Source organism: Pseudoalteromonas sp. NFXS53 (assembly GCF_056629255.1).
This window is the reverse complement of record NZ_JBWVBR010000017.1, coordinates 55,587-113,257: the sequence shown is the minus strand read 5'-3', so window position 1 is coordinate 113,257 and position 57,671 is coordinate 55,587. Positions and strand designations below refer to the sequence as shown.

Here is a 57,671-nt window from a genome sequence, read left to right as displayed (position 1 = left end):
TTCACACTTCAATATTGGAAAATGCGTGCACCCCAATATCAGCACATCAGCTTGATTGTCGACCTTAATAGATGATAACTCCTTATTAACCCCCTCTCGTACATCTTCATTTAACCAAAACTTGCGCTCTGCTAGCCGTACCAACTCTGTTGAATGGTAGAAACTAACTTGGCAATCACTAGCAAACTCACTCACTAAAGATTGCGTATACTGATTCTTTGAGGTAGCAGGCGTTGCTAATAAGGCAATATGCTTTCTAATACTAATTTGTGCAGCAGGCTTTATTGCAGGTACCACGCCAACAATAGGAGTTTGCGTTAACTGGCGAATATGTGCCAGTGCGTAAGTTGAAGCTGTATTGCAAGCAATCACTATTAAGTCAACTTCACCAAAAAAATTTGAAGATATTTTATTAACGAGACTTGCCAGTCTATTTTGAATTGTTTCTTCAGTCTGAAGACCGTAGGGCAGTAAAGCATTATCCATAATGTAGGTATAGTCTGCCCCTGGTAGTGTATTTTGGATATGTGTTAGGACACTAGTCCCTCCGATACCTGAATCAAAAACTAAAATGTGCGACAAACTATGACTCCTCTATATTGAGGTGCAAGTTTGCCCGAGCTTATAATTCTTGCCAAGTATCTTAAACTGATTTCTCAGTCTTATCGTCAAGCTGACTGAAGAAGCTTTGTGCATAGTCTAAAAGCTGGGTCATTCTTTCTTGACCACCGTTCATCCAAGCCATGATATCTGGTAATTGCTGTTCAACACCAATAGCTTTACCTTCCGAATGAATGTTCTCTAGTTGTTTATCGAGAGGTTGGAAAGCTTGCTCTAACTCTTTAATTGGGTTGGTTTGCTGATATTGCGCTATTGCTGCGGTCGTTTTTTTCTGTCGCAAATCCATCGTGAAGTTAGTAATTTGATCGCTACCTATATTTAATGCCGACGCTTTTTCGAACGCATCATCATATTCACCTGAGAAGAACGCATCACTGACATTGCGAATGTCTTTCATCATTTCATTAATGGCTTTTTGCTCTTCTTTATTGAGTTCGCCATTAACACTAATCGAAAAACTGACTTCCTCACTTGATTGCTCTGATACAGCAAGACCATAATTATCACCGTTTTGAGCATAGCTGACAGCTTGACCTTTTGTGCGAGCATCACTCAATGATATGGTTACTTCGTCGCCCTCTGCTGTTGTGAAACTATACTCAGCTTGATTCGACAAGCTCGCATACTGTGCAGCGCTCACCTGCATAGAGTCAGGTTTTGGATTAAAGAGCTCATCCTCAAAATCATCTAATCCCTTAAAAATCCCTTCTTTAGATTTTTCGATCCCTTCTTCTATGTCTTGATTAAATAATCCCGCAGCTTTCAATTCTGATGTTGCGTCATCTATGCCCATCTGTACTCCTTTACGTGTTGCATTCAGCATATCTTGAATCGCTTTGTCATCTCGACCATCAGCTTTCGCTTTGCTTATTGATCCCTTTACAAAATCAAGCACATTATTAATAACGGTATCAAAATCAAATAAAGGCGCAGCCTTAGGTTCTGCTTTTTCCATATCCAAGGCTTTTGCTAACTTATCATCAAGCAGCTTTGCTGCAATTTTACCTTTATCTCCGTGAAAACCATCAGTACTACTTTGGATATTCGGTTTAAAACCCGCTTTACTGTTTGCTTTATTAGCAAAAGAAGGGTTGAGAAGCTGGTTTAATTGTCCGATTTTCATGTTTATCTCCAAAATAATAGAAACCATGCATACATCTTAATTATTACTTTATATCGGCAGCAGTTATTGACCCTTGAGCGTTTAGTATAAAAAAGCAACAAATTTTAGCGAGAAACTGGACAAATCACCTATGCCCCCTACAATACCCGCTCTCGAATTTGTAAGGTCAGTTTAACTATGCCAGTCATTACTATTGATACCGCCACTTATGAACAGCAGCTTGCTGAAAAGCAAACGCGTATTAGTGCTCAATTTGCTCGCTTTAACGCACCAGAGCTTGAAGTCTTTGAATCAGCAAAAACGCAATACCGTCAACGTGCTGAATTTAGAGTATGGCACGATGGTGACGATCTCTACCACATTATGTTTGATCAAGAGAGCAAGCAAAAAATTCGAGTGGAAACATTTGACCCTGCCGCACCGCTTATTAGTGAAATCATGCAGGTTATGATGGAAAAGTTACGTCATAACGAGATACTTCGCCGCAAGCTTTTCCAAATCGATTATTTATCGACGCTAAGTGGTGAGATCCTGGTAAGTCTGCTTTATCACAAGCAGCTTGATGATGAGTGGTTAGCGACAATTAATGCATTACGTTCTGAGCTTCAGAAAACCTATAAAATTGACTTTATAGGTCGTGCTCGCAAACAAAAGATTGTGTTAGGCAATGATTTTGTCACTGAGCAACTGACTGTAAATGGTCAAACTTATCAATACCAGCAAGTTGAAAATAGCTTTACGCAGCCAAATGCGAAAGTAAATGAGAAAATGCTGGAATGGGCGCAAGACCTTTGTGCGCCACTGGAGAATGATTTACTTGAGCTATATTGCGGTAATGGTAATTTCTCGATTGCCTTAGCTGGCAGCTTTAATAAAGTATTAGCAACTGAAATCTCAAAGTCGTCGGTAAACTCGGCACAAATTAATATCGCGGCGAATAAGGTTGAGAACTTAGATATCATTCGTATGTCGAGTGAAGAGTTTACGCAAGCGATAAAAGGGGAACGTCAATTCTCAAGATTAAATGGCATTAACCTTCAAGACTACAACTGCCAGACTATTTTGGTTGACCCACCTCGTGCTGGTATGGATGAACTCACTTGTCGTTTGGTGTCTAACTACGACAACATCATTTATATCTCATGTAACCCAGACACACTAGAGCGTGATTTAGACATGCTATGCGAAACACACTCTGTATCTCGCATTGCGATTTTCGACCAGTTCCCATATACACATCATGTGGAGTCTGGTGTATTTTTACAGCGTAAATAATCCCGCTAATTCTTTTCAGCAATTGCCAGAGCAGTGACTAGCTGTGGCAATTGCTCTTCACTAAAAACCTGTATACCAGCTTTAACAAGCTTTTCTGCAGTTAAACCCATTCCAACCACTTTAATTCCCTTATGCGACCCATCGTAAATAGTATTTCGACCACATGAAGGGCTAGATTCTTTCAACAACGCAAATTTGATTTGTTGCGCTTTACATAATGCGAGTGCTTTTTCAGCACCCAGCTGGAATTCTCCAGTGACATCCTTACCTGTTGCGGTGATCACTTTTTCGGCATTGATTTCTGCTGGCGGTCTTGGGGTTGGTAAGCCACCCGCAACTTCAGGGCAAAATGCAACAACTCGCTTTTCTTGCAGCCACCGAGTCAAAGTATCATTTGCTAACCCTTTAGATTGTCCATCATAACGAACGGGTTGTCCGAGCAAACAACTTGAAACCAAAATTTTATGCATGTCTTTTCCAATAAAAAAGCCTCGCAAGTGCGAGGCTCTGTTCTAATTCATAGTAAATTATTTAGCAGCTAAATAATTAATTAATGCACTGATCTGCTCAGGAGTCGTCGTTTTTGACTCACGTAAACGCAGTTTATATTTACCATTTACGATAAACGTTGGAACGCCTGTAAGCGCACGCTTTTCAGACCACTTTTGTTGCATACGCGCCATTCTTGAAGTCTTAGTACGTACAGCAAAGCTTTTGTACATTTTATCAAACTTAGTAGCGTCTACGCCTTGTGCAACGAAGATGTCTTTCATATCCGCCAGTTCATTGATCTTATTACGCTTACCATGAATATGCGTAAAAATTGCACCAATGATTTTATCTTTTTGAGGCAGCACTTCAGCAAGTGCTAAGCCTTGAGCCATAATCTTTTGTACTTCTGGATCACGAGGGCCGGTGAAATCTACGTGGCTCTTTTTAAACTTTACACCTTCATTCAGTTTAGGTTTTACCTGAGCGATTAGTGGTTCAAATGCATTACATGCTGGGCAGAAAAATGAGAAGTACTCTGTCACTTCAGGTTTCTTAGTACCACGCTCGGCAACCACTTCGTAGTGAACGCCTTCTTCAAACTGAGCTGCGTTTGCAACTATCGGAAGCATGAGTGCCAGCGCAGCGGCTTTAATTAGCTTTAACATCTTATTCTCCGTATTATTTTGCTAATAAATGTTTAACCAATGCGTTGAATTGCTCTTGGCTTTTTAAACTGTTGGTATTTACTTTGTATTTATCACTGACGATAAATGTAGGCACGCCAGATAGTGCGCCCGCTTTTGAAAAGCGAGTTTGGTCGTCTTGCATCAGCTTTTCAGCCGCAATCACTGGCATACTTGCTAACGCCGCATCAAACTGCTTTTCGCTGATACCATTAAGATCCAGTAGCTTTTTCACATCTTTAATGTCATTCAATGGCGCTTTTTTTACATGGATACTGTCGAAGATTTTAGCTGCAATCTCATCACCTTTGCCCATTTGCTTTGCCACGATATAGGCATAGCTTAAATTGCTTTGTACTTGCGCAGGCAAACCACCTAAAAAGTTCACATGGCTTTTTTCAAATACAGCGCCTTCTGGCAAACTTTGCTCTAATGCCTTAGCAACTGGCTCAAAACGGAAACAATGCGGACAGTAAAATGAGAAAAACTCAGTCACTTTTGCTTGCTCACTTTTTTGGGTGGTTAAAGTTTGGTAGTGCACACCTTCTTTAAAATCAAATTCTGCGGCCATGGCTAACAACGGCAAACAGAAAAATAGAATGGATAGTTTTAACGCTTTTAACATAGTTATTTCTCAATTTTTTATGGAAACAGTTGTAATGCAGGTTCTTGTAACGCTGCAAGCTGTTCTTTCAATGCTAAGATCTGCTGCTCCCAATATTTGTCTGTTGCAAACCAAGAAAAGTTCCGTGTAAATGCAGGATCTTCCCATCTGGCAGCTAACCACCCCATGTAATGCACCATTCGCATCGCACGTAGCGGCTCTATCAGTTGCAGCTCTTTTGCATCAAAAGAGTTAAATTCTTCATACCCCATCAATAGTGTATCGAGCTGAATTAATTGCTCGTTTTTATCACCATTAAGCATCATCCATAAATCTTGGATTGCAGGGCCTGAGCGACAATCATCTAAATCCACTAAGGTCAGTGAATCGCCTGTGCAGAGAATATTGCCAGCATGTGCATCACCATGCAAACGAATAGGCTTATCGGCATGATACATTTGCGCTGTTTGCGAAATAACCTGTTCTAAAATAGTGTAAAACGCGGTTTCTAGATGCATGGGCACAAGCTTACTGTTTTCAATAACTTCTTTAGCATCGAATAGGTAGCTCTGGGTATTAATACTCAATCTATGCTGGAATGGTTTACTCTTACCAACTAGGTGTAGTCGTCCGATATATCGACCAAGCATTTCAAGCTGATCTAAATTGTCGATTTCAAATTGACGCCCACCCACGCTTGGAAAGAGCGCAAATTTATAACCGGCATGTTCAAATAAACTTTCACCCTCTATTTCTACTGGCGCGACGATAGGCACTTCTTCATTAGCGAGTTCAAGTGCAAAAGCATGCTCTTCTTTTATTTGCGCCTCACTCCAACGCTCTGGACGATAAAACTTAGTGACGTAGCGTTTACCATCTTCCGCCTTGAACTGATAAACGCGATTTTCATAACTGTTCAATGGTAGCAAGCCTGTTTCAGGGTAAACCCCAATGCTTTCTATGGCATCCAAGATACGATCTGGATTTAAATTCGCAAAACTAAACTCGCTCATGTATTCCTCATTTGGCATAAAAAAAGCGGGGAATACCCGCTTTTGCTTGGTTTAATTAGTGTATCTAATTATTTACCTTTAAAGAAGTTGGTAGGCTGTGATAATGACACTGTCGGGTCGCCTTTCACTTGAACTCTAAAATGGAATTCAGTCACTGGCTTTTTAAGATCATAGGGGTCAATGATCACAGAAAGAGGCACATTCATAGATTCACCCGCCTGAACTTCAATCGCCAGTTTGCCCAGTACATTAAAGTTATTTAGCCCCTCAACCGCAATATCGTATTGTTGCACTTGCTGGGTTTTATTGATGACTTTTAGGGTGTAAGTGTTTTCAACTAAACCCTCGAAATTGACTCGATAAAGCTGATTTCTATCACGAATAATATCGAGCTCCATTGGCTTACGCATCGCAATATTCACCACCAGTGCCGCGATTAATACTGTCATGATTAATAAGTAACCTGCCAGCTTCCCACGGAATGCTTTAGTTTTATTATCTGGCGTTTCAAGATTGCGCTCTGTGGTGTAAGAAATTAAACCGCGGGGATAATTCATTTTATCCATCACCCCATCACACGCATCTATACATGCACCACAGTTGATACACTCGTATTGCAAACCGTTACGAATATCGATGCCTGTAGGGCATACCTGAACACACAGATTACAGTCAATACAATCACCCAAACCCATTTCTTTTGGGTCTTGCTTACGAGAGCGAGGACCGCGTGACTCCCCGCGTTTTGCGTCATAGCTAACTGTAAAGGTGTCTTTATCGAACATGGCAGATTGAAAACGTGAATAAGGGCACATGTGCAAGCACATAATTTCCCTCATCCAGCCTGCATTACCATAGGTACATGCCGTAAACACAACGATGCTGATGACTGCATAACTTCCTGCGCTCCAGGTCAGTAAATCTGGTACTAGTTCACGTATTGGAGTGAAAAATCCAACAAAGCTAATGGCGGTCCACAAAGAGAATAGAATCCAACTGCTATGCTTTGCCGTTTTTCGCCAGAATTTATCAAAGTCCATTTTACGGCTATCGAGTTTTTTACGCTGATTAGCGCTGCCTTCAAACTTTTCTTCGAACCATAGAAAAATAAAAGTCCAAACGGTTTGCGGGCAAGTGTAACCACACCACACACGACCATAAAACGTGGTCACCACAAACAGTGCAAATGCAGCGATCATAAGGAAAAATGCCAGTACCGTTAAATCTTGTGGCATCAGCGTTAATCCGAAAATATTAAATTTTTGCTCGAAGAGATCAAAATAAACGGCTTGATGACCCTCAAAATTAACCCATGGCATCAGCATAAACGCCAACATACCAATAAAACCTAGGCGCTTGCGAAGTTGCTGGTGTAGCCCCTTAACTGCGCGCACATAAATACGATTACGAGGGTTAAACCTATCAGGTTGGAGCTCCGGCTTTTGTATTTTTACATCGCTCGGAATGTTTTTTACTTTTATTTGTTTGTCCATCTCGGCTCCTCATGGCAGTGATCGACAGGTACTTGCTACAGTGACCTTTTTATCTATAAGGATATTATATGCAAGCAAACTCAAGCTGGGTACAATTGGTTCAGAAATTATTGAAATTTTCTTAACCAGGGACAAGCTTATGTAGTGTTTATAACTTAATCACTTGCTTTTGAAAGCCCCATTTTATTACACTCTCAAATGTTTCCTCCTGTTTAGATCAATATTACGGTATCCAATGAAAAAGTTTTTGTTGCTTGTTGTTGTCATTCTGGCACTTTTTACTATCGATCATCCGGCCATTAAAGAGCCAAGAGAAGCACTATTAGGTGAAGGCGTGAGCTTACTGAGTGAGCAAAGCAAAGTAGCGAGAAGCACTTCAGCTAAAATCGCCAGAACACAAATTTCGCAAAAGCTAGAATTAGATGAAACCGAATTAGAATATTTAAACGACGCTTTAGGCACTGATGATAAATTAAAAGCCTTCCACCTTCGTTATTGCAAAGAAAACGATCTGAATCTCTATTTTTACGGTAATAAGTTGAATGTCATTTGTAAAATTGCCGGTGAATCTATTTTTGAAGGAAAATCGTTGTAATGAAGCTAGATATTGATGCTTTTAATAAGCAGCGTGCCGCAGCATTTAACCAGCACAAGAATATACTTAAGAAACTAAGCAAAGGACAAACCTTGTTATGCGAGCAATGCAACAAGCCTCTGCAATTAGACCTTAATGGAAAAGATAAAAATAAAGGTTTGGTAAGTTGTGCAAAAGGCTGCACGAGTATTGAATTAGAGCTTGGGTAAGCGCTTGCTTACCCAAAAAACACTCTCAGTGCTTTAACTCTCTTCATCATATAAGCCACTTTCAACAGCAGCATTTTCTACTAATTGCACATAGGCCATGGCAAATTCGTTCGCAATTGAATGTTGTTGCTGACAAAAACAATTTAGCTCAACATTATTGGCATCACAGTAGGCTGCAATTTGTGACTGCTCTAGAGAGAAAAACCCTAGTTGCTCTGTGCTACTGATCAATGCTTGTTTAAGCTCATCATTTAAAACTGCACTATTAACTAGCTCAGCATAAAAGTGCTCAATACCCGCTAAAAAGCCCTGGCTCCATTGCTGCAACTCAACTACAGCTGTTGACGAGTATGGTAACTGGAACTGACCTGAAAAAACCCGCTCACTGATATCGTGATGCAGTGCCATTAAAGAAAAAACATGCTCTTCTGCAATTTGCTCATCACCGCCACTGACGATTGTTAGCCACTGCTCCATTTCAATACCTGCTGGGCTGCAAATGATTGCAAACAGGTAGCCTTCACAAACAGCATAAGGCAGAGCCTGCTCTGTGCTAGACAAATAATCGATGAGCAACGCTTTATGTTGCTCTGTAAACGAAAACTCAAACATAACAAGCCTTACAAGTTCACCGGATAACGACCCTGGGCATCAGGACGACCTAAGAATTTAACCGCATCATGCACTTCTTTCGGTAATGAGGCATCTGGTTTTACGTTACCAGCAACTTTAAATTGAAAGTTGTTTCCTAAATGAACATCCGCTTGCAAACCCAATAGATTATCTGGCTGAACCACCGCAGCTAAATCACCCGATTTACAGTTTAAATCCGCGCCCAACTCACCAATGGAGAACCAACCAGTTAACCCTTCAACACGAATATTTGGGCTAAATACATCGCCTTTAATTTGCTGACAGTAAGGTTTGCCACTTTCAAACTGATCAATGTTAAAAATAACGCGACCCGTTGCATTGACAGGTAGCGGAAGGTTTAACTGCCCCATTAACTGCTCAACTTCAAAACGCAGTACTGCATCTTTCAAGCTCGCTTGTTGGTCTAACAGTGAAAGACTGAAATGACTTTTTCCTGACATTTCTTCGCTTGCTCTCGGGTTACCCCAAATTAAATCACCAGCAAGGTTGCCTGTTAGTAAAGCGGTAGGCTCTAACTGCCAACGAACATTGAAAACCTGAACCTTATTGACGCGTATTTCACTGACTTGCCCCTGCCAGAGTGAGCCAGTCAAATTACCGAAAGCCACGTTTTTAGGCAAGTAACCTTGTGCGACTTGCACCGCAACTGATGCTGGCAGCTGAGATAGAGCAAAAGCCAAAAACGAGAAAATAAACAATAGAACTAAATAAATTTTTTGCTTCATACTACTTCTCTAACACCAATCGACTTACACGCACAAAACCTGTGTCTTCACCCTGTGAAATATCTAGGTTTGCCACAGTGACACCATGTTGATGTACAAGTTCATCAAGCCAACCAACTAATTTATTAAACTCGACACTTTCAATATTCACACGAAGACTGTCGTTATTTGGCTGCATCTGACTGATAACAATGCCATAGCGGCCTCGACTGCGATTCACGAGTTGCGATAAATTGCCTGAAGAAGTACGGGCAGAATTACCAGCCGCTTTCAACTTTCCAATGCTTTGTTCAACAAACACTTGAAAATTTTGCTCACGCTTCAGTTTTTGCTCAGCATCAGCAACTGCCTTATTGAGTGGCTTTAATATTCCCATCACTAAAACGAAAACAATAAAGACAACACCCGCGATAATAAGTAAACGCTGTTCTTGCTCTTTTAGCGAACCCCAGTAGTTGATTGCTTGTTGTTTCATACATCACCTCGCAATCTAATTTCACCAATCACAGCATCACCATCGTTATTTAATGAGCCTTGCTGCACTGTTAAACCTTTTTGCTCAAGAATCGTTTTAACTTGACCAAACACTTGGAAGTCTTTGGCTTTTACACGAATACGCAATTCATTACGTTTATGGTCATAGCGTAAAGTCTCAGGCTGGAAATCTTTGACTTGGCTATAAACTGAAACAAACTTGTCCGCCAAATCTAAGAAGCCACCTTGTTTGGTCGCCGAAATGGTTTTTAACTCACCTTCAATTTGACGTCTAAGTAGCGCTTCTCGTACTCGCTTATTTGGAAATGCTTGTTGATAAGTTGCAATCGCTTCAGCTCTCACCTTCTCGGCCTGATCTTTCAGTTGCACAACTTGAATGCCTTGAACAACTACAAAGCCAAACAAAGCCACTGATGCCGCAATTAAACCTGACTGCCAATCTTTCCACCATTGTGGCGTACTCTTCTTCGCGGCAAAAATGCCTTGGCGTAAATTGAATACTGTGCTGGTTAAGTTTTTAGCCAGTAATGCAAGCGGCAGTTCATATTCTGCCTCTTTTGCAACCTTAGGCGCCACCTCTGGCAAGGCGTCAGCAGGACTGTAATGAGAAATTTTTTCGACCGCTGATGCATGCAAGTAATCAGCCCCCCAGCTTGGCTCAATCACACATGCATGCCACTGCCCTAAGCGACATAGCCATTGGCCATCAAGCTCCACAACAGCGAGTTCATTTTCTGCCTGCTCAGGCAGCAACAGTGCATCTGGCAGAACTTGCTTCGCAAAAATCTGATACTCATCTAAAGCTGCAAATAACTCAGCAAGTAAAGCTCGATCACACAATGCTATATTAATGGTCGGTTTGTCATCTTTAACGCCCGGCTCACCTATTGCAATAAATACATCATCGACATCACAAGCCAGTTGTTCTTCCAACATAAATGGCAATGCTTGTTCTAGTTTTCTATTCCACTTTGTTGGTAGTTCAATGGTTTTTAACTGCACCATAGATGCAGAAAGCAATACGCTAGTTTCTCTACCTTGCGCTTTCTCTGTTAACTCAGCCAAATCTGATAGTTGTTTGTATTCACCACTGGCTATTATTTGCTGGTCGGTTGAATAGACCAACCAATGGATAGCCTGTTTGGCGGATTGATCAATACGGATCAATAATTTTTCTGTCACTGTACGCCTCCAAATTTTCGCGCCAGTATGCTCGCTTGACCTTCTTTTATTTGAATAATTGAGGTCATTGTGAAAAGCCGTTCATCGAACATGGCTTTTGCGCGCAACTTGAAATAGTCACTATTTACGGTAAATAGATCGGTTACTTGCTTAATATTCTGAGCCCCTTGGGCGGTGGCTTCAGAGAGAAAATCTTCCACTTTGTCATACCCCTGCTCTGGACGTGCAGAGATGATGCTTTGCGCATCTGATTCACTTAATCCATCGATTAATGCACTCAGCAATAATGCTTGTTCTGGCAAAATGGTATTCACGTTAATTTTTAATTCTTCACTACCAGGAATAACACATACATAAGGGAGCAACTTTTCCATGACTAATGGATTAAAGCCTCTGATCACACGTAATTCAGACACTGACGCAAATGCATTATTTGCAGTTAGATAAGGTGTACGTAGCGACATATATTCGTCTTCTTCTGCACCCGAACGAAACGTGATACTATCGGCGTCAAGCCAATCATATACACTGTCAGCTAAGGTTTCTTCACTTTCATCTGACGGTAGGTCTTCTATGTTTTTCAACAGCTCTAAAAAGGCTTTATGCGCAGGGTTGGTATCATTAATGCTGGCATTTTGTGCTTTTGGTGCGCGCAGCGCATTTAGGTTTAAACACGCTTGAAGGTCGGTCACTTGCCCACTCAAAGTTCCATGGTCTACTGGAAACGGGGTTTCTTCTAGCGCCCAAGGTTGACCTAAATGTACTTTCTCAGGGTCTTTTTTCTTACTTTCTATCAGGACTTTTTTCACCAGCTCTTCCGCACCATAGCTATACCATTTTGCTTGCTGATGGGTTTGAATATTTTGTGCTCGCTGAACTTGGATCATTAAATTCGTCGCCATTTCAGCGGCGATAACGGCTGCAAGCGCGACAATGAACAAAACAATGATCAGTGCTGCGCCTTGTTGTTGGCCATGCTTATAGGTTAACTGGTTCATGGGCCAGTTCTCCCACCACCAGTGTTATTGCCGTTATTTGTGTTTGATGAAGTGCTCGCTACTTTGCCATCACCCGGTGTGAGGAAAAAACGCGTGATAGGCTCCATCTCTTGCATTTTAATGGTTACAGAAACCGCTAAAGGCAGCGCTTTCTTTTCCCAATTTTCTTGCCATTTTTGTTTGTCGTCTAAGAATTCAAACTTTAAATCTTCAATGTTCTCTAATACGACTTGGCTGCGTGGCTCGGTACCATCTAGTTGATCTACATAGACACGATAAAGGCGCTCTAATTTATCATCAACCACACGGTAACCGACAGCTTGCAACTCGGAACGAGGCAATAGACTAATCGGGTTTGTCCAGCCATCGCGTACAAACGCGATGCCATCATATTGACTCTCTAGATTGTAACGGCCATGAAGAATATAACTCGGTGTAAAATCGCCCGCCTCGTTACGCGTTTCACGCTTGGTCATTTGGTTAAAATCTTGGTCCATCAAGCGAAAAGTCGTATTGAGCGCGTCTAATTCTGCAATCACTTCTTCAGAGCCCTGTTTAGCCTGAATCGTTGAATTCAATATTTGGTGTGTCGCCAACACAACAAAGCCGAGAATACCCAAGGCAATCATTACTTCAAGTAAGGTGAAACCACGCTGACGGTTTTTCTGAGAGCAAGTAAATCGCATCGCTACTTACCCTTTAAAATGAATGTACTTAAGTCATACAAAGAATTTTTATATTCAGCATCGCTGAATACTTCAACTTGTACTTTGACAAAACTTGGGTCATTGGTTTTGGTGACTTTCTCTTGCCAGTACCAAGTCATACCAGCTAATTCTTCTTCACCTTTGTTGTTATTCTTACCATTCCACTTATCACCTTGCGCGCGGATCATCACCAAACGATTCTCTGCCACCCAGGATGCATAAGTTTGTTCTTCTAGCGAGGCGATATGGGAAACATGTTCGCCTGTCACTTGCATAGCAGCAATGCCTGCCATGGCACAGATCCCCAAAGCCACCATCACTTCTAGCAGAGTAAAACCAGCTGATTGCTTCTTCATACTTCAGGCTCCACTCTTAAGTTAACGGGGGCAATAAACTCACCTTCGATAAAATAACGCGCTTGCTCAGCATCTCTGTCTGACAACTCGACACTAAGCTGAAACGCGCTCACTTCGCCCGAAGATAAGATTAATACTTGCGGCACTTTGAGCTTTTTTAACTCGAGCAAGCTTTCGTCATCACCGGTGCCCATTAATTCACGCCAGTTGGCTTGCTCTAACAAATTGTCTTGCGACCAAGATAAATCCTCAATATTCAGATTAACTTTGTATTCTTTACCGAATGTAATAGGTTCATATAATTCTTCAGCATCAAATACCGACCACTTTTCACCGTCAAAGACTAAAAATTCTAAGACATTTTTATCAAGGTGAAAGCCAAGCTCAATTTGGTTTAATACAGCAAACTCAGAGGCAAGATTAATTACTCTGTATACTCTGAGCGCTTGTTTTTCTAACTCTTCGGCTTCGGCATCATCAAAGGTGTAACTCACCATCTTCACTGACATGGCAATAATCACAAGTACGACAAGGACTTCAAGTAAACTGAAGCCCTTTGCCTTATTGATATTTTGTCCTAAGCCTAAACGCATACGTATTAACGCGCTTCGTCTTCGTCAGTCCAGTTGCCGATATCGTCGTCAGTGCCCACTTCACCGTCAGGACCCATTGAGAAGATATCGATTTTGCCCATTTCGCCAGGACTAACTAGCTGGTAAGGGTTGCCCCATGGATCTTCAGGTAATTTAGAAATAAAGCCACCTTCAGGGAAACGACGTGGTACAGGGTCAATGGTCGTCTTAGTTACAAGTGCTTCTAAGCCCTGCTCAGTCGTTGGGTACTTTTTATTCTTCAACTTGTACATGTTCATCGCATCTTCAAGCTGTTGAATATCTAAACCCGCTTTATCTAAAGCTGCCTCTTCTTGTTGGCCCATAATGTTTGGCGCAACGATTGATAAGATCATACCGATGATAACCAGTACCACCATTACTTCTAGTAGGGAGAAACCTGATTGCTTTTTCACAATGAATACCTCATTAGCTGCTAATAGCTGTTATTTTTAAACTCTTTATTTGACTATAAGCCGATGGCTTTGTTCATTTCCATAATTGGTTGCAAAATTGCCATAACAATAAACAACACAATAATGGCCATAGTTGCGATCATTGCCGGCTCTAACAGCTTTAATGATACGCTGACCATGGTTTCAAATTCTCTATCTTGGTTGTTAGCTGCTCGCTCCAACATTTGCTCTAGCTCACCCGATTTTTCACCACTGGCGATCATGTGCAACATCATAGGCGGGAATAATTTGGTTTGCTGGAGGGACGCTCTTAAGCTTGCACCTTCACTGACTCTGACTGCAGCTTCAGATACCGCTGATTTAATCTTCTCGTTTTCAAGTACCTGACCTGAAATCTTCATACCTTCCAGTAAAGGTACGGCACTGGAAGACAAAATACTGAGGGTACGCGCAAAACGCGCCGTGTTGATACTGCGGCTAATTTTACCTAAACCTGGTAAACGTAATAATTGCGTGTCATACCAAAAACGAATTTTTGGTTTCAGTAGTGCCTGCTTGATACCAATGGTTATGGCCACAATACCAATGAAACTTGGCATCCAATAGGCTTGCACAAAGTTACTTGCAGCCATTACCCATTCGGTTGTCCAAGGCAGTGCTTGCTTTGACTTTTCAAAGGTTTTCAAAATCTCTGGTACCACAGTACCAAGTAATACCGCCACAATACCAATAGCAAAAACCACAAGAATACTTGGATACACCATCGCCTGAGTGATTTGGCTACGCATATGCTGGCGTTGCTCTGTGTAATCAGCCAGACGATTAAGTACTTCATCTAAATGGCCTGACTTTTCACCTGCTGCCACCATGGCGCGATATAGGTTATCAAATACATGAGGAAACTCTGACATACCATCTGCGAGCGTGTAACCCTCTACGACTTTGGAGCGCACCGACATCAACATACGTTTCAGTCGAGGCTTTTCGCACTGCTCAGCCACTGCCATCACAGCCGCTTCAACTGGCAATGAAGACTGAATAAGTGTTGCCAACTGGCGGGTGATTAAAGCGATATCAGAGACAGAGGGCTTATAACCCGTGAACAGCTTAAAACCACCACCTGATTGCTGCTTTTCTTTTTCAGCAGCAGGCGCTACTTCTAAAGGCATCATACCTTTTTCTCGAAGTTGTTGGCGGATCTGTTTCGCGGTATCGCCTTCTAAGATGCCTTTCTTTTCTTTGCCCTTACCATCGAGCGCTCGATACTCAAACGCAGCCATGGTTAGCCTTCCTCTCGGGTTACTCGTAACACTTCTTCTAAAGAAGTTTGCCCTTTCAGAACACGAGAACACCCATCTTGACGAATACTAGGGCTGAAAGTACGAATATACTTTTCTACCGCCTGCTCACCCTTACCATTATGGATAAGCTCACGTACTGTTTCATCAACAACCAATAACTCATGAATGCCGGTACGGCCTTTATAGCCATTGTAATTACATGATTCACAGCCAACAGGACGATAAATAATTGTATTGCTGTCTTTACCTACACCTAGTAACTCACATTCACGCTCATCGGCTTGATGTGGCTCTTTACAATCATTACACAAGGTACGGACTAGTCGTTGAGACAACACACCTAATAGAGATGAGGACAGTAAGAATGGCTCTACGCCCATATCTTCCATACGCGTGATAGCACCCGAAGCCGTATTGGTATGCAGGGTCGACATTACTAAGTGACCTGTCAGTGATGCCTGAACTGCAATTTGACCGGTTTCTAAATCTCGGATCTCACCAACCATTACCACATCAGGGTCTTGACGAAGAATTGCTCTTAGGCCTCGCGCAAACGTCATATCAACTTTCGGGTTAACCTGAGTTTGGCCAATGCCTGGGATTTCATATTCGATTGGGTCTTCAACCGTTAGAATATTACGGTCTTTTGAATTGATTTGGCTCATACCAGCATACAGGGTGGTACTCTTACCTGAGCCTGTTGGGCCGGTCACCAAAATAATACCGTGCGGTTTGGCAATTAATTCGCTGAATAATTCACGGTTACGCTCAGTCATACCCAAATCTTCTAGGTTTAAACGCGCATTATTTTTATCGAGTAGACGCAGTACCACACGCTCACCAAAGCTCGACGGCATAGTCGATACACGAACATCGACGGCACGACCTGCGATACGTAACGAAATACGACCATCTTGCGGGATACGCTTTTCGGCGATATCAAGCTTAGCCATTACTTTGATACGCGAAACAAGTAGCGACGCGAGCTTTCGATTTGGCTTTAAAACTTCTTTTAAAACACCATCTACCCTAAAGCGAATAACTAGATCTTGTTCAAAGGTTTCAATGTGGATATCTGAGGCACCGTCTTTGATAGCCTCACTCAGCATGGCATTGATTAACTTGATGATCGGCGCATCATCGTCAGCCGCTAATAAGTCTTCCGTTTGCGGTAGCTCTTCTGCCAACGAAAATAAATCGACTTCGTTGCCAATGTCTTCCATCATTTGCTGAGTCTCGGAGCTATCACGTTGGTAAGCTTCTTCAAGCATAAACTCAAACTTTTCAGCTTCTAGCTGTTCAAGCTTAAATTCAGCGCCTGCTACTCGACGAACTTCTAGCAAATGCGCAACATTTAAATCACCCGTATAGAAAACTTTAAGGCCGTCTTCTTTTTCGGCTAGCAGCATATTTACACGACGCGCATAAGAAAAAGGCAGTTTAAGAGACAGCTCTCGTGCTACCTCTTCTAATGGCGCGTCAGTGAGCAGCTCAGAGTGCTCACTTTCTAGTTGATTGTTTATATCAATCATCTTGGCGCTCTTTCTTTGTTTGCTCTTTTAGATATTGTTCGTACGTTGGTGGTAGCGTCATTGCGTCATTCCATTCAGGTAAAACCGGCGTCTCTTCAAATGGCATTAAATCGATACCATCATCGCGCTGTTTATGCTGCTCACCACGAATAAAATTATACTTCGAGTGACTAAGTTCATTCATGCTGCGGCTGTCACGAAGGATCGTCGGACGAATAAATACTAAAAGGTTACGCTTACGCTTAGTTGTGCTCGTTGACTTAAATAAGTGACCTAAAATTGGGATATCACCTAACAATGGTACTTTAGACACACTTTCTTGCACGTCTTCATCAATTAGACCACCAAGGATGACCATACCACCATCATCAGCAATAACTGTGGTGTTAATTGCACGCTTGTTGACCGCGATATCCACCGCAGTTGCGCCACTCACACTCGATACTTCTTGCTCAATGGTTAACTGAACTGCTGTACCGTCATTAATCTGCGGCGTAACTTTTAGCTTAATACCCACTTCTTGACGATCAACCGTCTGGAATGGGTTAGAGTTGTTACCACTTGTTGTAGAGCCAGTAATGATTGGCACTTCTTGACCCACAATCATCGAGGCTTCTTCGTTATCCATCGTAGTTACTGACGGCGTAGCTAGAATGTTCGATTTCGTATCAGTCGAAATAGCCTGAATGATCGCACCCCAGTCATTTTTAATGATACCTGCTGCAAGACCATTTACACCGCCTAACAATGCCGCTAAAGGACCTAAGTCACCTTCTTTGGTTTCCGTATATGGCGTTGTCTTACCTGTTTCACTACCAGTAATATTTTTCGTAATTGTTTTATCACGCGCTTGCTCTGCAGCGACAGCTAATGAACCAACTGGCACATTACTACCATTATTAAATTGCAGCATGCCACCTTGTTCTGAAATCCATTGAAGACCTAGGTTGATACCATCGCCTTCTAGTACTTCAACAACGATCGCTTCAACTAAAACTTGCGCACGACGAATATCTAGTTTTTTAATCACTGATGCCAAAGAGCGCATAGTATCTGGCTGTGCTGTGATCACTAATGAGTTTGAGTCTGGGTGCGCTTCAATGCTAGTTTCGTTCTTGTTATTTCGGCTGCGACTTTTATTGTTACCGCCTTGCGCTTCTTCTTGCAGTGTCTTGCTCACACCTTGTAATACTTTTACAAGATCTTCTGCTTTTGCATAATCAAGATAGAAAACTTGCGTATTACCTTGGCTTTTTAGCTCACCGTCTAAACGCTTAACTAAATCTACCGCTCTAGAGCGCGCTTGACCTTCACCACTGACAATGACGCTGTTGGTACGGTTATCAGCCACAACTTTTGGGATTAAGAAATCAGGAATACTGTTTTTACCAGATGACTTGTAAATACTCTCAACCACTTTTACCACATCATCTGCAGTTGCATGCTTGAGTTCAATAATTTCAACGAGCGTGTCGCCTGCTTGGTCGACTGATTTAATAATATCGACGAGACGATTTACAGACGCTGCGTGTCCTGTCAGCATCATCACATTGGCAGAACTGAAGTTAGTTACATGACCACCATCTTTTTGGTCACTGAACTGACGAATTAACGGGCCGAGTTCTTGTACAGACACATTTTTAACGCGAATAACACGGGTAACTAAGGTGTCACCATCCGTCGAAGTATTATCTGAAACTAATGGCACATTACTTTTCTTACCATCTGAACTACGTAAGATTTTTAAAATGCCGCTGTCCATTTCAATAACGGCATAGCCATATACTTCTAAAACATTTAAAAAGAACTGGTAATAAAGCTCTTCGTCCATCAATTCATAACTGCGCACGTTAATATTGCCACGAACGTTAGGATCGATAATGATGGTCTTGTTCAGGTTTTTACCAACGATATTAATAAATTCATTAATATCTGTACCTTTAAAGTTCGCTGCGTATTCAACAGCAGAAACAGATAACGATAACCCAGCTGCAAACATCAGAGCCGCATACTTAGCTAACCCTTTTTTGATTTTTCTGAGGTCTAGCTTATTTCTCATTATTATTAACTCCAAAAATTGTGCTTACAGGCTGAATTGTACGTCGATCACACGACCGTCTCGTTCAATGCTAATTGTGGCATCAGTGGCTTCTCTGAGCTCTTGCATTGCAGTCATTGCCTGTCTCATATCCGTTAGTTGATAACCATTGATTGCAATGGCCAAATCATTATTCTTTAAACCCATTTTTTTAAATAGCTCAGGATCTTTTCCTGGGCTTAAACGATAACCTATTAACTCACCGTTTCTACGAGCCTGAGAGATTCTGATGTAATCGAGTAACTTACCAGGCTCTCTTAGTAACTCTTGGCGACGCTGTGCCAACTCAGAGCGATCGATACTTGGCTTTCTTTGTGTGTCACGCACTTCACGTGGGCCCGAAACCGGCATAGCAACTTGTTTTGTATAAGCAAGACCATCAAGCATGAGCGTTTCAAAACGGCCATTTACATCTAGCAAGACTCGATCAGGCAACACTTGTGCTAATTTTGCGCGCGTACCAGTGATGGCATCTTTTACTTCGTACGTTTCTTGTCGCCCCTGTGATTCGATGATCGCCAAGCCCGCTGTATCATTTAAACTGACAGCAACAATACCGGTAAGTTTCACATTTAACGTTGTTTTAGGCGCATCAGAAACACGTGCGACAGGCTTAGGGGGGGCTTTTGGTTTTTCATTAGCAACACCAAATAGGTTTTGCTGAATAATCGCTTGCGTGTTGACGTTATTGGTTTTACTGCTTACTGAACTTGAAAGCGGTGCTAAGTTCGCGCTTTGTGGTTGTGGCCAAAACAACCAAACGAGTTGTGCGCATAAATAAGCAATATAAACAACAGTCAGTACTACCACCAAACGACTGAGTTTGGCATGCGGCAACTTCTGAAATATGCTCGTTAACTGTTGTAATTGTAATTCCATATGAGACTTTTTCTTATTCTGTTGAACGGCCAAGTGTACCGCGACGAAATTAATTCAACAAGCGTACAAATGTGAAACTTTGTGACACTTGTATTACGTGAGATTACCCACATTATATTGAAGGAAGGGTGAACAGCGCCCGCTTTTGTTGGGCCTGAATATATGATAAATTTCACCTCACAAATCCCTCAATCCTTGATGGTATTCTCGTTGTGAAAAAACAATCCTCTGAACAAAACAGCCAAATAGAAGCAGTTCGCTTAGATAAGTGGCTTTGGGCAGCGCGTTTTTATAAAACCCGCAGTATTGCTCGAGAAATGATCCAAGGTGGTAAAGTACACTATAACGGTCAGCGCTGTAAACCCAGCAAAACGGTTGAAATTGGTGCGACTGTCAACCTTGCTCAGGGTTATGAGGAAAAGGAAGTGACGATTTTAAAGGTCTATGACAAGCGTCAGGCCGCGCCACTTGCTCAGCTATTATATGAAGAAGCTGAGCACAGTATAGAAAAGCGAGAGCAAAACGCCATCGCTAGAAAGAACAACAGTTTTTTTGCGCCGCGCCCGGAAACCAAACCGGATAAAAAACAACGTCGCGAATTACTAAAGTTAAAATCAAGCTAGGATTTTATAAATGAAATCAGATTTATTACACCGTTACATTTTCGATCAGTTAGACGTTCGTGGTGAGCTAGTACAAATCGAACAAACGTTTAAAGACATTATCGGTGAACACGACTACCCAGAACCTGTAAAGCAATTATTAGGTGAGTTGCTAGTCGCAACCAGCCTACTGACCGCCACTTTAAAATTCGAAGGCGATATCGCGGTGCAACTGCAAGGTGATGGCCCAGTTAAATATGCGGTAATAAACGGTGACCACAATCAAAACATGCGCGGTATTGCACGCTTACAAGGCGAAGTAACGGGTAACAGTATTCAGGACCTAATGGGTCAGGGATATATGGTTATCACTATCACCCCAACTAAAGGTGAGCGCTACCAAGGCATTGTGCCTTTAACCTCTGATAATTTAGCAGAATGTCTAGAAGGTTACTTTGAACAGTCTGAGCAGTTAAAGACGCGTTTGTGGTTTGCGACACGTACTTCGGGTGAGCAACTCAAAGCTGCTGGTTTGTTTTTACAGGTTTTACCTGTAAATAAAGAAAAATCACAACAAGATTTCACTCACCTAGAAGCACTTAGTAACACCATCAAAGATGAAGAATTACTCGATCTAGATGCTCAAACGGTCCTAACTCGCCTTTACCATGAAGACAATCCACAATTGTTCGAACCCCAAGAACTGAACTTTGTTTGTGGCTGTAGCCGAGATAAAACCATTAATGCTCTGGTGAATGTAGGTCAAGATGAATTACTGGCTCAAGTGGCAGAAGACGGTGAAGTAAATATCAGTTGTCATTACTGCCTGAAAAATTACCGATTTGATGAACAAGATATCAAGGCTATTTTTAACTAAAAGTAGTATTGACTCAGCATAAGCTAAAAAGCCGTCAAAACGACGGCTTTTTTATGTCTAAAAAATGATACCGGTGTCATTTTAAATGGCTTTTTTATGACACCGGTATCATTGAAATTATTCAAGTTTTTTACCAAATTTATGCCTTTTTAACCCTTCCAAAGGCTCGAATATCTCAATTTCATCTGTTACTATAATTTCAGCTTAAGAGTATTAAGAACTCAGAGCTATCCCGTTCAATTCTCACATTTAGGTAATAACATGACATCAAGCGCTACTCGTTTTGTCGATTTAACTGCAGCTGAACTTGTCGAACACGCAATTAGCCGTGGCGAAGGGACTTTAGCCGCAAATGGAGCTTTCGTAGCTAAAACTGGCCGTCGTACAGGTCGTTCACCAAGTGATCGTTTTATCGTTAAAGAGCCAAGCACCGAAACTGAAATCCAATGGGGCAATGTTAACCGTCCTTTCGATGCTGAAAAGTTTGATGCGCTATGGGCACGTGTAGAAGCACACGTACAGGAAAATGACCACTTCGTCTCTCACCTAGAAGTTGGCGCAGATCCTGAACACTACCTTCCAGTTGTTGTAACAACTGAAACAGCGTGGCACCACATCTTCGCTAAGAACATGTTTATTGAACCTAAATCATACAATGCATCAGATTTACCTCAGTGGCAGATCTTAAATGTACCTTCATTTGTATGTGACCCAGAGCGTGATGGCACAAACAGCGATGGTACAGTTATCATCAACTTTGCACAGCGCAAAGTACTACTGGCTGGTATGCATTACGCCGGTGAAATGAAGAAGTCGATGTTCTCTGTTCAGAACTTCCTACTTCCTGCAAAAGGTGTTTTACCAATGCACTGTAGTGCAAACGTTGGTGAAGCTGGCGACACAGCACTATTCTTCGGTCTTTCTGGTACTGGTAAAACAACTTTATCGGCAGATCCAACACGCTTCCTTATCGGTGATGACGAGCACGGTTGGGCACCAGGCAGCGTATTTAACATCGAAGGCGGTTGTTACGCTAAATGTATCGACCTTTCGCAAAAGAACGAGCCAGTTATCTGGAACGCAATCAAGTTCGGTACAATTCTAGAAAACGTAGTACTAGATGAAAACCGTGTACCAGACTTTAACGACACAAGCCTAACGCAAAACACGCGTGCAGCTTACCCACTAGAGCACGTTGAAAAGCGTAAAGTTGAAAACCGTGCTGGTGAGCCAAAAGCAGTTGTGTTCTTAACATGTGACGTAAGTGGTGTATTACCACCTGTATCTGTACTTTCTGAAGAAGCGGCGGCTTACCACTTCTTAAGTGGTTACACAGCGAAAGTTGGTTCAACTGAAATCGGTTCAACGTCTGACATCGAGTCAACGTTCTCAACTTGTTTCGGCGCACCATTCTTCCCACGTCCAGCTGGCGTTTACGCAGAGCTTCTAATGAAGCGTGTGCGTGAGTTTGGCGCGAAAGTATACCTGGTTAATACAGGTTGGACTGGTGGTCCTTACGGCATTGGTAAGCGTTTTGACATCCCTACAACACGTGCTGTTGTTGATGCAATCGTATCTGGTAATCTTGCTGATGTTGAAACTCAACACATCGAGTCACTAAACCTAGACGTACCAGTAGCAGTACCTGGTGTTGCAACTGAACTTCTTAACCCAATCAATACTTGGGAAGATAAAGAGAAGTACGCTGAGTACGCAGCTAAATTAGCAACTGACTTCCAAGCTAACTTTGAGAAGTACGATGTATCAGAAGCGATTAAGCAAGCTGGTCCTCGCGGCTAATTAGCACAACCAATTCCTTTATCAAAAGCGCCCCTCGTTGGGCGTTTTTTTGTGCCTGAAATACAGTATATTGGCCTGCTTAATTTGGGTAAGTTTAAAATTAACGGCTGAGCATACTGTTAAGAAAAGCGCCTTGCTGAAGAAATATCTAATGAGCAGTCGTTGACGAATATGGCCTCTCCCCTGATCAACCAAGATAAACATATTAGCTTCATAGATATAGCTCAGTGGGCATTGATTACGTCGCTCTAACAGCTAGCTTAAACGTTTGGTAAGCCTACCCCAGAAAAAGATTCTATACCCTCGTAGCACCTACTTTGTGTCAGGGCTGTATTTGCTGTTTTCAACCGTAAACGCAACAGACACGGCTTCCTTTAGATAGACTCCATGCAGGCAACAAAGTCCATCTAAAAGGCAACTTTAAACTTTGACTAGTTATCATAGCCCTGACTAGCAAGCTGCACACTGGCAATATTATCGCGAGTAATCAACAAAACTTGCTTTAACTCTACAGAATAAAAGAAGCTAAACCGCTCAGTTTCTGTGACTAACTTTAAATGGTCAAAACGAAGCTTGGGTTGCTCATAAATTGATACTGGATTGACCAAATCAACCTGATATGTTTTTCCTTCACCCAAAAGAATTCGCTCTGCATCCAAATCAGCGACTACGATTGAATAAGCACTTGGTAAGAGTAAAATCATACATGAAATCAAGTAAAGAGGGTTTATCTTGTAGTACATGCGGTAAGTTTCTATCCAACTTTTCCAACCTTCTGTATGTACTTCTGACTTAACTTGCTTTTTGTTATGGCGCTTTATCAGCAACGCCGTAATGAGCGAGGTGATTATTGCCACAACACTTGAATACAAAATGGTTGGTGTCGCTAGAAAAGCCATAATAAAGTCAACAAGCTCTAGGTATTTAATAATGTCCACGCCAACGCCACGACCAAGTACATAGAGATAAATCAAACCTGAGCAACTGAGCGCCAGATAAGTTGTGGACAACAACACACTGGGATGCTCATAAAAAAAAGCTTTGCTTTTTTCTAACGAAGATTTAAACCAAGCGAAATATGCTTCATCAGTTGTGATACGATTCATTCATCCCCCCGCTTTACATTAAAAATAGTGGCGATATTTCCCAGAGGGACTACTACCGATTTTTTCGTATCAGGGTGGTAAATAAACACATACCGGCTTGTACTGGCGACCACTTTTACTTTATTTAATTTTGTGATCGTTTTACCCAGCCAATTTACCGGGTAGTTAAAACTGACTTCGACTAAATCTGACTTTGTATGTTTGATGGTGCTAGCTCGACTCTCTGCCAAAATATTTGCACTAAAAAAAATCGCGATGACTGAAGAGCTAAAGCCATATAAAACGGGGATCTTTAAAAATGGCCGATTCATGGCACTCATAAGTTTACCAATAGATAAAAATTGAATTCTTGAAGAAGCGCGATCTATGGGTATAAAGAAGGCGAATAGCAGCAAAAAGGCAACAAATGCTCCGAGTAACCAAAAGCTTGAAAAAATAATCGTAAGAAAGTCACCGAGCCCAATGTGTTTTAGCCCATCAAAACCAAAGTGAGACAACAAACACGTCAGATAGTACAGACCCGCACCACTTGAAACCAAGTAAATGACAGCAGGCAAAAGACTGGGGTTAACTTTTAAAAAGCGCTTCACCTCAAGCAACTGTCGAAGATAACGAAAATGATAAACGCGAGTTAAATGATCCATATTTATGCTTTTATTTTTTCTTTGATTTTAACGTTATCGCTGCTTTATGTCATTAATGGAACAAGCACAAAAAACGCGACCTTGGTCGCGTTTCTTTTACTTTTTAAAGTGATTACTGGAATACCACGTTTTCACTGCCAGGTAAGGCTTGGAACTCGCTAACCAGTTGCTCACAATCTTTAAGAATGTCTTTCTCAAGACGTTCTTCAGCACGCCAGCGCTCAGTGTCCATTTTGAAGATTTCTTTTTTAGAGTACTTCTTACGTGCATCGTGCGTCGGCATGTCTTTTACCACTTCATACATTTGATGAATGCCCGGGTAAGTTTCTTCTAGGTTAACTTCTTTCTCAAAACCATATTGAGAGATAAGAACCCAAATACGCAAACACCCTTCAGAATACTCACATTGCTTTTGATTCATTGCTTTAGCAATAAGATTAATACTGTCAGCAAGCTTGGCATTGCGCTCTTGACGCTTTTTCTTTTGCTCAGCTTCATGTTCTGCACGTTTTTTGGCAATGAGTTCATTCTGGGCTTTTACTTGCCAAATCAGCTTACCTGCATAAAAAGATAAACCAGCAATAATAAGTGCACCAATAACCAGTGCAATGATCCACTCAGTTGCCATTATTTATACTCATCCTCTTCATCGTCGTCATCAAACCATTCACTTGCCAGATCGTCTGACATGAAGTTCTCTAATGGATCGTCTTCAATGATGTCATCTTCTTCAAATTCATCATCAATACCCAGTAACTCGCACAGCTCTTGGTGGCGCGCTACTGAGCGATTGAAGAACTTAGCATCTTTACCTGTGATCAATTCACCACGTTCATGCTGCTCCAGTAGCTTCATTAGACGTGGATCATTTTCTAACTGCTCTAATTCTTGCTCAGGAGTGATCGATGGCTTCACTTCTTTTAACTCAACCTGAGGTTTTAAGTGGCGCATCATCTTCGGCTCGTCAGATTCTGGCTTAGCCGCTTCAGGTTTCAAACTGATAGGCTTTTTACTACCTAAACGCTTGTCTTTATTACCCGAGCCAGCAGTCACCTGCTTGTCTTCTTTAAGCGCCTCTGGTGCATTACGCGACCCAGCTTTGGCGCCCTTAGACTTTTTCTTGCGCTGGTCTTTTAGAGCGCGTAGCTCTAATAGCTTTTCTTTACTTAAACGCGGGGTGCCCGTTTGAGCTACCTTACGTGATTTTTTCTTTCTAGTCATAAATCTTCTCTGCCGTTACTTTTTCGACTTAGTTAATACAATGACGTCATTGCCGATAAATTCAACCTGACAGTCAAAGCGCGCCGCGACATAGTCAAATGTTTCACGGCTAAAGAATGCGATATGGGTTAAATCATTTTTATAGTGCCACTGAGCAAACCGATTTTGATCAATAACCAGTTTAGTCATCAATACCAAAGGACCGCCAGCGTCGAGTAGTGACAACAATTTTGCTAACACCTCTCCGGGCTGAGATAGGTGCTCAATCACTTCAGTGCACGTTATGAAGTCATACGTTTTAGTCAGCACTTCGGGCTCGTTTGCATAGAACAAATCAAAACAAGCCATTTCAAAGCCTACTTCTTTGAACATTTCTGCCAATAAAGGCCCTGGCCCACAACCAAAGTCTAAGCCCTTGCTGTGTGAAGGTACTCTTTCTATCGTCGGCTCAAAAGCACGAGATAAAAAGCGACGATAACCTTCATCATGTAAGCTATTTTCGTGAGTATCGTAGATGGCTTTTTCATCTTCAGGAGATAAACGATCTTGCTCATCAACAATCACAAGTGCACACTGTGTACATTGTAAATAACGGCGACGTTTATCTTGGTGATAAGGCTGTAACTCGTCTGAGCCACATAAACCACATACTGACATGATAAATAAGATACCGACTTTGAAATTGGTCGGCTATTGTACCAGCAAAGCACCGCGGCACAAATAAAAAGGCGGCAGAGATTACTCTCTACCGCCTATCTAATCTGAGCGTCACAAACTTGGACACTTCTCCCTTCGACTTTTTTAAGCCTTATTATTATTTTTATTTACTATCCGTATTTTTATTATTGCTTCCGTACATAGTCCATATTGTTTTTATTTTATACTTCCATGAGACTATTTATTATTTTCGGTCTTCCTAACGCTTTCTTGTTCATCCATAGAGTACCAAGTTAGTACTAACTATTGCTGCCTACGCTTCCAGTTGCGATGTTTCCATTTTGTTTTGTTGTCTTGGCAACACGTAGTAATCTACTCCTTAATGATTTTGTTACAACTGGTTAATAACCTTTTTTTTGAAAAGATCTGAATCAGCTTTATGTGATCAAAATAAAAACAATAACTTACACTTATTTAATAGATAAATTTAAGCAATAACTTACACGCATGTATGGCAAATGTCTTACAAGTGGAATGGGGATTATCTAACAAGTATTCGGGGATCAAAAAAGGCAGCCAAGGCTGCCTTTTGACTAATATATAGTTTATTATCAGAAAGATAACTAAACTATACTACTTTAGTAGCTTAGCGATTAGTGTAAGCCACCTAAGTACTTAGAAAGTACTTCAATATCTTTATCTGTTAATTTCTTCGCGATATCACGCATCATGCCATTCATGTCATTGTTACGTGAGCCATCACGGAATTTCTCAAGCTGCGCTTTGATATATTCAGGATGTTGGAAAGAAATTTTCGGGAACTTAGCAAGTGATGTACCGTTACCACGTGGACCGTGACACGCTGCACATGAAGGAATACCACGCTCAGCATCACCAGCCATGTATAACTTTTTACCTACTTCAACTACGTCTTCAGGTGTTGTACCTGCACTCATAGTTAGAGAAGCGAAATAAGCAGATAGGTCTTTCATATCTTGATCTGAAAGCGGCATAGCCATACCACTCATTACAGGATCCATACGACCTTCTTTACCACCAGACGTCATACCTAGCTTAAACTCTTTTAGCTGCTTATAAATATAGTCAGCGTGCTGACCTGCAATTTTTGGATAAATGTTTACAGGTGCGTTGCCATCTGGACCATGACACGCGGCACAAGTAGCAGCCTTCGCTTTGCCTGCTTCGGCATCGCCATCAAATGCTAGTGCGTTGCTCGCTGACAAGCTACCAAGCAACATCGTTAAAGTTAATGCTATTTTTTTCATGGTAAATTCTCTGTTTCCGACCCTGTAATTAATACCTAGCGATTGAAACACCTATTTTCAGGGTTGCTAGGGAAAAATCAATGCTATTTTTACTTTGCTAGTTGGCTATTCTACACGATTTAATTTTTTCTGGCACGTTTTCTACTCATATTAGACTTATAAATTATAGGGTTTTGACCTAGATTAATTTTAAAAATCAATAAAAAGCCACTTTAGTCACTATATGAAGTGTAAATGCTTGCTTTTGCCAAATTACTAACTGGTATAAAATAGTCTAATTAATATCTTCAATCTGTCAGGAGAGCCCGTGATCAAGTCACGCATGAAATACCAAGCAGCCACATTTATTACCAGTGCACCAGATATCAGCCGTCTACCAATTGATTCTGGTATTGAGGTCGCATTTGCTGGCCGTTCGAACGCGGGTAAATCAAGTGCATTAAATGCACTGACCGACCAAAAACTAGCAAGAACCAGTAAAACACCAGGTCGTACGCAACTTATCAATACCTTCGAATTAGATGAAGATAAGCGTTTAATCGATTTACCAGGTTATGGCTTTGCCAAAGTTCCTCTTGAGATGAAGAAAAAGTGGCAACGCGCGCTGGGTGAATACTTACAAAAGCGTAAGAGTCTTAAAGGCATCGTTGTCCTAATGGATATTCGCCATCCACTTAAAGATTTGGATATGGACCTAATTAACTGGGCAGTCGATTCAGAAATCCCAGTATTAGCGCTATTAACCAAAGCAGATAAATTAAAGCAAGGTAAGCGTAAAGCTGAAGTGCTTCAGGTTAAAAAGAAATTAGCTGAACTCGACGCAGACATTACCGTATGCGCTTTCTCTTCATTGAAAGGCATTGGCTTAAAAGAGCTAGCTTGGAAGCTTGATGACTGGTACTTAGGCCCTTATAAGCCTGAAGATGACGTTGAAACAGAGTCAGAGCCTGAACAACCAGACTCTGAATAAGCACATTAAGTCAGATAATATGACTGCCCCGCTGAGTTAAGATAGAGACCTTTATCATCTTGCTCAGCGCTTTCTGCCCACTGATAATAAACCACCCTATTTACCCTTGCCGCCAAGCCATAGTTCAACTTTAAGTAAGGCACTTCTTGCCCTTGATATAAACGAGTTTCGATTTCAAACTCACCCAATATTGGCCACTCTCGTTCAAGATTATCTTGGCAAACAATCACATTACCTTGCTCTGAACTTATTACTCGCCAACCAACAATGAGAAATGGCACATCTTCTACATCAACCTCACACTGTTCTGCAGGTGTTGTAACGGTATAAACCCCGTCCTGACACTGCAATACACTGGCAAATAACCGGCAAAGTGCCTGCCTTTTAATTTCGGAGTCTTGGTAGTACCAACGCCCTTCTTTATCAATGCGAATATCACCGCTACTGCAAGTTTGTTTTGGCCACTTTTCGGTTGGAGCGTGCGGCGTCAGTAACGCCGCTTGTAATTCATTCAGACTTTGCATTTCTAACTAACCGGTTCCCGGGATAACTAAAAGTCTTGCTGGTTAAATACCAAATTAAAAGTCACAGGCACAGATTTCGCAATGCTGTCTAGCCCTGCAATTTTACGCAGCGCTTCGATACCCTGTTCAAGTTTATAATCAGCGGCATTCACTAAAACAGCTTTAGTCGGGCTAACGATTAATTGCCTTGCCGTTTGCACAACCGCAAGATCTAACATGAGCTGTTGCTTTTGACCATGCAGGTTAAGTGTCACCGGTACTGACTTTAGTACCTGATGACCAAGTTTTAAGCTGCCTAAATACGGCGCTAAATCGGCTTCAATCACAGCTTTAGGAAATTGCGCAACATTAAACAACATTTTTTGCATGCGCTCATTACGAATAGGGATCAGCGACTCAACACTCGCCAATTCAATGACCATGCTTAATTGATTGTCATCTATCTGCGCTGCAAGTTTTTCAAAATGATGGTTTTCAGCAATGCTGTTTTTCTTGATAGAAGTGAAGCTCAGTTGGCTTGCATCATTATCTAATTGCCAGGCGGCAAATGCTTGAGTCGACAGTAAAGACAGAGAAAGAAGTAAAGGTTTAAGCATGACGAGTCCTATCTAAAATTATGTATTAAAACTATTACGGTATGAATTTGAAAACCGATTTCGCAAAAATTGAATTAATGTCAGAAAGGTACAGTGTAACTGTCGAGGAATTATGAAGGAATTAAAAAGAATAAAAGTCGTGAAGAAAAAAACGGCCCTCGAAAACTAGGAGGGCCGCTATAGCAATTCTGGGGAGAAGCTATCAATACTCTGTATCTTCTTGCGAGAGATACATCATCAACAGGATGTCCTACAGGATGAGGACGCGCGCACTGTAACAAATGGATACAAAAAAATAAATGCCAAAAAGCAAAACTTAGGCCAATTTGATATTTTTTAAACATTCTGTTGCCTAAGTTTACGGTTTTTTTACTTTATAGCCCTTGTAAGCCCCGCTATATCTGAGTACTAAATTAATTGCTCTATTTTCTTAAGACATAAAAAAAGAGGCATAAAGCCTCTTTTTTAAAGTGCGAGTAAGCTAATTAGTGTGCTTGTTCCCAGTTGTCGCCGTAATCAGCTTCAACTAACAATGGCACATCTAAACTGGCCGCTTCGCTCATTAAAGAACAAATATGTTCGCTAAACGCTTCAACTTTATCTTTCGAAATTTCAAATACTAATTCATCGTGTACTTGCATAAGTAGTTTGATGTCATTGGTCGTTTGCGTAGCAAGCCATTCCGCCACTTTCAGCATGGCTTTTTTAATAATATCAGCCGCAGTACCTTGCATTGGTGCGTTGATCGCTGCACGTTCTGCCGCTTTACGACGCGCGCCATTTCTTGCCTTAATATCAGGCAGATGCAAACGACGACCAAATAGCGTTTCAACATACCCTTTTTCAGCCGCTTCTTCGCGCGTACGTTCCATATATTCAAGTACACCCGGGAAGCGCTCAAAATACTTATCCATATAATGTTGTGCTTCATTACGTGGAATATCAAGCTGACGCGCTAAACCAAAGGCACTCATGCCGTAGATCAAACCGAAGTTAACCGCTTTTGCTTTACGACGCATATCCGAGGTGACCTCTTCAAGTGGTACACCGAATACTTCAGATGCTGTTGCACTGTGTACGTCTTTACCTTCAGCGAATGCTTTCAATAAGCCTGCATCTTGTGACAAGTGCGCCATAATACGCAATTCAATCTGGCTGTAGTCCGCCGCCAAGATCACGTGCCCTTCATCGGCAATAAATGCCTGACGAATACGACGACCCGCTTCATTTCGGATTGGAATATTCTGTAAGTTTGGATCGCTTGAGCTTAGACGGCCTGTTGCGGTCACAGCCTGATGATAAGAGGTATGTACACGACCCGTTTCAGGGTTCACTAGCTTAGGCAGCTTCTCGGTATAAGTAGATTTAAGCTTAGCTAAACCACGGTGCTCAATGATAAGTTTCGGCAACGGATAATCATGTGCCAATTCTTGCAGTACTTCTTCAGCCGTTGAAGGGGCACCTTTAGGGGTTTTTTTCAATATCGGCAAGCCAAGCTTGTCGAATAAGATTGCTTGTAGTTGCTTAGTCGAACTTAAGTTAAATTCTTCCCCTGCAATCTCGTACGCTTCTTTTTCAAGCTCAGTTAGGCGCGCAGCGATTTCGACACTTTGCTCTGCCAACATTTGGCTATCTATTTTCACACCTGTACGTTCGATATCTGATAGCACAGATAGTAACGGCAGCTCAATGTCGTTAAATACAGGGAGTAGATCTGATTGCTCTTTCAGCATAGGCCATAGTTGGTTATGCAGACGCAATGTGATGTCAGCGTCTTCTGCGGCGTAAGGTGCGGCTTTCTCTAACTCAATTTGATTAAATGTCAGTTGCGCTTTGCCTTTACCGGCAATTTCTTCAAAGCTGATATTCTTATGGCCTAAATATTTTAGCGCCAGTGAGTCCATATCATGACGTGTGCCCACACTATTAAATACATAAGACTCAAGCATAGTATCAAATGCGATACCATTGAGTTCTAAACCAGCTCTAGCTAATACGCTTTTATCGTATTTAAGGTTCTGGCCCACTTTTTTCACACTGTCGTCGGCCAGAATTGGACCTAATACGTCGAATACTAACTCTTTCGAAAGTTGCTCCGGCGCGCCCATGTAATCATGCGAAATCGGTAAGTAAGCGGCTTCGCCTTCTGTCACCGCAAAGCTCATACCGACTAAATCAGCTTGCATATAGTCTAAGCTAGTCGTTTCTGTATCAAATGCCATAAGCTCAGCACTTTTAAGCTTTTCGACCCATGTAGTTAACTGTGCTTCAGTTAAAATGGTTTCGTAATGCGCTTCGATTTTTTTCGCTTCAGGCTGTGCTTGCTCTACTGCAGTTTTAGGCGCTTCTTTACCGTCGAGTAATTCACTGAGCCAACGCTTAAATTCACATTGCCCATAAAGTTCGATCAAACGATCTTTATTCATATCGGCAATCGCGAAAGTCTCTAGGTTTTGCTCTACTTCAACGTCTAGTTTAATGGTCGCTAATTCATAAGACAGCTCTAGCTGCGCTTTATGTTCTTCTAGCTTTTTGGACATGGTTTTAGAACCACGGAAACCAAGACCCGCAATGTCATCCAGTCTTTCATAGAGTGACTTAATAGAACCAATGCCTTGCAGCATAGCCAGTGCAGTTTTTTCACCCACACCAGGTACACCTGGGATGTTATCAACCTTATCACCCATAAGGGCAAGATAATCAATGATAAGCTCAGGACCAATACCAAATTTATCAACTACACCTTGTGGATCAAGAACGGTATCAGTCATGGTATTAATTAAGGTGACATGCTCATTCACGAGTTGAGCCATGTCTTTATCGCCCGTACTGATCAACACATGACGCTGTTGCTCAGACGCAATGCGCGCAAAAGTACCAATCACATCATCGGCCTCAACGCCTGTGATGCTGACTAAAGGTAAACCCATCGCTTTGATGATCTCATGGATCGGTTCTATTTGCGTACGCAGATCATCAGGCATTGGCGGGCGGTGCGCTTTATATTCGCTATACATTTCATTTCTAAATGTCGGACCCTTGGCGTCAAATACCACAACCATATGGCTCGGGTTAAATTGCCTAACCAGGCTCTTCAACATATTGATCACACCATAGATGGCACCCGTCGCTTCACCTTTTGAATTGGTTAAATGCGGTGGAGCATGATACGCACGGAATAAATAAGAAGAACCATCGACCAAGATCAAAGGATTTTCGGGGATCTGAGACATAATTTAGTGGATCCTAAATGAACTTTTAAAAACCCAGTAAGGATGCCATAAGCAAGCAGATAACTCGAGTAATTATGTCCAGATAAAGCCTATTTGAAGCAGAACAATCTGTGGATAACTTTGTAGATAAAGATGTAAATATTCAGGTTGTAAATTTCAAGATCGAAAAAACAGCCCTAAAACCTTTGATTTTAAGGGGGTTTAACATTTTGCGCTTAAACAGAAATATAAAGCGAAATGTGGAAAAGCTATTTTATTGGCGGTCATTGCCACTGTTATTATTTACCACTCTTCCAAAGCGGGCGGACATACTACCAAGATTTGATCAGAGATCAAACAAGATCCTTTATAATTTTTTGATCTGAACATACACTACTTTCAATATAAATAGGTTTATCAACTTTTAAGAAGGAAAAACCATGAAGAAAATCGCGATAATTTTGAGTGGTTGTGGTGTATTCGATGGCGCCGAGATCCATGAATCTGTTCTAACTATGTTGCATTTAGAAATGGCAGGAGCAAGTTACCAATGCTTTGCACCTAATATTGATCAACACCATGTGGTTAATCATCTAAATGGCGAAGAAATGGACCAAAAGCGCAACGTACTTATAGAAGCTGCACGTATTGCGAGAGGTGAAATACATGACCTTGAGACGCTTAATGCAAATGACTTTGATGCACTCGCGATCCCTGGTGGTTTTGGCGTTGCGAAAAACTTAAGTGACTTTGCGTTTAAAGGCGGTGATTCAACGATTCTAGCGGCTTTAAAAACTGCTTGTGAAGCATTTAATCAGCAAAACAAACCTATCGCTTATGTCTGTATCGCCCCTGCATTGGTTGGCCATATCCATGCTAAAGGCATCAAAGCAACCATTGGTAATGACGCAGACACTGCCGCTGCTATGTCTGCATTAGGTGCTGAACATATTAACTGTGCAGTTGATGACATAGTTATTGATGAAGCGCACAAGGTAATTAGTACGCCAGCTTATATGCTTGCTCAGTCTATTTCAGAGGCATCCGCAGGCATTCAAAAAGCCATGACCAAGCTTGTAGAGTTAGCTTAATACACTTTAAGTCAGAGGCTAAAATTGCGTTAACGCAAAAAATAATCAGTTTTTAGTCTAATTTGCCAAGTTAACGTTTTATAAATCAATAGGTGGCGTTATAATCGCGTGATTATTCCGTCATCTATCGTGATTGAGCACATCACCAACGAAGTGAGCAAGACAAATGAAAAAACTTTCAGCAGCTTTATTATTGCTATCAACAACTGTTTACGCACAACCTTTTGATAACGCTTTAACTGACGAAGCGATTAAAAAACGCTTAGCACCAGTAGGTTCAGTATACTTAGCAGGTGCAGCAGCTGCCGCTCCAGCAGCGCCTACCGGCCCTCGTTCAGGTGAGCAAGTTTATCAAGTGTCATGTGCTGCTTGTCATGGTACAGGTGCACTAGGCGCGCCAAAAACAGCTGATGACTGGGCTGCTCGTTTGACAAAAGGTCGTGAGTTATTAGTAGAGCATGCAATTAATGGTTTTAATGCAATGCCTCCTCGCGGTACTTGTATGGATTGTTCTGATGAAGAGATTGCAGCAGCAGTCGATTTCATGACTAAAAAGTAATACTTTTTAATGAGAGGTGACTATCACCTCTCATTTAAATTCAATTTTTCTCAACTCCCCATTTTGTTCCCTATTTTCTCCTTGACCCTCCATGACAAAAGTGGAATCATAAGCTTAATAAATAAGCAATATTAATAATAATTGGGTAAAATCATTGGAAGATCCCGCACTTTTAGCTACTCGCCTAAAGTATAAAAATAAGAAGCTAAACAAGCTCTTACAAAAGTACAAACAGCGAGATCAATTACAGAATGCACTCATACAATTGTCTGAGCTAGCGAATACTGTGGCTGAGCTAACTCTGCTGTACCCAGCTATTCACAATATTCTTAAGCAATACTTACCTAGCAATAGCTTTTACGTCGTGTTGCAAAACCAATATACGCAGTCCCTCGAGCTGTCTTATTTCATTGATGAAAAAGACGGTATCTCTGTGCCAATTCAAGAATCACATCATTTCTCTGAAGGCGTTACCGGTTTTACTTTCAGAAAAGGTGAAACCGTTCACATTAATAAACAAGAAATGAATCGCCTTAGTGAAGAAGGCCAGTTTAAATTGCTTGGCACACCTGCTGAACACTGGCTAGGCGTACCTATCCGTCAAAATAGACATATTATTGGTGTCATGGTGACACAAAGCTATGAAGCTGATCTCAATTATAGTGAGCAGCAAGTTGAGCTACTTGAATTTATCTCACTTTATTTGGGTACAGCCATAGAGCGTGTTAAGAAACGTGAGTTACTTGAGTCTGAAGTAAAAATTCGTACTCGCGCAGTCATGCAAAGTAACGAAGCGCTAAATAAAGAAATCGAAAGTCGAAAACGTGCGTTAGAGCGCCAGCAAATTCTTTTCAAAATTTCTGAACTAGCAACGCAGTTCACTGACATCGACGATGTATACAAACAAGTGCATCGTATTATTCGTTCAATCACGTTTGCTGATAATCTGTATATTGCTTTATATGACAAAGAATCTAACTGGTTAAGTTTTCCTTATTGCATTGATGAAGTTGGCGATTACTGTCCACGCCCTTTTGCAAATGGCTATAGCGAGCTTGTTATTAGTACAGAGCGCAGTCAGTTAATTAACCGTGAGCGTGCCGACAAGCTGATCAAGCAACAAATCGTCATTCGCAATGATGACGATGCACTAAAGCCCGCAAGTAGCTGGATGGGTGCACCACTCAAAACCGCAAATGGTGTTATTGGCCTTATTGCTTGCCAAGCTTACGATGATGCGTATGAATTCACGCATGAAGATCTTGAACTTATTTCGTTCATTTCAAATCAAATCGCATCAGTTTTACAAACCCATCTTGCAAATCAAGCACTAAAGCTAAGTCACCAACAGTTAGAGCAGCGCGTTGCAGATAAAACCAAGGCATTACAGCAAAGTAATTTGCATCTTCAAATGCAAATTGAAGAGCGTAAAAAGATTGAAAAGCAGCTCTATCACGACGCCCATCACGATCCGTTGACAGGTTTGCCAAATCGCAGTTTGTTCTTAACTCAATTAGAAAAAACATTACTCAAATATCAAAGACACCCTGATTATAATTTTTCAGTACTCTTTATTGATTTAGATAAGTTCAAAGAAATAAACGATGAGTTAGGACATCAAGCCGGTGATCAATTCTTAATATGGGTCAGTAAAGCTTTTGGTGAGTGTATTAGAGATCATGATTTACTCGCTCGTCTTGCTGGTGATGAATTTGTCATTTTATTAGATCACCTTAGTGATAAACAACAAGCTGAAGACGTCGCTAAACGCATTATAAAAGTGATGCAGCAGCCGTTCGTAATGAAGGGGCAAACCGTTTACAGTGGTGCCAGTATTGGAATCACCTATTCAAACAAACGCTACCAGCATATTGACGAAATTATTCGCGATGCCGATGCTGCTATGTATTACGCTAAAAATGCAGGCAAAGGCCGCTATGAGTTTTATCACCCTCTGCTGACCGCAGGTACCACCTCTAATAAAGTTGAAGCTGAGCAACATAATTTAAGTAGCTTAACAACACACTTTAGGTCAACCGATGTCATTGACTTCTCAAGTAATCAAGTACAGCTACAGTTACTCGAGATCTTCGGCAATCATCCTATTTTAGGCAGTACCAGTTTTGATGTGTTAAAGAAGTTTACCGCTGAGAAAAATGAATTACTCGATCTCGAGTTTGCTTTGTTGAAAAAAGCGCTGATCTTGAGTGAAACACATCATCAAGAACTTTTATTTAGCTGTGCCGCAGTCGTACTCGAAAGTGATAACTTTGCACACCTCTGCCATTTACTAAAACAGCATAAACATAATGTGTGCTTATTATTTAGTGAAGAAGAACTCAGGTTTGCATCTAGTACGCAATTGCAAAACCTCGAAGCCCTTACCCAGATGGAGTTTGCCGTTGGCCTTAATGACTTCGGTAAAGACCGCTGTGATTTAAGCCTGATTAGTAAAATTAACTTTCAGTACTTACTACTCAGTTCGACTTTTAGTAAACGCGTTTTACAGCAACCTTGTTATGAAGTGCAACTGCAAGGTGTATTAGCAGTGACTAAGATGCGTCACTGTAATGTGATTGCCAAAGGCCCTGCCATTTTAAACTTCAGAACCTTATTAGAAAATCATGGCTTACAGTTATTCTTCGGCAAGCAAGTCAACTACGATAAAGATACTCGGGGCAATTCTTTCGTCGAACTCACCTCTGAGTCAGAACCTTTATCGCTTTAACATAGCACGTAAATTAGCAACGCGTGCTTGCCCTGATTGCATGCGTTCTTGTTGTGATTGAACCGTTTTCTTCTGGCCTTCAATTTGCAAATCATCTTGTGGTAGTTCTTGCACAAAACGACTTAGCTCTGGTGTTGAAACTTCACCAAACTGTCGGCGATTCTTCGCATATGTCATAGTCAAGGTTTGCTGCGCACGAGTGATCCCAACGTAGGCAAGTCGGCGCTCTTCTTCTACATTGTCTTCGTCAATGCTAGTCTGGTGTGGTAAGAATCCCTCTTCCATCCCCACCATAAAGACGTGCGGATATTCCAAACCTTTGGAGGCATGCAGCGTCAATAACTGCACTGCATCGCTATCATCTTCCTCTTCGTTGCGCTCTAACATATCGCGAAGTGTCAGCTTACTGACCACTTCAGGTAAGGTCATAGGTGGGTTATCGGCATCACCCGTTAACATATCAGTGATCCAACGGTATAGCTCAGAGACGTTTTTCATACGCATTTCTGCTGCTTTTGCGCTAGGTGATGACTCATATAAATACGCTTCATAGTTAATTTCACGTACCATATCTTTCACCGCTTCGAGCGTATCACCACGCGTTGCTCTGTCTGACAGCTCAACCTCCCAACGAGCGAAACCCATCAGCGCATTAAAGCCACGCCCCGCTAATCGGCTCGCAAGCTCAGGTTGAAAACAAGCTTCGAATAAACTGATGTGTTTTTCGTTGGCTAAGCTACCTAGCTTTTCGAGCGTAACTGGGCCAATTTCACGTCTTGGCGTATTCACAATACGTAAAAATGCGTTGTCGTCGTCCTGATTCACTAACAAACGTAAGTACGCCATGATGTCTTTAATTTCACTGCGTGCAAAAAACGACATGCCGCCACTGATTTTGTAAGGAATGCGGTTACTCATTAGGGCTTTTTCAAACACCCTTGCTTGGTGGTTACCACGATATAAAATCGCATAATCTTTATAGCTGGTACGCTTCATAAACTTATGGGAGATGATTTCGGCTACCACGCGCTCTGCTTCGTGTTCTTCATCTTTGGTGGCGATCACTCGAATTGGGTCACCATACCCTAGCTCACTGAATAACTGCTTATCGAATTCATGGGGGTTATTGGCGATCAAAATATTCGCGGCTTTTAGAATTCGTCCCGCGCTTCGATAATTTTGCTCCAACTTAATCAAGCGTAAACCAGGGAAGTCTTTTGACAGCAAAACTAAGTTTTGCGGCTTTGCCCCACGCCAAGAATAAATCGATTGGTCGTCATCCCCTACCACGGTAAAGCGCGCACGCTCACCTACTAGCAATTTAACCAACTGATACTGGCTGGTATTGGTATCTTGATATTCATCCACCAGCAAATAGCGAAAACGTGCCTGCCAGCGCTCTCTCACATCTGGGTTTTGCGCCAACAATAAAGTAGGGATCATGATTAAGTCATCAAAATCTAACGCATTATAGGCACGTAACTGCACAGCATAACGGGCATATAGTTGTGCGAACAAAGCTTTCTGCGGTTCACGGGCTTCGCGAATAGCACGCTCAGGCAAAATAAGTTCGTTCTTCCAACTGCCAATTTGCATCTTCAGCAGATTTAGTAAATCTTTATCTCTGTCTAATTCTTTTTCTGTCAACTCTGCCAAAAGTTGGTGGGTGTCTTGATCGTCAAATAGTGAAAATCCTGGCTTAAATCCCAGTGTTTTAAGCTCTTTTTTAATGATCTCTAAACCCAAGGTATGAAAGGTAGAAACCCATAAACCTTTTGCCTCTTGCTTTCCAAGGGTTTGCCCCACACGTTCTCGCATTTCTTTTGCAGCTTTATTGGTGAAGGTTACCGCTGCAATGTTCTTCGCTTGGTATTCGCAATGTTGCACAAGGTAAGCAATTTTGTTGGTAATTACGCGCGTTTTACCTGAGCCTGCGCCCGCTAAAACGAGGCAAGGGCCACTGATATATTTAACCGCTTCATCTTGTTTTGGATTGAGTTTCATTTTTGGCAGGTCCGAAATTCTGGGGCGATAATTCTATCGTAAAGCCTAGTGAGTCTCTAGAACTCATTTGATCTAGAAGGTGCCGAAACTAAACCGAATTTGCTACTATGGCGTAACTTAATTAATCGCCTCCATATCAGGTAATCAATCATGATCAACCCAGCTAAAATTGAAGAGATCGCTAAGCAGATTTCTAGCAACATGCCACAGGGTGTAAAAACTCTAGCAGAGACTTTCGAATCAAAAACCAAGCAAGCTATCCAGAATAAGTTAACTGAAATGGATTTTGTCAGCCGTGAAGAGTTTGATATTCAATCACAAGTGCTGATCAGAACCCGTGAAAAGCTGATGCAATTAGAAGAAAAAGTTGCTCAGCTTGAGGCTAAACTTGCTGAGCAAGATCCTGCTGATAAGGCGGAATAAGCCAATCCTATAATTGAGAAAGGAGCCTAATCGCTCCTTTTTACTTTCATATACTTACTTAAGATAACGCTCAGCGATATGTTCTACCGCCTGACGGTGCATTAGGTCCACTTGACTGCCATGGCAAGTTTGTGAGTTAAGCTCTTTCAACAAGCCATCTTCTAAACCATACACCCAACCATGTACTGTAAGCTCCTGCTGTCTCTGCCAAGCGTCTTGCACCACATTGGTTAAACATACATTGCGCACTTGTTCAATAACATTCAACTCACACAGGGCCGCACAGCGTTGTTGCTCCTCAATACTAGACAAGAGCCCTTGATGCTTTTCTTTTACATCGGCAACGTGCCTTAACCAATTATCAATCAAACCAAAACGGGCTTCATCTAATACAGCCTGTACACCACCACAACCGTAATGACCAACGACCATAATGTGCTTCACCTTTAATACTTCAACAGCGTATTGCATCACTGATAAGCAGTTATGATCGGTATGAACCACCACATTCGCGACGTTGCGATGCACAAACAACTCACCCGGCATTAAATCAACAATTTCGTTCGCGGGTACCCGTGAATCAGAACAACCAATCCATAGATATTCAGGCTTTTGTTGCGCAGCTAGCTTGCTAAAAAATTCGGGGTTTTTAGCTTGTGTGCGCTCTGCCCAAGCTTGATTGTTTTTAAGTAAATGGTCGAGTTCACACATAATTTGGCCTTAATTTGTTATTTTATTTGCCTGAATGAGTATGTTGCGCGGCGTTAAAGACTTTTCACAAAACTCGGTAAGTTGCACATCGTAACCCGCTTGCTGTAAATACAATGCTCTATCTAGTACCAACCACAATTCTATGGCTCGTCTGAATATATGCCTGACCAATTCAATACGGTCGGTAACTTTCTTTCTTTGCTCGCCTAATCGCAGATAATGCTGATAGTCACATGACTCAGGTAACGTTACCTGCTTTTGCTCCGCCGCCCATTGACAGAAGTCAGCAAACTCACCAGAAAATATTTGTTTATTAATTGAAGGCACGCTGACATAACGCTCTATGCCCGTCACTTCTCGACGCAACGCATCAAAACCCAAGCGCCAAGTAACCTCTGTTTGCCTAACCTTAGTCACTCTGCTCGGCGCCGTAACGGTTTCTTGTAGCGCTAATTTCATATCACTGTGGGTTAATTGCAGTGTGCTTTGTTTACCCTCTGCACTCATGGCCTCATAAATCTGCTCGGTAAACAAGTGATAACAACAGGGCGATAGACTGATTTTGTCACACTCTGCTTTGATGGCCTGCTGCATAAAAACCTGATGCAAACGCCCACAAGCATGAAGAGCCACAGCATGTTGTTGCTGGCTAAAGCAGTCATCGGTATTGTCTTGCAACACATCCGCACAGCGAAAATGCATGTTTAATCCCTGTTGTTTAGCGCTATGTTGCCCTTGCTCACACAAATTAGCTTGTACTTCCACACTTTGCACATGCTGCGCACCTTGATGTGCCAAGATACGGCCTAAATGCCCTTTCCCTGCGCACCATTCTAATACTGGCTGCTCGCCATTATTAAGGTGTGATACGAAATCTTGTAACTGCAGCAGCTTGCGACCTTTAATGCCGTTACTGAGCCAAAAAGGCAGATCGGCTCTTTGCTGTTCGCTATAAGGTAGGTAAGTCAACTGTGATAGCTCTTCGACAGCAGGAATAAAATCAGCAAACACTTCATAAAGACGAGTTTGATCAGCGTCTAGTTCTTGTACCTGCTCGTCACTGAGCTCATTTAGAAACTGTGTTAGCTGTTCATCGCACCAAGGAAACTCACTGTAATCAAAAGCAACGCACTGCCAATAGGCGCGTGTTTGCTGCAAGCAATGACCTAACTGAAAAAATAATGACGATAACGGCACAGCACTTCCCCGACGCGAAAAAGGGCTATTCTACCTCGTTTTCATTTTCTTGTGCTGACTCATTCAGCTTGTAGCGACGCTTTTTGGTAAATATAAGGTGTAAGTAGAGAGGAATACTGAATAAAGTGACTGCACACGCTGCTATCAACATCCATGACCAGGGAAAAAGCGGCTCTGACTGTTTTAGTTCATAAATAAAGCGCTCTCTCACCGCATCATATTGCGCCATATCTAAGCCATAAATTTGCCCTATCCAACGCCAATGTAACTCTGACATATTACCAATGGTCACCCCAGGCGGAGCAATATAAGGGCGCAGCTTTTCAGCTTCATAGGCAATTTGCTCTACGCTTTTATGTGTGGCGTATTTCTGGTGAGTTATTTCGATACTTTCTTGTAAGTGCAACATAGCATAACGCCAGCCCTGAAGGCTCGCTTGCTTAAACTTTTCGACTAGCTCAGGACGATGCTGCAGGACGTTTTCGCTGGTAAACAAAATATCAGCATATAAATTGAGTCCATATTGTTTTGGGCAAATTTGTCTAATGGCAACACCTTGTTGCTGCATCTCAAAAGGCTCATTAGAGGTATAAACTTGTAAGGCATCAAACTTTCCCGCCTTGAAATCAGCAATTGGCTCAAAGCCCGCATATAAAGAAATGTCATCTTTGCCGACACCTGCCTGCTCTAGCATTAGCATCAGCTCTGCCACACCAAGGTGACTAACTCGTTTTCCTTTGAAGTCGACAGGGTTGTAGATGTCACTGTCAGCTTTGACCATCCAGCAGTAGGGAGAAGATTGCAACATAGCAGCGATCGCCACCAGCGGTTTACCTTGTAGGCGGTCGGCTAAAATACCTGAGTGAGTTACTCCAAAATGCGCCTGACCTGAAAGCACTTTAAAGTGGGTGTCAGGGTCTTCAATATCGGCCGGAATAATCGTGACATCCAAACCCGCACGCTCATAAAAGCCTTTTTCCACCGCCATATAGTAGCCTGCAAACTGAAACTGATGGGTCCACTTTAATTGCAGCACCACAGACTCTAATGCAAAGACTGGAGAAAGAAAAAATAACAGTAAGCTTATCAAGCTAAACCGTTTGAGCATGAAAGTCCCTTGTTCTTCTAATTAATTAGGCGTGACTAAACTATAGAAAAACAAGGGTGATTTGCAAGCACTAAGCGCTTAACTTGCTTGTTGTTGTTCAAGCTCTTGGTTCTGTAAATACTGAGCAAAACACGGATTGTCGGTCTCGTCCCAGTACTTATATCCTAACTTAGCAAGATGCAGATTAAATAGACTCAGTTGCTCTGGCGCAATATCAAACGCCGCAAGCACATTGCCCTCAGCCGCACCGTGGTTGCGATAATGGAATAAAGTGATATTCCACTCACTGCCCAGCGTTTCTAGGAAACGTGCCAACGCCCCAGGATATTCAGGGAACTCAAAACGGAAAAGGTGCTCATTCAATGGCACTGGCGGTTTACCACCCACCATATAACGAATATGCAATTTTGCTAGTTCGTTATCAGAAAGGTCTTCAAAGCCATACCCATTAGTTTGCAATACTGACTTCACCTCATCTAATTCGGGCTGCCCACCACGCAAGCCAACGCCAACGAAAATTTGTGCATCACCTTCACCAGCATAACGGTAATTAAACTCAGTGATGGCTCTGCCACCTAAAGCATGACAAAAACGCTTGAAGCTGCCTTTTTCTTCTTTAATCGTGACACCAAAAAGTGCCTCACTTTTTGCACCCAACGCGGTGCGCTCAGCAATATAGCGTAAGCGATCGAAGTTTAAGTTAGCACCAGACAAAACTGCGGCGAGTTTAAGCCCAGTCTGACCACATTGTTTGCTCCACTTAGTTAAGCCCGCCGTGGCCAATGCACCTGACGGCTCGGCGATAGCGCGTGTGGCAACAAAGATATCTTGCACTGCAGCACAGATTTCGTCTGAGCTCACCGTCACGACTTCATCACAGAACTTTTGCGCTAAACGAAAGGTTTCTTTGCCTATGATCTTTACCGCAACACCGTCTGCAAAGCTGCCAACTTGCTCAAGTTCAACTGGCTCACCGGCTTTCAGCGCCGCATCTAAACAAGCGCTTTCTGCTGACTCAACGCCGATGACTTTAATGTCTGGTCGTAATGACTTGATATACACCGCCATTCCCGCAAGCAAACCACCGCCGCCAACAGGTATAAATACCGCATCGAGGTTGTGTAATTGTTGCATTAATTCACGAGCAACTGTGCCTTGTCCGATGATCACATCTGGGTCGTCAAACGGCGGCACAAATACCGCGTTTTGCTGTTCAGTCAGTGCATAAGCATGGGCTTGTGCGGCATCAAAATTATGACCATGTAATACTACTTCGCCACCAAGGTTACGTACTGAGTTTACCTTGATGTCAGGCGTTGTGACGGGCATCACTATAGTCGCTTGATGACCTAAATGCGCCGCGCTCAATGCCACACCTTGGGCGTGGTTTCCCGCAGATGCGGTGATCACTTTACTGCCCTTAGGCAATTGGCGAAGCTTATTGTAAGCACCACGTAATTTAAATGAATAAACAGGTTGTTGATCTTCGCGTTTTAAAAACACCTGCTGGTTAAGTTGCTTGCTAAGCGAGGTCAGCTCGCTGACCTCTGTGACTTTCGCAAGCGGAGCCATATCCGCTTGGATGATGGCCCGAAAGTAATCGAGCTCTTGTGCCACCATGACTAACTTAACTCCTCGAGTTTCGCTAAATCACGCACCGCACCTTTATCGGCGCTGGTTGCTAGTAAAGCATAGGCTTTTAATGCTGGCGATACCACACGCTGTCTATCTAATGGTTTATAAGCGTCTTTGCCACGGGCATCTTGCTTTTCACGACGCGCAGCCATTTCGGCATCATCAAGTAATAGATGAATGCCGCGATTCGGAATATCGATGTGAATGCGGTCACCATTCTCAACTAGCGCGAGCGCACCACCACTGGCCGCTTCTGGCGAAGCGTGACCGATAGATAAACCAGAAGTACCACCCGAGAAACGGCCATCCGTTAACAGTGCACAATCTTTATCTAGGCCCATCGACTTCAAATAACTGGTCGGATAAAGCATCTCTTGCATACCCGGACCACCTTTTGGCCCTTCGTAACGGATGATAACCACATCACCTTTTTTCACTTTACCATTTAAGATGCCATCAACTGCGTCGTCTTGTGACTCAAACACTACGGCAGGACCTGTGAAATCAAGCATTTCGTCAACTACACCGGCACTTTTTACAATACAACCATCTGGGGTCAGGTTACCTGAAAGTACCGCTAACCCGCCATCTTGACGGAAGGCATGCTCAACACTGCGTACACAGCCATTTTCGCGGTCAATATCAAGGGTGTCCCAACGATACTCTTGGCTCATTGCCTGAGTAGTACGAATACCCGCAGGACCTGCACGGTAGAAAGTTTGCGCACGCTCATTATTGCTGTCAGTTGCATCCCAACGCTGTAACACATCGCCCAATGAGCCACCTGCTACATGGCCTACTGACAAGTCTAACTTTTCAGCTTTGGCAAGCTCATTCAGAATACCCATGATGCCACCAGCACGGTGCACATCTTCAATATGATATTGCTGAGTCGCAGGCGCAACTTTACATAAGAAAGGCGTAGTACGTGATAGGCGGTCGATATCACTCATATCAAAATCAACTTCACCTTCGCGCGCCGCTGCTATTAGGTGTAATACCGTGTTCGAAGAGCCGCCCATAGCAATATCTAAAGTCATGGCATTGGTAAACGCCGCTTGATTAGCAATGTTACGTGGTAATACCGCATCGTTGTCGTTGCGATAGTACTCGTCACATAAGGCAACAATGCGTTTAGCAGCGCCCATATAAAGTTGATGACGGTCTTTATGGGTTGCCAAGGTCGTGCCATTGCCCGGCAACGCTAACCCTAGCGCTTCCATTAAACAGTTCATCGAATTCGCAGTGAACATGCCTGAACACGAACCACATGTAGGACAAGCCGAACGCTCGACTTTTTCTGAGTCTTCATCGCTGACCGATGGATCTGCGCCTTTTACCATGGCGTCTACTAAGTCAAGTTTGATATCAATGTCGGCTAAACGGGTTTTACCCGCTTCCATTGGGCCGCCAGAAACAAAGATCACCGGAATGTTTAAACGCAGTGCCGCCAGTAACATCCCCGGGGTGATCTTGTCACAGTTAGAAATACACACCATGGCATCAGCACAATGGGCATTCACCATATACTCAACTGAGTCAGCAATTAGGTCACGCGAAGGCAGTGAGTACAACATGCCACCATGACCCATGGCGATACCATCGTCGATCGCAATGGTATTGAATTCTCTAGGCACACCGCCCGCTTCACGAATGGCATCCGCCATTAAATCACTGAGCTGATTGAGGTGCACATGACCCGGTACAAACTGCGTATAAGAGTTCACAACAGCAATGATCGGTTTTTCGAAATCACTGTCTGTCATCCCTGTTGCACGCCAAAGTGCGCGAGCACCTGCGCGTTGTCTACCTTCAGTGGTGGTCTTACTACGTAGTTTAGCCATGGTTTAGCCCTCAATAATATGCGGCAGTTTCTGGTTGCTTGCCGACTTTCCTCATTCCCAATATTCAATTCGTTGGCTGCAATTAAGGTCGCAGCCAGACCTTAAACGCCAAAAGCGTCTTAGTCGATATAAGTTAACCAACCGTTTTCGTCTTCACTTTGACCTTTTACTAAGTCAAAGTAAGCGGTTTGTAATAGCTCGGTGATCTCGCCACGCTTACCTGTGCCAATTTCAATTTGGTCTACGCTGCGAACCGGTGTTACTTCTGCCGCTGTTCCTGTCATGAAGAATTCATCCGCAAGATAAAGCGCTTCACGTGCAATTGGTTCTTCGCGCACTTCTAAACCAGCTTTGCGAGCAAGGTGCATCATAGTGTCACGCGTCAAACCTGGTAAGATTGCCGCTGTGGTAGGGGGTGTGAATAACACGCCATTTTTGATGATGAATAAGTTTTCACCTGCGCCTTCACTTAGGTAACCGTTCACATCTAACGCAATACCTTCAACATAACCATTACGCTTTGCTTCACCTGAGATAAGTTGTGAAGATAAATAGTTACCACCAGCTTTAGCCGCTGTCGGCATGGTGTTTGGTGCTAAACGATTCCAAGAAGAAATACAGGCATCAACACCTGCCTCTAATGCGCCATCACCTAGGTAAGTGCCCCACTCCATCGCGGCAACGGCAACATCGGCTTTGTGTGATTTAGGGTTTACACCCAAACCCACATTGCCTAAGAATGCGAATGGACGTAAGTAGGCATTCTTTAAACCATTCTCACGTACCGCCGCTTTACACGCTTCATTGATTTCTTCGGCCGTGTAAGGGATCTGCATACGATAGATTTTTGCAGAGTCGAATAAGCGTTTAGTGTGATCTTGTAAACGGAAAATCGCCGGACCTTTTGGTGTGTCATAGGCACGCACACCTTCAAACACTGAACTACCATAGTGAAGCGCATGGCTTAATACGTGTGTCGTCGCTTGCTCAGACGGTACCATTTCACCATTGAACCAGATCAGGTCAGATTTATTACTCATGTTTATTACCTTGTATTAATTATTCTTTTCTTTCGCTCTTAATATAGAACGATTATCCAATAGCCTGTTGCTGCATTGGTTGCAACTCAACCTGTTTTACCTCAACCAGCTTACTCAGTTGCGAGGTTAATAGATAGATGGGTTTGTCACTGTCCACGGTCATTTTGACTTGAAACAATTCATCTTGTCCTTCCAAGGCTAGGTCTAATAACTGGAATCCACGGTGACGGACCACACGTAAGAAACGTTCAATTGCGACACTTTGTTGTTTTACAGCAATATTTAGTTGGTGTTTCATTATGCATTCTCCGTCATCATTTCATCATTTGCGGCACCTGGCGGAACCAGTGGCCATACGTTTTCTTTATCATCAATACAAGCGTGTAAGATATATGGCCCTTCAGATGCCACTAGCGCATCCACCGCCGCATCTACTTCGCTTGCATGGGTAATGGTTTGTCCCGGAATACCAAAAACGGCAGCAAGCTGCACAAAGTCAGGGTTATCCGATAAGTTCGTTTCACTGTAACGCCCTTCAAAAAACAGCTGTTGCCACTGCCTTACCATACCCAGTCTTTGGTTATCTAATATTAAGATCTTTACAGGAAGATTATTTCTGCGAATGGTGGCCAACTCTTGGATGTTCATCATGATCGACCCATCACCAGAGACGGTGATCACCATGTCATCAGGACGTGCGATTTGTGCACCGATTGCCGCGGGTAAACCAAAGCCCATAGTACCTGCACCGCCACTGCTTAAATGGTTGTGTGGGCTGGTGAATTTCATATGCTGCGCCACCCACATTTGGTGCTGGCCCACATCACAACACACCACGCCAGTATTTGGCATACGCTTGCTAAGTTCATTTAATAGATAAGGCGCAAAGACTTTTTCGCCCGGGTAGTCATAACGCCAAGCATGTTCTTTTTTCATTGACGAAGTGTGTGCTAACCACTGTGCATCTGTCACAAAGCACGCTAGATGAGGAATGGTAGCTTTTAAGTCGCCAATCATCGACGCTGCTGCAGGTTTTCGTTTACCAACTTCTGCGGGGTCAATATCAAGATGAATTACTTTCGCCTTCGAGGCAAACTTAGCCAAGTTACCTGTTACGCGGTCGTCAAAACGTGCGCCGATACAGACTAAAACATCACATTCTTGTACTGCTATGTTGGCAGCTTGACCACCATGCATGCCTAACATGCCTAGGTCATATTCATAGGCAGGTAAAACACTGCCCAGCGCTTTTAGTGTTGAAACAGCTGGCATTTGCGTTTTATTTAAAAATTGCATCAGCTCAGCTTGGGCATTGGCGTTGTGCACACCGCCACCCACATAAGCCACCGGCTTTTTCGCTTGTGCTAGCAGTTGTTCAGCTTTGACAACTTCGTTCATGTCGAGCTCAGGCGCTTCTTCTTCAAGCGCAAGCCAAGGATGAAACGGTACCTGTGCGAGTTGAATGTCTTTTGGGATATCAACCAACACAGGACCCGGACGACCTGATAACGCTAAGTGCATGGCTTCTTGTAATACTTCAGCTAAGTCTTCCGCGCGCTCAACCATGTAACTGTGCTTAGTGCATGAAAGCGACATACCTAACACGTCAACTTCTTGGAATGCGTCAGAGCCGATAGCCGCCGTAGGAACTTGCCCTGTGATGGCCAAAACAGGCACTGAGTCCATCATGGCATCAGCAAGTGAGGTAATTAAGTTAGTTGCGCCTGGGCCCGATGTAGCAAAACACACGCCTAACTTACCAGTACTGCGGGCATACCCTACTGCCGCAAAACCCGCGCCTTGCTCATGACGAGTCAAGTAATGTTTGACAGGCGCGCCATACAACGCATCGTAGATTGGCATGATTGCCCCACCTGGGTAACCAAATACCTCTTTAACGCCATGTTTGGCTAGTAAATCTATTAGTAACTCTGCGCCTGTCATCTTCGTTCCTCATTCCCAATCTGACTGCTGTTTAACTTAAATTCGACCCTAAAACGAAAAAGCCCCCCGAACTTTTCAGTGCGGGGGGCTTTTTGCTTAATACTTTTCTTTCAGCACTAACCAGCCCCCGCGGTAATAATAATCACCACGTTGATAATCACGACTAGTAGAGAATGTGCTGTTTTGAGCATTTAAAAATCACCTGAATTTATTACCGCAACTGTATACAATATTCATCGCGTTGCGTTCTTTTTCTATTAGTACCGCGAGTAGCCTATTAAGTCAACAGCAAACCCTATGTTATTTACAGATTCAAAGCATCACTAAGCGCATTTAAAATTTAATAAAACCCAAAATAAGAAATAAATATCCAATCAATTTAAAATAACTCTGCCTTATTCAATACATACAAAATTTAACAACACATTTTTTGTTTATTCAAAAAATCACCAAATCTCCCTTTTTTATACAAACTTGTTATTATGTTGGGGAAATTTTTTTACAAGGGAATACTATGTTCAGCACTGTAAACCGCGTTTTTCTTACGCTGCTTTTAGCTTTTTTAATTGGCTTTTCTAGTCACTCCTTCGCACTTTCTCCGGCCCTCTTCAAGGTCGAAAAAGCAGGGGTCACATCTTATTTATTTGGCACGGTTCATGTTGGTGACAAAAGCATGGATGGTTTACCAAAGAAAATCACACAAGCGATTGAGCAAACTGATGAAGTTATCGTTGAAGTTAACATTGAGGCACTCAATGCATTTGAAATACAAAAACGCTCCATTCCTTTTATGACTTTACCGCAAGGTAGAACACTAAAGGATGAAATAAGCGCCGAGCATTTCGAAGCATTAAAGCAATACTTTGCAGCAAAACAGATCAATATTGCGCTTTTTGAAAATCTAGCGCCGTGGGCTGTGATGATCACTATGATGCAGATTGAGTATCAAAATTTGGGCTACCTAGAAGACTATGGGATCGACAAACAGGTCATTGCCCATGCTAAAAAGCATAATAAGCCTATCGGCGAGTTAGAAACTTTAGAGCAACAACTAGAAATGCTGAGTTCGCTAGGTGTAAAGAGCGACTTAATGATAAGCACTACGCTTGCGCAATTAAAAGACGTTGAGCAGTACTTTCTAGATTTGGTTAATGCCTGGAAAAAAGGCGATATGGACACCTTAAACAAGTACTACCAACTTAGCTTTGATGACTCTGACTATGGTAAGTTCAGTGAGGAAGTAATGCTGACTCAGCGTAATAATAATTGGGTTGAACAATTAACACCAAGATTGACAAAAGAGTCATTATTTATTGCTGTGGGCGCCCTTCACTTGCCTGAAAAGCATGGCTTAATCACTCAGTTAAAAGCGCAAGGTTTTAATGTAACTCGCTTATAAATCAGCCAGTTAAAAAGCTACCGCTAAGGCAATCGCATTTCTTTTCGCTGTTGCCTTAAAATTTGTTTAAATTCTTTTAAACCTTTTTCAACCCACCTGTCGTCTAACTTATTAAACAACATCAATCAGGGTGACGACGATGAAAAAATTATTACTAGCTGCTTTAACTTCCGCTGTTATTTCTGCGCCAGTTTGGGCCGAAGACACTAAAACCATTGAGCAATCATTTAATCTTGAGAGCAGCACAGAATTAGAAATTGATTTTCCAGTCGGCAGCCTAGAAATGACGAGCTACGATGGCGATCAAATCCAAGTCACCATTCGTTTAGAGCCAAAAGATAATGATGGCTGGTTTACTGATAAAGTCGATTTAAGCACAGTACAACTAAAATCTTCGCGTCAACGCCAAGAGTTATCACTGTCTATTGATGATGATAATTTAGAGCAAACTTGGGAGGTCAAAGTACCTAAAAGTATGCGTCTAGATGTTGAAGTCGGCGTCGGTAAAATTGAAATACAAGCACTTGAAAATACTGCGGATGTTGAAGTTGGCGTGGGCAAAGTGCGGATCGACACAGCCATTGATGACTTCAAACAAGTTAACCTTGAGTCTGGTGTTGGTAAAACGAGTCTATCTGGTTTTGCGGGCAAAGCTCAGTCTCATAAGAAAATGGTCAGCTCACAAACAGAATACTTCGGCTCTGGCCAATATAACTTAGAAGTTGAAGTGGGTGTAGGCAATATCAAAGTGCGCCACTAAGCCACGACTCTTAAATTAACAAACTCCCTTTGCCCGGTCTTGCACCGGGCTTTTTGATCTCTTTTATACCCATGTTTATAACCTCTAGTTTTAAACAGATGATTTTTTAATCCCCTTTGCTTGACACCTAGACGGCTAAAATGTTTCAATGCCGCCTCACCCTATTTAAGCGCAGTGGAGCATTGTCTCGGCTGCCAGGGCTGGAAGAGGTGCGTTATTCAGGTAGCGCGGTTGAGGAGAGCAAACTCCATTGATACCGTAGCGAGGGGAATTAACGCCGAGAAGCAAGCGTATTTGCTAGACGCTTACTTCGGGCGACTGGGCTGAATCCCAGCGACTGTCACCAATTGCGCAAGACGCAAGAATTTTGGTGGAGAGCTTCTGGTCTTAGAATAAATAAGGCCAGTTTGCCTTATCTTTTTTAAGTCCATTGCTCTTCGAATTTTAATTGTTCGAAGTATGGACACCCTCCTTACTCCGAACATGCTATAAGTTCGGTAGAGATGAAATCACAATACGATTTATCCAACTATCCTTTATGGACAGCTTTGGTGACGCCTTTTGACGCGCAAGACCAAGTTGACTTTGACACACTCACAGCACTCGTTCGCCAGCAAGAACAAGCTGGCAATGGCATTTTGTTGCTTGGTAGCACAGGGGAAGGCTTAGCGCTTACCCTATCTGAACAACAAGCGATTGTTGAATTTGTTTGTAACTTGGCCCCTAACGTACCCCTTATGGTTGCGGTAGGTGGTATCAATTTGCAAGAACAATTAGCTTGGGTTGAGTTTTGCAATCAGCACCCTATTCACGCTTATCTACTAGGTTCACCGCTTTACGCCAAACCGGGTGTCATTGGTCAGACTAAGTGGTTTGATGCATTACTTAGCGCCACAGACTTACCTTGTATGCTTTACAACGTACCGGGTCGCAGTGCCGTCGAAGTGTCACCACAAGTACTAAAAAACCTCGCACACCACGACAACTTATGGGCATTAAAAGAAGCCAGTGGTGACATCAGTAAATTTGAGCAATTCCGTGAAGCCGCCCCTGAAATGGCCATTTATAGTGGCGACGATGGCCTGATCCCTTACTTTGCACAGGCAGGTGCAAAAGGCCTTGTCTCTGTTGCAGCCAATGCGTGGCCAGAGCAAACCGCTGAGTTTGTACGTCGATCTTTGGCGGGTACTTATCCGAACTTATTCACCACTTGGACGCAAGCCGTAAATAGCTTGTTTAGTGTCGCCAACCCAATTCCTGTGAAAGTGCTCATGCACCAACAGGGAACTCTGGCAACACCAAACCTTCGTCCTCCTCTTACGCACCTAGAACTGCAATGTAATGCAGCGATTGAGCGTGCAAACGACACAATTTTATCTTGGAATTAAGGCAGTAAAACATGAGCTGGTTAGAACTATTAAACAATTTAGAAAACGGTAGCGTACGCGCGGCAACTCAAGACGAGCAAGGCAACTGGCACGCCAACGTAGAAGTAAAGCAAGGCATTTTAGAAGCATTCAGAAACGGCACAAACGTTGAGTTCCCAGGTGGTTTTGTTGATAAAGACAACTTAGCACCACAAGGTTTTAATGCAGAACAAAACGTACGTATGGTACCAGGTGGCTCAAGTGTACGTCGCGGTGCCTATGTGGCGTCTGGCACAATCATTATGCCACCAGCGTACGTAAACATCGGTGCATTCATCGATGAAGGTACTATGGTAGACAGCCATGCGCTAGTTGGCTCATGTGCACAAGTAGGTAAAAACGTGCACCTAAGTGCAGCTGTGCAACTAGGCGGTGTATTAGAGCCTGTTGGCGCAAGCCCAGTGGTTATCGAAGACGATGCATTCATCGGCGCAGGTTGTGTGATCGTTGAAGGTGTAGTTGTTAAGAAAGGGGCTGTACTTGCACCAGGTGTCCGTTTATCTGCAACCATTCCTGTTTATGACTGTGTAAACGAGCGCGTATTAGAAAAAGGTGAGCCAATTCCTGAGAATGCGATTGTTATTCCTGGTTCTCGTCCATCTTCAAGTGCATGGGGCCGCGAGCAAGGCCTAAGTATGTCATGTGCTTTAATTGTTAAATACCGCGATGAGCAAAGCGATGCGTCTTTAATCCTTGAAGAGGTACTACGCTAATGAGCTTTTTGAGCACACCGCTACGTCAGCATATCACTGCACTCAGTGAGCAGAACGACACACCGTTTTTTGTCTATGACCTAGATGCGTTATACGCGCATTTGAAACCACTGACAGAGCAATCTGTGGTGAAGTTATGGTATGCAGTTAAAGCCAACCCACTTTCTAAGGTGATCCAAACTTTAGATAAAGCGGGCTTTGATTTTGACGTAGCTAGCAGTGGCGAACTTGACCAAGTATTGCGTCAAGGCGTGGCTGCTAACCGTGTGCTCAACACCGGACCTGCTAAATCTAAAAAGCAGATCCAACACTTTTTGTCACAAGGTGTACGCACTTTTGTGGCAGAAAGCTTAAATCAAGTGGCTTGGTTAAACCAAGCTGCGACAGAACATCAGGTGCAGTTGCGCATTCTACTGCGTGTACAATTGCGCTGGCCCGATGGCGAAAAGAACCCACTTGGTGGTGACAGCTTAACGCCATTTGGTTTAGGGCTTGAAGAGTGGCAACAGCTGACTATTCAAGACTACCCTGCGCTTAATTTCGTTGGCCTGCATATTTTCCAATGGGGCAATATGCTCAGCACCGAAAAGTTGGCTGAGCTGTGGTCGCAAATGGTCGCGCCACTGACCGATTTAGCAGAGCAACTTGGCTTTACATGCCAAATTTTAGATTTAGGCGGCGGTTTAGGTATTCCTTACACAACCGATACTGATCGCCTCGCTTGGCCAAAGTTAGTCGATGCACTGGCAACCATTAAAGCCGCGGCTGGGGTTGAAGAACTGTGGATGGAGCTTGGCCGTTATGCGGTAGGTGAAATCGGCCATTATATAAACCCTGTTGTTGAGCAAAAGCTGAATTATGGTGAGCACCAACTGATTGTCGCGGGCGGTATTAATCATGTGTTACGCCCTGCTGTGACAAACCAAGCATTTCCGGGTGAATTGTTACGCCAATCTAGTGCACCGTCACAAGATTTCCTAGTACATGGCCCACTATGTACCGCACTCGATAGTTTAGGTAAGCACTCACTACCTGACGATATTAACGAGCACGACTGGGTGGTATTCAGTCAATGTGGTGCCTATGGGTATACCGAAAGTATGCCGTTCTTTTTATGTCATGAATTGCCTGCTGAATACGTGATTGAGCAAGGCCAAGTTGTCTGCGTGCGTGAAAGCCAAAACGCCGCAAGTTATTTAGTGTAGGTGTTCCCATGAATACAATTACTCAAGAACATATTCAAGTTGGCGAAATCGCCAATGGCTTACCTTTAACCATTCCTGTGTATCGTTTACAAGGCAATGGCAGCGGCCCTAAAGTGTATATTCAAGCCAATATGCATGGCGCAGAAGTGCAAGGTAATGCGGTTATTTACCAATTACTTGAGCAGCTAAAAACACAAACACTGGCTTCAGACATCACCTTAGTGCCTTATGCGAACCCGATCGGCTGTAATCAAAAGTCGGGGGAGTTTACTTTAGGTCGTTTTGATCCGATCACCGGCACTAACTGGAACCGCATGTATCACGATCACAGCAAACTGATCGAGTCATTTGTTCACGAACATTTAGACGCGCCAGAAGATGAGATCAAAAGTAAATTCCGCGCTCTGCTTGTTGATCAGACCCAAGCGTTTCTAGATCAACCCGCTTATCGCGTGAATACCGGCAAACGGATCGCTGTGACCTTGCAGCGCTTAGCGCATGAAGCTGACATAGTGTTAGATCTTCATACCGGTCCGATCTCAGCAAAGCATTTGTACTGTCCTGAATATGCGAAAGCCAGTGCCAGCTACTTTGACATTGAACACGTGCTGTTGATCCCCAACGAATTTGATGGCGCGATGGACGAAGCGACTTTCTGTCCTTGGTGGCAATTAAGCGAAGCCTACAAAGCGCAAGGTCGCAATATTCCAGTGTGGGTTGAAGCTTTCACCGTTGAACTTGGCTCGCAAGAGAAAATCGACTTAACCGAAGCGAAACTCGATGCCGAAAGTATTTTAAGTTATCTAAATCACAAGCAAGCGTTTATCGGTGCTGAGTTTACGCCTAAGCCTATTACCCGTTATGCCTGTATGCTTGATGACTATTTGGCGTTTTATGCCCCTATGGGTGGCATGGTCGAGTACAACGCCGAACTAGGCAGTCATATAAAAGCCGGTGACACCATTGCGAAGATTTTACGCATGGAACAATACTTATCAGAAAAGCCATTGCATGAAATCACGTTAGATACAGATGCCATCACCATTTTGCATTTTGCTTCGGCCAGCGTGAATCAAGGCACTGAACTCTATAAGTTCTTCACAAACTATTTCGAGCTGTAAGGCTTCATCTTATTGCGTGAGAGTAAGCACCTTTTATTGAGTGTCGCTTACTAAGGTGTGGCGGCTTTTGCCGCCAGCCTTTTTCCCGATTTTCATTTACAACCCAATTCGTTTATTCACGCTAACTTCATGCATCTCATGTATACTCATTTTGTTAAAGGAGCATACAAAGAGGCAATCATGCGCTACTTACTCACATCTTTGAGTATTTTATTTACTTTTCCATTGATGGTTTTTGCCACAGAAACGCCAGTGGAAGAAGATGAAATCGATCTCGTCAAACAATGTGTTATCAATGAACTGATAAATGCTGACGACAACACTCTAGTCGCAGATATTAAAGAAAAGTGTTCTAAGTTAGAGGCTGCTGACAAATTCAGTCTACTCGATCAGCGCATGGCCCGTGAACGAGTAACACAAAAAAACCGTAATGTTCTAACGCCTCATCACCGCAATTATATTTTGCCGGTATCATATATCAGTCAACCAAACGCAAGACCTTTCAGTGGCTTCAAAGCAATAGATGATGAAGAAGGAGAACCGCTTGATAACTTTGAGGTCAAATACCAACTATCATTAAAAGTACCTATTTACACTGGCTTTTCAGACCCTGATCAGGCCATTTATACCGCCTTCACCCTGCAATCCTATTGGCAGTTTTATAACAAGGATATTTCTTCACCTTTTCGTGAAACCAATTATGAACCAGAAGTATTTTGGGTAAACTTTTTAGACGATGAGAATGTGTTGTGGGGCGATGAGATGGCTGTGGTAGTCGGCTTATCGCACCAATCAAATGGCCGCAGCCAACCAAACTCTCGCTCTTGGAACAGACTGTATGCCAACTTTATTTGGGAAAACCGAGGGTTTGTTTTTAGTTTTAAACCTTGGTATCGACTACCTGAAGACGACAAACCAGATGCTTTAGAGGCAAAGGGCGACGACAACCCAGATATATACAAATATATGGGCTACTTTGAGTTTAGTGGCGTGTATCGTCAGGGCGATCATGAATTTGGTTTCATGGTGAGAAATAACCTTAACAGCGATAATCGCGGTGCTTTACAGTTAGATTGGTCATTCCCGCTTTGGGGTAGGCTCAGAGGATATGCGCAATACTTTAACGGTTATGGTGAGAGCATGATTGATTACAATGCCGATATACAACGTTTTGGTGTAGGTATATTGCTCACCGATATTTTGTA

At 42.7% G+C, this 57,671-nt stretch carries 56 protein-coding genes and 1 riboswitch (2 of these 57 cut by a window edge); of the genes, 18 read left to right on the top strand and 38 right to left on the bottom strand.

Features of this window, described 5'->3' with window-relative positions:
* A protein-coding gene (murI, locus tag AC1HJP_RS16925; protein WP_480362779.1) for a glutamate racemase crosses the window boundary here: on the bottom strand, positions 1-582 show its 5' portion. The gene continues 189 nt to the left of window position 1, outside the view; only the first 582 of its 771 coding nucleotides appear in the window; it begins with the start codon at positions 580-582; the stop codon falls past the left edge of the window.
* A gap of 61 nt (positions 583-643) precedes the next feature.
* Positions 644-1,744 carry a DUF5610 domain-containing protein gene (locus tag AC1HJP_RS16920; protein WP_480362778.1) on the bottom strand — a complete coding sequence of 367 codons (1,101 nt, stop codon included), beginning with the start codon at positions 1,742-1,744 and terminating at the stop codon, positions 644-646.
* A gap of 177 nt (positions 1,745-1,921) precedes the next feature.
* Between AC1HJP_RS16920 and trmA the strand changes: the two genes are divergently transcribed.
* On the top strand, positions 1,922-3,019 hold the full coding sequence (trmA, locus tag AC1HJP_RS16915) for a tRNA (uridine(54)-C5)-methyltransferase TrmA (protein WP_480362777.1): 1,098 nt from the start codon (positions 1,922-1,924) through the stop codon (positions 3,017-3,019).
* A gap of 5 nt (positions 3,020-3,024) precedes the next feature.
* Here trmA and AC1HJP_RS16910 read toward each other — a convergent pair whose 3' ends face one another.
* The 5 genes from AC1HJP_RS16910 to ccoG form a co-directional block, all read right to left on the bottom strand.
* A complete protein-coding gene (locus AC1HJP_RS16910; protein WP_480362776.1) occupies positions 3,025-3,489 on the bottom strand; it encodes a 2-thiouracil desulfurase family protein in 465 nt (154 codons plus the stop codon).
* A gap of 57 nt (positions 3,490-3,546) precedes the next feature.
* Positions 3,547-4,176, bottom strand: a complete 630-nt coding sequence (locus AC1HJP_RS16905) for a thiol:disulfide interchange protein DsbA/DsbL (protein WP_480362775.1) — start codon at positions 4,174-4,176, stop codon at positions 3,547-3,549.
* Between the two features lie 13 nt (positions 4,177-4,189).
* A complete protein-coding gene (locus AC1HJP_RS16900; RefSeq protein WP_480362774.1) occupies positions 4,190-4,819 on the bottom strand; it encodes a thiol:disulfide interchange protein DsbA/DsbL in 630 nt (209 codons plus the stop codon).
* A gap of 17 nt (positions 4,820-4,836) precedes the next feature.
* Positions 4,837-5,811 (bottom strand): serine/threonine protein kinase, encoded by a 975-nt coding sequence (locus tag AC1HJP_RS16895; RefSeq protein ID WP_480362773.1) that lies wholly within the window; start codon positions 5,809-5,811, stop codon positions 4,837-4,839.
* A 68-nt stretch (positions 5,812-5,879) separates the two neighbouring features.
* A complete protein-coding gene (ccoG, locus tag AC1HJP_RS16890; protein WP_480362772.1) occupies positions 5,880-7,304 on the bottom strand; it encodes a cytochrome c oxidase accessory protein CcoG in 1,425 nt (474 codons plus the stop codon).
* A gap of 235 nt (positions 7,305-7,539) precedes the next feature.
* Here ccoG and AC1HJP_RS16885 point away from each other — a divergent pair, with 235 nt between their 5' ends.
* Together AC1HJP_RS16885 and AC1HJP_RS16880 are read left to right on the top strand one after the other, a co-directional pair.
* A complete protein-coding gene (locus tag AC1HJP_RS16885; protein WP_421964856.1) occupies positions 7,540-7,899 on the top strand; it encodes a hypothetical protein in 360 nt (119 codons plus the stop codon).
* On the top strand, positions 7,899-8,108 hold the full coding sequence (locus tag AC1HJP_RS16880) for a hypothetical protein (protein WP_480362771.1): 210 nt from the start codon (positions 7,899-7,901) through the stop codon (positions 8,106-8,108). Before AC1HJP_RS16885 ends, AC1HJP_RS16880 begins: the two co-directional genes overlap by 1 nt.
* Positions 8,109-8,141: 33 nt before the next feature.
* Here the strand turns inward: AC1HJP_RS16880 and AC1HJP_RS16875 are convergent, their stop codons facing one another.
* The 13 genes from AC1HJP_RS16875 to gspC are packed head-to-tail and all read right to left on the bottom strand — an operon-like array spanning position 8,142 to position 20,062.
* Positions 8,142-8,720 (bottom strand): UPF0149 family protein, encoded by a 579-nt coding sequence (locus AC1HJP_RS16875; protein WP_480362770.1) that lies wholly within the window; start codon positions 8,718-8,720, stop codon positions 8,142-8,144.
* Between the two features lie 8 nt (positions 8,721-8,728).
* Complete coding sequence (locus tag AC1HJP_RS16870) at positions 8,729-9,487, bottom strand: type II secretion system protein N (protein WP_480362769.1); 759 nt, start codon at positions 9,485-9,487, stop codon at positions 8,729-8,731.
* Between the two features lies 1 nt (position 9,488).
* A complete protein-coding gene (gene gspM, locus AC1HJP_RS16865; protein WP_480362768.1) occupies positions 9,489-9,962 on the bottom strand; it encodes a type II secretion system protein GspM in 474 nt (157 codons plus the stop codon).
* Positions 9,959-11,164: a type II secretion system protein GspL gene (gene gspL, locus AC1HJP_RS16860; protein ID WP_480362767.1), complete on the bottom strand. Its 1,206-nt coding sequence runs from the start codon at positions 11,162-11,164 to the stop codon at positions 9,959-9,961. Before gspL ends, gspM begins: the two co-directional genes overlap by 4 nt.
* Positions 11,161-12,162, bottom strand: coding sequence for a type II secretion system minor pseudopilin GspK (gene gspK / locus AC1HJP_RS16855; protein ID WP_421964861.1), 1,002 nt, complete (start codon positions 12,160-12,162; stop codon positions 11,161-11,163). Before gspK ends, gspL begins: the two co-directional genes overlap by 4 nt.
* On the bottom strand, positions 12,159-12,848 hold the full coding sequence (gspJ, locus tag AC1HJP_RS16850) for a type II secretion system minor pseudopilin GspJ (RefSeq protein ID WP_480362766.1): 690 nt from the start codon (positions 12,846-12,848) through the stop codon (positions 12,159-12,161). Before gspJ ends, gspK begins: the two co-directional genes overlap by 4 nt.
* A 2-nt stretch (positions 12,849-12,850) precedes the next feature.
* The gene (gspI, locus tag AC1HJP_RS16845) at positions 12,851-13,225 is read right to left on the bottom strand and encodes a type II secretion system minor pseudopilin GspI (RefSeq protein ID WP_058031235.1); all 375 of its coding nucleotides are present in this window, start codon (positions 13,223-13,225) and stop codon (positions 12,851-12,853) included.
* Positions 13,222-13,818: a prepilin-type N-terminal cleavage/methylation domain-containing protein gene (locus tag AC1HJP_RS16840; RefSeq protein ID WP_480362765.1), complete on the bottom strand. Its 597-nt coding sequence runs from the start codon at positions 13,816-13,818 to the stop codon at positions 13,222-13,224. Before AC1HJP_RS16840 ends, gspI begins: the two co-directional genes overlap by 4 nt.
* Before the next feature lie 5 nt (positions 13,819-13,823).
* Positions 13,824-14,252, bottom strand: a complete 429-nt coding sequence (gene gspG, locus AC1HJP_RS16835) for a type II secretion system major pseudopilin GspG (protein WP_138477852.1) — start codon at positions 14,250-14,252, stop codon at positions 13,824-13,826.
* 53 nt (positions 14,253-14,305) lie between these two features.
* On the bottom strand, positions 14,306-15,532 hold the full coding sequence (gene gspF / locus AC1HJP_RS16830) for a type II secretion system inner membrane protein GspF (RefSeq protein WP_138477851.1): 1,227 nt from the start codon (positions 15,530-15,532) through the stop codon (positions 14,306-14,308).
* A gap of 2 nt (positions 15,533-15,534) precedes the next feature.
* Positions 15,535-17,085: a type II secretion system ATPase GspE gene (gspE, locus tag AC1HJP_RS16825; RefSeq protein WP_480362764.1), complete on the bottom strand. Its 1,551-nt coding sequence runs from the start codon at positions 17,083-17,085 to the stop codon at positions 15,535-15,537.
* The gene (gspD, locus tag AC1HJP_RS16820) at positions 17,078-19,144 is read right to left on the bottom strand and encodes a type II secretion system secretin GspD (RefSeq protein WP_480362763.1); all 2,067 of its coding nucleotides are present in this window, start codon (positions 19,142-19,144) and stop codon (positions 17,078-17,080) included. The genes gspE and gspD overlap by 8 nt, the downstream gene beginning before the upstream one ends.
* 24 nt (positions 19,145-19,168) lie before the next feature.
* Positions 19,169-20,062: a type II secretion system protein GspC gene (gene gspC, locus AC1HJP_RS16815; RefSeq protein ID WP_138477846.1), complete on the bottom strand. Its 894-nt coding sequence runs from the start codon at positions 20,060-20,062 to the stop codon at positions 19,169-19,171.
* A gap of 212 nt (positions 20,063-20,274) precedes the next feature.
* Between gspC and hslR the strand changes: the two genes are divergently transcribed.
* The 3 genes from hslR (at position 20,275) to AC1HJP_RS16800 (ending at position 23,341) form a co-directional block, all read left to right on the top strand.
* Complete coding sequence (gene hslR / locus AC1HJP_RS16810) at positions 20,275-20,685, top strand: ribosome-associated heat shock protein Hsp15 (protein ID WP_058031241.1); 411 nt, start codon at positions 20,275-20,277, stop codon at positions 20,683-20,685.
* Positions 20,686-20,695: 10 nt separating this feature from the next.
* The gene (hslO, locus tag AC1HJP_RS16805; RefSeq protein ID WP_480362762.1) at positions 20,696-21,541 is read left to right on the top strand and encodes an Hsp33 family molecular chaperone HslO; all 846 of its coding nucleotides are present in this window, start codon (positions 20,696-20,698) and stop codon (positions 21,539-21,541) included.
* A gap of 261 nt (positions 21,542-21,802) precedes the next feature.
* Entirely contained in the window at positions 21,803-23,341 is a 1,539-nt protein-coding gene (locus AC1HJP_RS16800; RefSeq protein WP_058031243.1) for a phosphoenolpyruvate carboxykinase, read from the top strand.
* A 431-nt stretch (positions 23,342-23,772) separates the two neighbouring features.
* Here the strand turns inward: AC1HJP_RS16800 and AC1HJP_RS16795 are convergent, their stop codons facing one another.
* The 6 genes from AC1HJP_RS16795 to AC1HJP_RS16770 all read right to left on the bottom strand — a co-directional run bounded on the left by AC1HJP_RS16795 (position 23,773) and on the right by AC1HJP_RS16770 (position 28,255).
* A complete protein-coding gene (locus AC1HJP_RS16795) occupies positions 23,773-24,447 on the bottom strand; it encodes a hypothetical protein (protein ID WP_480362761.1) in 675 nt (224 codons plus the stop codon).
* Positions 24,444-25,091, bottom strand: a complete 648-nt coding sequence (locus tag AC1HJP_RS16790) for a hypothetical protein (protein ID WP_138477841.1) — start codon at positions 25,089-25,091, stop codon at positions 24,444-24,446. The genes AC1HJP_RS16795 and AC1HJP_RS16790 overlap by 4 nt, the downstream gene beginning before the upstream one ends.
* A gap of 112 nt (positions 25,092-25,203) precedes the next feature.
* Positions 25,204-25,719 (bottom strand): DUF2489 domain-containing protein, encoded by a 516-nt coding sequence (locus AC1HJP_RS16785; RefSeq protein WP_058031246.1) that lies wholly within the window; start codon positions 25,717-25,719, stop codon positions 25,204-25,206.
* Positions 25,719-26,312, bottom strand: a complete 594-nt coding sequence (gene yihI, locus AC1HJP_RS16780; RefSeq protein WP_480362760.1) for a Der GTPase-activating protein YihI — start codon at positions 26,310-26,312, stop codon at positions 25,719-25,721. The genes AC1HJP_RS16785 and yihI overlap by 1 nt, the downstream gene beginning before the upstream one ends.
* Before the next feature lie 15 nt (positions 26,313-26,327).
* Entirely contained in the window at positions 26,328-26,969 is a 642-nt protein-coding gene (locus AC1HJP_RS16775; RefSeq protein WP_480362759.1) for a class I SAM-dependent methyltransferase, read from the bottom strand.
* A 653-nt stretch (positions 26,970-27,622) separates the two neighbouring features.
* Positions 27,623-28,255, bottom strand: coding sequence for a c-type cytochrome (locus tag AC1HJP_RS16770; protein WP_058031249.1), 633 nt, complete (start codon positions 28,253-28,255; stop codon positions 27,623-27,625).
* A 307-nt stretch (positions 28,256-28,562) separates the two neighbouring features.
* On the opposite strand from AC1HJP_RS16770, the gene yihA reads away from it, so the two are divergent.
* Positions 28,563-29,225 carry a ribosome biogenesis GTP-binding protein YihA/YsxC gene (gene yihA / locus AC1HJP_RS16765; RefSeq protein ID WP_480362758.1) on the top strand — a complete coding sequence of 221 codons (663 nt, stop codon included), beginning with the start codon at positions 28,563-28,565 and terminating at the stop codon, positions 29,223-29,225.
* Between the two features lie 5 nt (positions 29,226-29,230).
* Here the strand turns inward: yihA and AC1HJP_RS16760 are convergent, their stop codons facing one another.
* The 3 genes from AC1HJP_RS16760 to polA all read right to left on the bottom strand — a co-directional run bounded on the left by AC1HJP_RS16760 (position 29,231) and on the right by polA (position 33,578).
* Positions 29,231-29,749 carry a DUF1285 domain-containing protein gene (locus AC1HJP_RS16760; RefSeq protein WP_480362757.1) on the bottom strand — a complete coding sequence of 173 codons (519 nt, stop codon included), beginning with the start codon at positions 29,747-29,749 and terminating at the stop codon, positions 29,231-29,233.
* Between the two features lie 26 nt (positions 29,750-29,775).
* A complete protein-coding gene (locus tag AC1HJP_RS16755) occupies positions 29,776-30,345 on the bottom strand; it encodes a YceI family protein (protein ID WP_480362756.1) in 570 nt (189 codons plus the stop codon).
* A 485-nt stretch (positions 30,346-30,830) separates the two neighbouring features.
* Entirely contained in the window at positions 30,831-33,578 is a 2,748-nt protein-coding gene (gene polA / locus AC1HJP_RS16750) for a DNA polymerase I (protein ID WP_480362755.1), read from the bottom strand.
* 419 nt (positions 33,579-33,997) lie between these two features.
* Here polA and elbB point away from each other — a divergent pair, with 419 nt between their 5' ends.
* The 3 genes from elbB (at position 33,998) to AC1HJP_RS16735 (ending at position 37,935) form a co-directional block, all read left to right on the top strand.
* Positions 33,998-34,648, top strand: a complete 651-nt coding sequence (gene elbB / locus AC1HJP_RS16745) for an isoprenoid biosynthesis glyoxalase ElbB (protein WP_480362754.1) — start codon at positions 33,998-34,000, stop codon at positions 34,646-34,648.
* 166 nt (positions 34,649-34,814) lie between these two features.
* Positions 34,815-35,207, top strand: coding sequence for a c-type cytochrome (locus tag AC1HJP_RS16740; protein WP_058031255.1), 393 nt, complete (start codon positions 34,815-34,817; stop codon positions 35,205-35,207).
* 154 nt (positions 35,208-35,361) lie between these two features.
* A complete protein-coding gene (locus AC1HJP_RS16735; RefSeq protein WP_480362753.1) occupies positions 35,362-37,935 on the top strand; it encodes a diguanylate cyclase domain-containing protein in 2,574 nt (857 codons plus the stop codon).
* Here AC1HJP_RS16735 and rep read toward each other — a convergent pair.
* Entirely contained in the window at positions 37,924-39,939 is a 2,016-nt protein-coding gene (rep, locus tag AC1HJP_RS16730) for a DNA helicase Rep (RefSeq protein ID WP_480362752.1), read from the bottom strand. The two genes, AC1HJP_RS16735 and rep, sit on opposite strands and share 12 nt — an antisense overlap.
* Positions 39,940-40,089: 150 nt before the next feature.
* Here rep and ubiK point away from each other — a divergent pair, with 150 nt between their 5' ends.
* A complete protein-coding gene (gene ubiK, locus AC1HJP_RS16725; protein ID WP_138477818.1) occupies positions 40,090-40,362 on the top strand; it encodes a ubiquinone biosynthesis accessory factor UbiK in 273 nt (90 codons plus the stop codon).
* Positions 40,363-40,416: 54 nt separating this feature from the next.
* Here the strand turns inward: ubiK and can are convergent, their stop codons facing one another.
* The 8 genes from can to ilvG form a co-directional block, all read right to left on the bottom strand.
* Positions 40,417-41,073: a carbonate dehydratase gene (can, locus tag AC1HJP_RS16720; protein ID WP_480362751.1), complete on the bottom strand. Its 657-nt coding sequence runs from the start codon at positions 41,071-41,073 to the stop codon at positions 40,417-40,419.
* A gap of 9 nt (positions 41,074-41,082) precedes the next feature.
* A complete protein-coding gene (locus AC1HJP_RS16715) occupies positions 41,083-42,270 on the bottom strand; it encodes a methyltransferase (protein ID WP_480362750.1) in 1,188 nt (395 codons plus the stop codon).
* A 25-nt stretch (positions 42,271-42,295) separates the two neighbouring features.
* Complete coding sequence (locus AC1HJP_RS16710; RefSeq protein WP_480362749.1) at positions 42,296-43,378, bottom strand: ABC transporter substrate-binding protein; 1,083 nt, start codon at positions 43,376-43,378, stop codon at positions 42,296-42,298.
* A 78-nt stretch (positions 43,379-43,456) separates the two neighbouring features.
* The gene (gene ilvA, locus AC1HJP_RS16705; RefSeq protein ID WP_480362748.1) at positions 43,457-44,998 is read right to left on the bottom strand and encodes a threonine ammonia-lyase, biosynthetic; all 1,542 of its coding nucleotides are present in this window, start codon (positions 44,996-44,998) and stop codon (positions 43,457-43,459) included.
* 2 nt (positions 44,999-45,000) lie between these two features.
* Positions 45,001-46,857 carry a dihydroxy-acid dehydratase gene (gene ilvD, locus AC1HJP_RS16700; protein WP_480362747.1) on the bottom strand — a complete coding sequence of 619 codons (1,857 nt, stop codon included), beginning with the start codon at positions 46,855-46,857 and terminating at the stop codon, positions 45,001-45,003.
* A 119-nt stretch (positions 46,858-46,976) separates the two neighbouring features.
* Positions 46,977-47,897, bottom strand: coding sequence for a branched-chain amino acid transaminase (locus AC1HJP_RS16695; protein ID WP_480362746.1), 921 nt, complete (start codon positions 47,895-47,897; stop codon positions 46,977-46,979).
* A 52-nt stretch (positions 47,898-47,949) separates the two neighbouring features.
* Positions 47,950-48,195, bottom strand: a complete 246-nt coding sequence (gene ilvM / locus AC1HJP_RS16690) for an acetolactate synthase 2 small subunit (protein WP_058031265.1) — start codon at positions 48,193-48,195, stop codon at positions 47,950-47,952.
* Positions 48,195-49,841: an acetolactate synthase 2 catalytic subunit gene (ilvG, locus tag AC1HJP_RS16685; protein WP_480362745.1), complete on the bottom strand. Its 1,647-nt coding sequence runs from the start codon at positions 49,839-49,841 to the stop codon at positions 48,195-48,197. The genes ilvM and ilvG overlap by 1 nt, the downstream gene beginning before the upstream one ends.
* Positions 49,842-50,355: 514 nt before the next feature.
* On the opposite strand from ilvG, the gene AC1HJP_RS16680 reads away from it, so the two are divergent.
* From AC1HJP_RS16680 to AC1HJP_RS16650, 7 genes are all read left to right on the top strand, one after another.
* Positions 50,356-51,240 (top strand): TraB/GumN family protein, encoded by an 885-nt coding sequence (locus AC1HJP_RS16680; protein ID WP_480362744.1) that lies wholly within the window; start codon positions 50,356-50,358, stop codon positions 51,238-51,240.
* Positions 51,241-51,379: 139 nt separating this feature from the next.
* Complete coding sequence (locus AC1HJP_RS16675; protein WP_480362743.1) at positions 51,380-52,000, top strand: hypothetical protein; 621 nt, start codon at positions 51,380-51,382, stop codon at positions 51,998-52,000.
* A 196-nt stretch (positions 52,001-52,196) separates the two neighbouring features.
* A riboswitch (Lysine riboswitch) is annotated at positions 52,197-52,389 on the top strand.
* 114 nt (positions 52,390-52,503) lie between these two features.
* Positions 52,504-53,388 carry a 4-hydroxy-tetrahydrodipicolinate synthase gene (gene dapA / locus AC1HJP_RS16670; RefSeq protein ID WP_480362742.1) on the top strand — a complete coding sequence of 295 codons (885 nt, stop codon included), beginning with the start codon at positions 52,504-52,506 and terminating at the stop codon, positions 53,386-53,388.
* An 11-nt stretch (positions 53,389-53,399) separates the two neighbouring features.
* Positions 53,400-54,140: a 2,3,4,5-tetrahydropyridine-2,6-dicarboxylate N-succinyltransferase gene (locus AC1HJP_RS16665; protein WP_138477796.1), complete on the top strand. Its 741-nt coding sequence runs from the start codon at positions 53,400-53,402 to the stop codon at positions 54,138-54,140.
* On the top strand, positions 54,140-55,345 hold the full coding sequence (locus AC1HJP_RS16660) for a PLP-dependent decarboxylase (protein ID WP_480362741.1): 1,206 nt from the start codon (positions 54,140-54,142) through the stop codon (positions 55,343-55,345). The genes AC1HJP_RS16665 and AC1HJP_RS16660 overlap by 1 nt, the downstream gene beginning before the upstream one ends.
* An 8-nt stretch (positions 55,346-55,353) precedes the next feature.
* On the top strand, positions 55,354-56,466 hold the full coding sequence (locus AC1HJP_RS16655) for a succinylglutamate desuccinylase/aspartoacylase family protein (RefSeq protein WP_480362740.1): 1,113 nt from the start codon (positions 55,354-55,356) through the stop codon (positions 56,464-56,466).
* 228 nt (positions 56,467-56,694) lie between these two features.
* A protein-coding gene (locus AC1HJP_RS16650) for a phospholipase A (protein WP_480362782.1) crosses the window boundary here: on the top strand, positions 56,695-57,671 show its 5' portion. It continues 1 nt past the right edge of the window; 977 of the gene's 978 nt are visible here — the first part of the coding sequence; it begins with the start codon at positions 56,695-56,697; its stop codon straddles the right edge of the window (only 2 of its three bases are visible, at positions 57,670-57,671).

Bases quoted from the DNA above. Each gene is read 5' to 3' on its own strand.
- AC1HJP_RS16900 (WP_480362774.1), bottom strand. From the start codon at position 4,819: ATGTTAAAAGCGTTAAAACTATCCATTCTATTTTTCTGTTTGCCGTTG.
- AC1HJP_RS16775 (WP_480362759.1), bottom strand. From the start codon at position 26,969: ATGTCAGTATGTGGTTTATGTGGCTCAGACGAGTTACAGCCTTATCAC.
- AC1HJP_RS16675 (WP_480362743.1), top strand. From the start codon at position 51,380: ATGAAAAAATTATTACTAGCTGCTTTAACTTCCGCTGTTATTTCTGCG.
- trmA (WP_480362777.1), top strand. From the start codon at position 1,922: ATGCCAGTCATTACTATTGATACCGCCACTTATGAACAGCAGCTTGCT.
- AC1HJP_RS16790 (WP_138477841.1), bottom strand. From the start codon at position 25,091: ATGGATCATTTAACTCGCGTTTATCATTTTCGTTATCTTCGACAGTTG.
- AC1HJP_RS16905 (WP_480362775.1), bottom strand. From the start codon at position 4,176: ATGTTAAAGCTAATTAAAGCCGCTGCGCTGGCACTCATGCTTCCGATA.
- AC1HJP_RS16885 (WP_421964856.1), top strand. From the start codon at position 7,540: ATGAAAAAGTTTTTGTTGCTTGTTGTTGTCATTCTGGCACTTTTTACT.
- AC1HJP_RS16880 (WP_480362771.1), top strand. From the start codon at position 7,899: ATGAAGCTAGATATTGATGCTTTTAATAAGCAGCGTGCCGCAGCATTT.
- AC1HJP_RS16770 (WP_058031249.1), bottom strand. From the start codon at position 28,255: ATGAAAAAAATAGCATTAACTTTAACGATGTTGCTTGGTAGCTTGTCA.
- ilvA (WP_480362748.1), bottom strand. From the start codon at position 44,998: ATGGTGGCACAAGAGCTCGATTACTTTCGGGCCATCATCCAAGCGGAT.
- AC1HJP_RS16665 (WP_138477796.1), top strand. From the start codon at position 53,400: ATGAGCTGGTTAGAACTATTAAACAATTTAGAAAACGGTAGCGTACGC.
- AC1HJP_RS16760 (WP_480362757.1), bottom strand. From the start codon at position 29,749: ATGCAAAGTCTGAATGAATTACAAGCGGCGTTACTGACGCCGCACGCT.
- AC1HJP_RS16800 (WP_058031243.1), top strand. From the start codon at position 21,803: ATGACATCAAGCGCTACTCGTTTTGTCGATTTAACTGCAGCTGAACTT.
- AC1HJP_RS16875 (WP_480362770.1), bottom strand. From the start codon at position 8,720: ATGTTTGAGTTTTCGTTTACAGAGCAACATAAAGCGTTGCTCATCGAT.
- AC1HJP_RS16755 (WP_480362756.1), bottom strand. From the start codon at position 30,345: ATGCTTAAACCTTTACTTCTTTCTCTGTCTTTACTGTCGACTCAAGCA.
- AC1HJP_RS16710 (WP_480362749.1), bottom strand. From the start codon at position 43,378: ATGCTCAAACGGTTTAGCTTGATAAGCTTACTGTTATTTTTTCTTTCT.
- ilvD (WP_480362747.1), bottom strand. From the start codon at position 46,857: ATGGCTAAACTACGTAGTAAGACCACCACTGAAGGTAGACAACGCGCA.
- gspC (WP_138477846.1), bottom strand. From the start codon at position 20,062: ATGGAATTACAATTACAACAGTTAACGAGCATATTTCAGAAGTTGCCG.
- ubiK (WP_138477818.1), top strand. From the start codon at position 40,090: ATGATCAACCCAGCTAAAATTGAAGAGATCGCTAAGCAGATTTCTAGC.
- AC1HJP_RS16870 (WP_480362769.1), bottom strand. From the start codon at position 9,487: ATGAAGCAAAAAATTTATTTAGTTCTATTGTTTATTTTCTCGTTTTTG.
- AC1HJP_RS16895 (WP_480362773.1), bottom strand. From the start codon at position 5,811: ATGAGCGAGTTTAGTTTTGCGAATTTAAATCCAGATCGTATCTTGGAT.
- dapA (WP_480362742.1), top strand. From the start codon at position 52,504: ATGAAATCACAATACGATTTATCCAACTATCCTTTATGGACAGCTTTG.
- gspD (WP_480362763.1), bottom strand. From the start codon at position 19,144: ATGAGAAATAAGCTAGACCTCAGAAAAATCAAAAAAGGGTTAGCTAAG.
- yihI (WP_480362760.1), bottom strand. From the start codon at position 26,312: ATGACTAGAAAGAAAAAATCACGTAAGGTAGCTCAAACGGGCACCCCG.
- AC1HJP_RS16680 (WP_480362744.1), top strand. From the start codon at position 50,356: ATGTTCAGCACTGTAAACCGCGTTTTTCTTACGCTGCTTTTAGCTTTT.
- AC1HJP_RS16920 (WP_480362778.1), bottom strand. From the start codon at position 1,744: ATGAAAATCGGACAATTAAACCAGCTTCTCAACCCTTCTTTTGCTAAT.
- AC1HJP_RS16655 (WP_480362740.1), top strand. From the start codon at position 55,354: ATGAATACAATTACTCAAGAACATATTCAAGTTGGCGAAATCGCCAAT.
- AC1HJP_RS16910 (WP_480362776.1), bottom strand. From the start codon at position 3,489: ATGCATAAAATTTTGGTTTCAAGTTGTTTGCTCGGACAACCCGTTCGT.
- ccoG (WP_480362772.1), bottom strand. From the start codon at position 7,304: ATGGACAAACAAATAAAAGTAAAAAACATTCCGAGCGATGTAAAAATA.
- ilvM (WP_058031265.1), bottom strand. From the start codon at position 48,195: ATGAAACACCAACTAAATATTGCTGTAAAACAACAAAGTGTCGCAATT.
- AC1HJP_RS16795 (WP_480362761.1), bottom strand. From the start codon at position 24,447: ATGAATCGTATCACAACTGATGAAGCATATTTCGCTTGGTTTAAATCT.
- ilvG (WP_480362745.1), bottom strand. From the start codon at position 49,841: ATGACAGGCGCAGAGTTACTAATAGATTTACTAGCCAAACATGGCGTT.
- gspE (WP_480362764.1), bottom strand. From the start codon at position 17,085: ATGATTGATATAAACAATCAACTAGAAAGTGAGCACTCTGAGCTGCTC.
- AC1HJP_RS16695 (WP_480362746.1), bottom strand. From the start codon at position 47,897: ATGAGTAATAAATCTGACCTGATCTGGTTCAATGGTGAAATGGTACCG.
- AC1HJP_RS16840 (WP_480362765.1), bottom strand. From the start codon at position 13,818: ATGCGTTTAGGCTTAGGACAAAATATCAATAAGGCAAAGGGCTTCAGT.
- gspI (WP_058031235.1), bottom strand. From the start codon at position 13,225: ATGAAGAAGCAATCAGCTGGTTTTACTCTGCTAGAAGTGATGGTGGCT.
- gspM (WP_480362768.1), bottom strand. From the start codon at position 9,962: ATGAAACAACAAGCAATCAACTACTGGGGTTCGCTAAAAGAGCAAGAA.
- elbB (WP_480362754.1), top strand. From the start codon at position 33,998: ATGAAGAAAATCGCGATAATTTTGAGTGGTTGTGGTGTATTCGATGGC.
- polA (WP_480362755.1), bottom strand. From the start codon at position 33,578: ATGTCTCAGATCCCCGAAAATCCTTTGATCTTGGTCGATGGTTCTTCT.
- AC1HJP_RS16740 (WP_058031255.1), top strand. From the start codon at position 34,815: ATGAAAAAACTTTCAGCAGCTTTATTATTGCTATCAACAACTGTTTAC.
- rep (WP_480362752.1), bottom strand. From the start codon at position 39,939: ATGAAACTCAATCCAAAACAAGATGAAGCGGTTAAATATATCAGTGGC.
- gspF (WP_138477851.1), bottom strand. From the start codon at position 15,532: ATGGCTGCGTTTGAGTATCGAGCGCTCGATGGTAAGGGCAAAGAAAAG.
- hslO (WP_480362762.1), top strand. From the start codon at position 20,696: ATGAAATCAGATTTATTACACCGTTACATTTTCGATCAGTTAGACGTT.
- gspK (WP_421964861.1), bottom strand. From the start codon at position 12,162: ATGAACCAGTTAACCTATAAGCATGGCCAACAACAAGGCGCAGCACTG.
- AC1HJP_RS16660 (WP_480362741.1), top strand. From the start codon at position 54,140: ATGAGCTTTTTGAGCACACCGCTACGTCAGCATATCACTGCACTCAGT.
- AC1HJP_RS16785 (WP_058031246.1), bottom strand. From the start codon at position 25,719: ATGGCAACTGAGTGGATCATTGCACTGGTTATTGGTGCACTTATTATT.
- can (WP_480362751.1), bottom strand. From the start codon at position 41,073: ATGTGTGAACTCGACCATTTACTTAAAAACAATCAAGCTTGGGCAGAG.
- gspJ (WP_480362766.1), bottom strand. From the start codon at position 12,848: ATGCGATTTACTTGCTCTCAGAAAAACCGTCAGCGTGGTTTCACCTTA.